Source organism: Actinomadura sp. NBRC 104412, assembly GCF_030269515.1.
Lineage (GTDB): Bacteria > Actinomycetota > Actinomycetes > Streptosporangiales > Streptosporangiaceae > Spirillospora.
Genome location: NZ_BSTM01000002.1, coordinates 395368 through 437732 on the forward strand (window position 1 = coordinate 395368; position 42365 = coordinate 437732).

The following is a 42365-nucleotide window of genomic DNA, read 5'->3' on the forward strand; positions in this document are numbered from 1 at the left end:
CGCGGAGGCCGACGCCGTCGCCTACATCCCCCAGATCGGCCGCGTCGGATCCCTCAACGTCGCCGTCGCCACCGCCATCGCCCTGGCCGAGGCCCGCCGCCGCGAATGGGCCACCTGACCACCGCGGCCCCGGTTACCGGTCCTCCGGTTCCCCGGGGCCGCGGCGCCGGTGCCCGTTCAGTGCCCTTCAGTTCCCGGCGGCCGCCATCAGCTCCGCGAACTCCTCCAGGGAGATCCGACCGTCCCGGTTGCGGTCGGCGTCCACCATCACCTCCACGGCCCGGGTCTCGGTGATCTCCCGCCCCAGCGCCCTCATCACGTTCTTCAGCTCGGCCGTGGAGATGTAGCCGTCGCCGTCAGCGTCCACCATCTCGAAGGTGGCGCGGTACTCCTCGGGATCGCTCATGGTCGCATCAGCCTTCACTCGTCTCCGTGGAAGAAGCGACCGTAACACCTTCCCCGCGCCTTGACGTTGTAAGGTCCGGACCGGTTCAGGCGGTTTCCGGCACGCCGAATCGCCCGACACACCGCCACCCGCCATAATCGGGTGAGTGCCCGGCACCTTCGAATTCCTGGACCATCCCGGCCCCATCCCGTTCGCGCACCGCGGCGGCGCCGGCGGCTCCGCCCCCGAGAACTCCATGGCCGCCTTCCAGCGCGCCATCGACCTGGGCTACCGCTACCTGGAGACCGACGCGCACGCCACCGCCGACGGCGTCGTGGTCGCCTTCCACGACCACACCCTCGACCGCGTCACCGACAGCACCGGCACGATCGCCAGGCTGCCCTACACGCAGGTCGCCCGGGCCCGCATCGGCGGCACCGAGCCGATCCCCCGCCTGGAGGACGTGCTCGGCTCCTTCCCGCAGGCCCGCGTCAACATCGACCTGAAGGACGCGCCCGTCATCGGCCCCCTCGCCCAGGTGCTGCACCGCACCAAGGCGTGGAACCGGGTGTGCATCACCTCGTTCTCCACGCGCCGCCTGGCGCAGATGCGGGCGCGCCTGCCGCTGTTCACCGATCAGGAGGTGTGCATGGCGCTGGGCCCCCGCGGCGTGATGGCCCTGCGCGCCAAGTCCTACGGCGGCCCCACCGCCAAGCTGGTGCGGCTGGCCTCCACCGGCGTCGCCTGCGCCCAGGTCCCCTACGGCCTAGGACGGCTGCCGTTCGTCACCGAATCGTTCATCGCCCAGGCGCACACACTGGGCCTGCAAGTGCACGCCTGGACCGTCAACCGGCGCGACGAGATGGAACGCCTGCTGGACCTGGGCATCGACGGCATCATGACCGACGACCTGATCACACTGAGGGACGTGTTCACCGCCCGCGGCCTGTGGCCGCGTCCCGGCCGGTCGGTCACCGTCAACGCCGACCGCTGACCCGCACCGCCCCGCGCGGGACAGGCCCTAGCGGCCGAACCCCGGCGGCCGCTGCGGGCCCGGCCCCGAACCCGGCGGCCGGTACTCGGCGGCGATGCGCAGCGGAGCCGGCTGCGCGGACGGGGCGGGCCGGGGCGCGGGCCGCTCGTCCACCTGCCCGCTCGCAGCGGGCTGGACGAGGCCGAGCCGCCCCGACCGCAGGCTCTCCAGCAGCTCCAGATCCTCCGCGGACACCAGCGCGGCCATGACCTTGCCGCGCCGGGTCAGCGCGACGCGCTCGCCGGTGTAGGCCACCCGGTTCACCAGGTCGGCGAACTCCTTGCGCGCCTCCGTCACCGCTTTCTCCACGCTGTTCATCTTACGGCGAACTCCCCTTGGCCCTTCCCGCCCGCGACAGTACAGTTCGTAACGTACAGAACGTACGAAACGTACAGATCATTTCTGTGGGCGGCCGACAGGCCATGGACGGAGGCACCATGCGGGAAGAACGCGAGCCCGGCGGGACGCAGCCCGGCGGGACGGGGACGGCGCGGCCCGAGACCTACATCGGGCGGACCCTGGCGTCGGTGGAGGCACCCGAGCATCCGGCGAGCGAGGCGCTGTTCCAGCGGCTGCTGGAACAGCGGATCATCTTCCTGGGGCAGGAGATCGACGACCGGCTCGCCAACCGGGTGTGCGCCCAGCTGCTCCTGCTGGCCGCGCAGGACGAACGGCGCGACATCACCCTGTACATCAACTCCCCCGGCGGTGTCGTGGACGCCGGGATGGCGATCTACGACATGATGCAGTTCGTCCCCAACGACGTCTCCACCGTCGCGATGGGCATGGCCGCGTCCATGGGGCAGACGCTGCTGTGCGCCGGCGCCCCCGGCAAGCGGTACGCCCTGCGGCACGCCCGGGTGATGATGCACCAGCCGCACGGCGGCATCGGCGGCACCGCCTCCGACATCAAGATCCAGGCCGAGCAGTCCCTCTACCTCAAGACGATCCTGGCCGAGCGGCACGCCTTCCACACCGGCCGCAGCCTCGCCGAGATCCAGGCCGACTCCGACCGGGACCGCTGGTTCACCGCCGAGGAGGCCAGGGACTACGGCCTGGTCGACCACGTCATCGACACCACCGACCGGGTGGGGTCGTGACGGCCGCGCCGCACGACGCCCGGGGCGGCGCCGCCGGGCCGGAGCCGCCCCGCGCCCGGTACGTGATGCCCTCGTTCGTGGAGCGCACCTCCTGGGGCACCAAGGAGATGACGCCCTACAACAAGCTGTTCGAGGACCGCATCGTCTTCCTCGGCACGCAGGTCGACGACACCGCCGCCAACGACGTCACCGCCCAGCTGCTGGCGCTGGAGGGCATGGACCCCGACCGTCCCGTCAGCCTCTACATCAACTCGCCCGGAGGGTCGCTGACGGCGATGCTGGCGATCCACGACACCACGCGGTACATCAAGCCGGAGATCGAGACCACCTGCATCGGGCAGGCCGCCTCCGCCGCGGCGATCCTGCTGGCCGGCGGGACCAGGGGACGGCGGGCGGCGCTCGTCCACTCCCGGATCCTGCTGCACGAGCCCGCCGTGGAGGGCGCGATCCGCGGGCAGTCCAGCGACATGGAGATCGCCGCGCGCGAGATCCTGCGGCTGCGCGAGCAGATGGCGCTGATCCTGGCCGAGGCCACCGGACGGGACCCCGCCGACATCCGCCGCGACCTGGACCGCGAACGCTACTTCACCGCCGAGGAGGCCAAAGAATACGGGCTGATCGACGAGGTCCTGACCAAGCGCGGCTGAAGGGGGAGACCGGCGGCCTGCATCTCGTCGGGCCTCCTGACGGTTGTCGCCGACCACGTCCGCAACGGTGATCCTGCCGGGCCTCGGGGGCGGCAGAAGGCGGAGACCATCGGGGTCCTCCGTTGATCTACCACCTGCGTGGCCGTGCGGTTGAACGCCGTACGTTCGGGGAATCTTGTGACGGTATCCAGCGTTGGGCAAGGCGAGAATGCAAGCCGTCTGGGAGGCACGTGACGATGGCCGAGCGCGCACTTCGCGGCACCCGTCTCGGAGCGACGAGCTACGAGAACGATCGCAACACCGATCTGGCCCCCCGCCAGGAGGTCGACTACACCTGCACCAAGGGCCACCGGTTCACCGTGACGCTCGCGGCCGAGGCCGAGGTGCCGATGACCTGGGAATGCCGTAACTGCGGCGCGACCGCCCTGCGGGTCGACGGTGAGCTGCCGCAGGCCAAGAAGGGCAAGCCGCCGCGTACCCACTGGGACATGCTGATGGAGCGCCGCACCCTGGAGGACCTGGAGGAGGTCCTGGCCGAGCGCCTGGAGATCCTGCGCGCCGGCCGCCGCAAGACCGCCTGACAGGCCCGGATCCGCCTCCCGGCGGGTTCGTGACGGCGCTTCGCGACGACGTTGAGCCCGTGCCGCCATCCCCCCGGCGGCACGGGCTCGACCATGTCCGGCACCGCCGCACGGCGCTACGGGCGCCGGCCACGGCGGTCGTCGTCCTTGACGATCCCGCCCTCGATCACGTCGCCCCCGATGACCTCGTCCTCGATGACCTCGCCCTGCACCACCCGGCCCTCGGGCCGCCCGGCCGTACCGTCCCCTCCGGCGCCGAACGGGCCGCCGTACCGGCCGAACGCCTGACCGCCCAGACCTCCCATCCCCGGCGGGAACACCGCGCCGCGCGCCTCGGCGGCCCGCAGCCGCCGCGCCCCGTAGGCGGTCAGCAGCCTGCGCATCACCGGGCGGGTGAACGGCAGCACCAGCAGCAGCCCGGCCACGTCGGTGAGGAACCCGGGCGCCACCAGCAGCAGCCCCCCGGCCAGCACCAGGGCCGTGCCCGACAGCTCCCGGTCGGGCGGCGTCCCGCGCCGCAGCGCCTCCTGCAGCACCCGCCAGGCCCGCCGCCCCTCGCGCCGCACGATCCAGCCGCCCAGCACGCTGGTGGCCACCAGCGCCGCCAGCGTCCACCAGCCGCCGATCAGCCCCGCCAGCTGGACGATCACCAGGATCTCCAGGACGGGGACCAGCAGCATCACCAGCAGCGTTACGAGTGCCGTCATGGCTCCAACTCGGGGTTCGCGGGGACGGATGGACGGGTCGGCGACACGGACGGCCCCGGCCCGGGCGCGGGGCCTCCGTCCTGGTCAACGCCGGGACGTACGCGAACGTTTCCGGCCGGGACCGGCCATCCGCGCCGCCCTTCCCGGGCCGTGCCGGTGCGGGTCAGCGGCGGCCGCGCAGGCGGCCCAGCCGGTTCTCCACGCCCCAGCGGGTCACCCGCCAGGCCGCCTCGGCGAACACGTCCCCGCTCATCTTGCTCGTCCCGTGCACCCGGTCCACGAAGGTGATCGGGACCTCCACCACCCGCAGGCCCTCGCGCAGCGCGCGCAGCGCCAGGTCGATCTGGAAGCAGTAGCCCCGCGAGTCCACGCCCTCCAGCCCGATCTTCTCCAGCGTGGCGGCGCGGAACGCGCGGAACCCGCCGGTGGCGTCGTGCAGAGGCATGCCCAGCAGCAGCCGGGCGTAGGTGTTGGCGCCGCGCGACAGCGCCTCCCGCGTCACCGGCCAGTTCTCCACCTTCCCTCCGGGGATCCAGCGGGCGCCGATCACCAGGTCGGCGTCGCGCAGCGCCGCCAGCAGCCGCGGCAGCTCCTCGGGCTGGTGCGAGCCGTCGGCGTCCATCTCCACCATGACGTCGTAGCCGTTCTCGGCCGCCCAGCGGAAACCGGCGACGTAGGCGGGGCCCAGCCCCTCCTTGCCCGTCCGGTGCAGCACCTTGACATGGTCGTCGGCGGCGGCCAGGCCGTCGGCCAGCTCCCCCGTCCCGTCCGGGCTGGCGTCATCGACGATCAGCACGTCCACCGGCGGCGCCGCCGCGCGCACCCGGCCGACGATGCCCTCGATGTTGTCCCGCTCGTTGTAGGTCGGGATGATCACGAGCACCCGGCCGAGATCGGCTGGGATCTCCATCGGCGTCAATTCCCCTCGTTCTTCCTGCCGGTGAACGCGTTACCGCCGGCGACCGCTCCGCGGCGGGTGAGCCACAGCGCCACGGCCGCCGCGCCCGCGCCGAGCGCGGCCAGCGCCCACTCCGGGACGGCGCCGGCCCGGCCGGCGATCGTCCGCGTGGTGCGCGCCGGGACGGAGGCCACCTGGATGTCGGGCACGAACTCCCCGGACTTGTCGATCATCCGCCCGTCCGGGGCCACGATGGCGCTGATGCCGCTGGTCGCGGCAACCAAGATCGTACGGCCATGCTCGACCGCGCGCAGCCGGGACATCGCGATCTGCTGCGGCGGAAGGCTGGTCCTGCCGTAGGTGGCGTTGTTGGTCTGCACCACCACCAGCTCCCCGTCGGCGGCGTCGCGGACCTCGGCGTCGTAGGCGACCTCGAAGCAGATCACATCGCCGATGGTGGCCGGGCCCAGCCGCATCACCGGGTCGCGGGTGCCGTGGGCGAAGTCGCGCGGGATCCGCTCGAACCGGGTGATCAGCTTGGTGAGGACGCCGCGGAACGGCAGGTACTCGCCGAACGGCACCGGGTGCCGCTTGACGTAGTAGTCGCCGGGGCCGCGGACCGGGTCCCACACGATCCCGCGGTTCTCCACCTGCGACCCGTCCGGGGTGTCGGTGAGCGCGCCGACCAGGACCGGGACGCCGATGGCGCGCACGGCCCCGTCGATGGCGGCGCGGGCGTCCGGCTCGGCATAGGGGTCCAGGTCGCTGGCGTTCTCGGGCCACACCACCAGCTCGGGACGCGCCACCTCGCCCGCCCGCACCCGCTCGGCCAGCTCGTAGGTGACCCGGACGTGGTTGTCGAGCACCGCCTTGCGCTGGGCGTTGAAGTCCATGCCCAGGCGCGGCACGTTGCCCTGGATCACCGCGACGGTGACCGGCCGTCCCGCCGACGGGGTCGGGATCGCCAGGCCGCCGCCGATCAGCGCGGCCGTCGCCGCCACCGCGACCGCGACGGGCCTGGCCGACGCGCGCAGCACCGCCGCCCAGGTCCGCGCCGCCGCGTCCTCCCGGTGCCGGGCGCGCAGGACGGCGACCGTCCCGTAGGCCAGCAGCGCGCCGGCCAGGGCGGTGACGAACGAGACCAGCGGCGCCCCGCCCAGCGACGCGTACGGCGTCAGCGGCGTGGCGGTCTGGCTGAAGGCCAGCCGCGCCCAGGGGAACCCGCCGAACGGCACCCGCCCGCGTACCAGTTCCTCGGCCACCCACAGCGCCGCCACCCACACCGGCCAGGCGGGCAGCCGGGTGACCAGTGCCACGCCCGCGCCCATGGGGACGAAGTAGAGGGCCTGGACGGCGGCCAGCAGCAGCCAGGCGTCCGTCCCGATCACCACCAGGCCCTCCAGGACGGGCACGAAGAACACCAGCCCGGCCACCAGGCCCAGCCACGCGCCGGTGCGGGCGGGCATGCCGTGCGTCGCCAAGGTCAACAGCGCCACGCCGGGGAACACCAGCGGGGTCAGGTCGGCGGGCGGGAAGGCCAGCCACAGCACCAGCCCGCCGACGACGGCCAGCAGCGTGCGCGGCCATCCGGCCCGTCCGCCCCGGCGCAGCCACCCTCGCGCCGGCCGTTCCGGCGCGGGCACCGGCGCCGCGGTGGCGGCGGCCGGAGCCGTGCCCGTGTCGGTGCCCGTGTCGGTGCCCGTGTTGGTGCCCGTGTTGGTGTCCGTGGCGGCGGCCTTGCCGGTGTCGGCCGCGCCGGTGTGGGGCTCGCCGGTGCCCGGCGGTCGTTCCGGCAGGATGTCCCGCACCAATTCCGCTCCTCGCTCGGCCCTTCCCGGCCCTTCCCCGGCCTCGTCGCGGGCCCTGGTCGTCCCATCCCCGCCGAACCGCTTGCGGGAACGCTACCGGCCCACGGCGCCCACGGCGACCCGCGACCTCAACGGGCCGTCACCCGCCCCACCGTCCGCTCGCGGGACCGTACGGCGCCGCTACGCAGGGTATGCGCACCGGCGGGGCGGATGGGGCACGGAAAGAGGCCGCGGGCGTGGAAAGAGGCCGCGGGCACGGTAGGTGTCTGCGGGTACTGAGAAGAGTCCGTTGGCATGGAAGGAGTCCGTGGGCGGAAAAGGGCCCGCGACATCCCTCGGGCCGGAGTCGTCCCACAGGCGGTGAGAGCGATGCTCCGTTTTCTACTGGATGTCCGGGCCCTTTCCGGGTCCAAGCCCCCGCCCGATCGGACGGCCCCGCCTGGCGCGGCCACCGGTCACCACCCCTGGTTCGGACGGGCCGGTAAGGGGCGGGCCGTGCTGAGCTCCCCCGTCGATCCCGTCGTGGCGCGGTCCAGCGGCGCCCCGAGAGGCCGATCGGTGAGTCCTGTGCTGGACTGGAGCCAAACTACCGGAGTACCGGGCCTTGTCAACCGCCGCATGTTCTGGAGAGATTCCACGTTTCCCCAGCTCAGAGCCATGATCCGCGCATGGGTGGTATTTACCGGGGGCAGACCGGGCGCCGACCGGCCGCCCGGGCCGATCAGGACGGGCCGGGCGGTTCGGGCACGACGACGGTGCCCACGGCGGTGGCCGCCACGATCGGCTCGGGGAGCACCTCGGCGGCCGACCCGCCCTTGTCGGGACGGCCCCGGCACACCACGCGCGCCTCGAACGCCAGCGCCCGGCTGCGCCGTCCCGCCCGCTGGAGCACCGCGCTGACCTCCAGCACGTCCCCGGCCCGCACGGGCGCGCGGAACTGCACGTCGGAGTAGGAGGCGAACAGCCCTTCGTCGCCGTCGGTGCGGATGCACATCTCGGTGGCCACGTCCCCGAACAGCGCCAGCAGGTACGCGCCGTCGACCAGGTTCCCGGCGTAGTGGGCGTGCGAGTAGGGGATGTAGCGCCGGTGGGTGACGGTGAGCCCCTCCCGCGGGCCGCCGCCGCCCGCTGCCCCGTTGCTCATGACGCGTCCCCTTCGGCGTGGGCCCTGCCGGGCAGCAGGGCGTGGACGAGGTAGCTGGCGACCTCGGCGGGCGTGGTGCCCTTGCCGAAGACGCGGTCGACGCCCAGTTCCTCGGCGGTGACGGTGTCGAAGCGGGGCCCGCCCACCACCAGCAGGGGCCGTCCCATGCCGGGGGCCACGGCGGTCGGGTACTCGGCGTGGAAGGCGGCGGCCATCTGCTTGGTGTTGTGCAGGTGGGCGTTGCGCTGGGTCACCACCTGCGACACCAGGACGGCGTCGGCGTCCTCGGCCTTGGCCCGCGCGACCAGCTCCTCCACGGTGACCTGGGCGCCCATGTTGACCACCTGGATCTCCCGGTAGTACTCCAGGCCCTTCTCCCCCGCGAAGCCCTTCACGTTGAGGATCGCGTCGATGCCCACGGTGTGGGCGTCGGTGCCGATGCAGGCGCCGACCACGACCAGGCGGCGGTTGAGGGCGCCGCGGATGGCCAGGTTGACCTCGCTGGAGGTCAGCAGCGGGTACTCGCGCTCGGGCGGGACGGGGATGCCCGCGTAGTCGATGAGGTGCCCGCACCTGCCGTACACGATGAAGAAGGTGTGGCCGGGGCCCATCGCCTTGGAGTGCACGACGCTGGCGGGGGCCAGGCCCATCTTCCCGGCCAGTTGCAGCGCCGCGGCGTCGGCGCGCTTGCCCGCCGGGACCGGCAGGGTGAACGACATCTGCACCATGCCGTCCCCGGTGGTGTCGCCGTAGGGGCGGATGACCTGCCGGGCGTCGGCGGGCCCGCCCTGCTCCTCCCCGGCCGGGCTCCCGGCACGGGGGCCTTCATCGGTGCGTGCCCGCTCGGTCATGCCGTCACCTCCTGGTCGGCCGCCTGCGCGGCGTGCGGGTCCTCGGTGTCCAGGATCTCGATGGCGGGGTTGAAGTACCCCTCGGCGCGGGGGACGACCCCGTCCAGTCCCTTGCCGCCGTCGGGCGGGCGCCGGGTCACGCCGAAGGTGCCGTCGGCGATGGCGGTGAGCAGGCCGTCGCGTTCGACGCGTTCCAGCAGCTCCACCGACTCGCCCAGCACCCGCCGGGCGCGTTCGGCGATCATGCCGCCGGGGCGGGGCGCGAAGTCCTCGGCCAGGCCCGCGCAGGCGTCCCGGACGTAGCGGACGTTCTCCAGCGCCAGGTCGCGGTCCGACAGCCACGGCGTGTGGATGCCCTCGGTCATCATCCCGATCAGGATGATGGACTGCCCGGTCATCACCCCGGCCAGGTTGAAGAAGGCGTCCAGCAGGTAGCCGGCGAAGATGTTGCCGGTCATGTGCTTGGTGGGCGGCATGTACTTCAGCGGCGCGCCGGGGAACAGCTCCCGCACCAGCTGGGCGTGCGCCAGCTCCAGCCGGAACGACCCGGGCACCGCCGGGTCGATCTCGAAGGCGTGGCCGAGCCCGAGCTGGGCGTCGGTGAGCCCGGCCTCGTGCCCGAACCGCTCGTTGAGCAGCTGGCTGACGATGACGGTGTGGGCGGCCTCGACGGCGTCGGCGGTGGTGAGGTAGTTGTCCTCGCCGGTGTTGACCACGATGCCGGCGCGGGCGTGGACCTGCCGGGAGAAGCGCTGGTCGATGAAGGTGCGGCGGGGGTTGATGTCGCGGAAGATGATCCCGTACATGCAGTCGTTGAGCATCATGTCCAGGCGTTCCAGCCCGGCCAGCGCCGCGATCTCCGGCATGCACAGCCCCGAGGCGTAGTTGGTGAGCCGCACGTACCGGCCCAGCTCGCGGGAGACGTCGTCGAGCGCGGCGCGCATCAGCCGGAAGTTCTCCTGGGTGGCGTAGGTCCCGGCGTAGCCCTCGCGGGTGGCGCCCTCGGGGACGAAGTCCAGCAGCGACTGCCCGGTGGAACGGATCACCGCGACCACGTCGGCGCCCTCCCGCGCGGCGGCCTGCGCCTGCGGGATGTCCTCGTGGATGTCGCCGGTGGCGACGATCAGGTAGATCCAGGGATGGGGCGGGTCGCCGATCGAGGCCAGCATCCGGTCGCGTTCGGCGCGGCGCCGGTCGATGCGGGCGATGCCGGCGCGGGCGGCGTCGCGGGCGGCCGCGCGGGCGTCGCGGGCGTCGGTCCCCTCGGGGAGGCGGAACCGCGCCCGGCCGCGGGCGGCGTCCCGCGCGAGCTCGGTGAGGTCCGGGTACGGGCCGCGCAGCAGCGCGTCCCACACCGGCAGCGCGATACCGTGCTCCAGCCCGGTCTGGGCGCGCACCGCGTCGGCGAGATGGTTGACCCACGGCCTGCCGTCGGCGTCGGCGCCGGACAGCCCGGCGATCCTCAGCAGGGCCCGTTCCACCGACACCGTGGTGTGCGTGCGGGCCATCTCGATGACCGGTTCGGCCGCCCGCGCCGCCAGCGCCCGGGCCCGGCGCACCAGCGCCGGATCCAGATCGAGTTTCCCCTGCGGCGCCATCGCCGCCTCCCCTCACCGTCCACGGCTCGTACGTGAAGATCTGCTCTCATCTACGTTCTACCATCGAGATCTTCCTGACAAATACCACCAAATCGCAAGACCCTCCGCGCTTTGCCGCTTTCTCGTGATCCAGATCCGCGCAAACGGACGAGCGTTCCGGCAAGCAGGGCGTCACCGCTCAAGCCATGCCCAATCGCAATTAGCGAGCGTAGAGTCACGGTGCGTCACTCATCTGGTCTCTGGTCCTGGAGGGGTGCATGGTGTTCTACATCCTCGCGGCGGCCTGCGCCATAGCCGTGGTGTTCGCCGCGGGCCGGCTGGTCCGCCGCGGCATCGACGACGGCGATCCCGGCGGCGCCACCGCCGCCCACACCGGAGCGATGCTGTCGGCGCTGTTCCTGCTGGCCTTCGCCGTCGCCATCGTCGTCCCCTGGGCCGCCACCGACTCCGCGCGGCTCAACACCTACGCCGAGGCGCAGGCGATCACCGAGGCGTACTGGTCGGCCGAGCGGCTGCCCGCGGGCCCGCGCGAGCACGCCCGCGCGGGCCTGGCCGACTACGCCCGCTTCGTCCGCGACCGGGAGTGGCGCGACATGGCCGAGGGCCGGCTCAACCCCGACGGCGGGGCACGGCTGGACGCGGTCCGCCGCCAGGTCATCGCGCTCCCCGCCGGCGACGACGCCCCCGACCAGGCGGCCGGCGACGCCCGCGCCGCGGTGCTGGAACAGATCGGCGCGATCTCCGCGGCACGCCACCAGCGCGCGATGGACGCCCGCGTCCGCCCGCCGACGGCGCTGCTGGTCATGACGGCGGTCACCGGCCTGCTGGTGGTGGCCTTCCCCTACCTGGCCGGGGCGCGGCCGCGCGGGATGACCGCGGTGCCGCTGGCGCTGCTGGCCGGGCTGCTGGCCATCGGCATCTACCTGGCCATCGACATCTCCCACACCTTCGCGGGCGGGCTGGCCGTGCGTCCCGACGCCTTCACCGGCGCCCTCACCGAGATCCAGCGCATCTCGGCGGGCCCGTGACCGCCCGCCGCACCGTGTCCCCCGCCGTGTCCCCCGCCGCACGCATCGCCGCCCCCCTCGCCCTTCTGTTCGCGGCGGGCCTGGCGGTGCTGCCCGCCTCCGAGGCGACCGCGTCCCCGCGCCGCCCGGTCCCCGTCTGCGTCGAGGTGTCGGCGTCGATGGACGGCCTCGCCGACGTGGGCGTCACGGTCGCCGTCCCCGGATCGGCCTGCCCCAGCCCGCCGCCGCCCCGCCCCGAACCTCCACCAGAACCTCCGCCCGCGCCCCCGCCCCCGGTACCGCCCGAACCGGCGGCACCGCACGAGCCGCCGCCCTCGTCCGCGCCGGTGGCCGCGAGCCCGCCCCGGCGCGGCGCGCCGGTAGAGCTCGACGCACCAGCGCAGCGCCCCGCCCCCGCGCCCGAGCCCGAGCCGCGGCGTCCCCAGCCACCCGAGCCCTCCGTCGCCGAACCCGAACGGGCACCGCCGCAGCCGCGAACGGCCAAGGCACCGCCACGGCGCCGCCATCCCCTGGCGAACCCGCTGGTCGTGGTGGTCCTGGCCACCGTGATCAGCTCCTCGGCGTCGCTGGCCTTCGCCCGCTGACCGCCCGCCGACCGCCCGCAGCCGTCCTGTGGCCGGTGCCGCCGGTGACCGCGGGCGGCGGGTGTGGTGAACGGCACCGCACCGCCGCCCGCGGACCGGCGCGCTACAGTCCCGGAATCTCGCCGTTGCGGAACGCGTCGACGAACAGCCGGTGGTCGTCGCGGACGATCGCGGCGTACTCGTGCGCGAAGGAGACCATCGCCTCCACGAACGGGCCCTCGTCCGGGCCGATCACCGAGTTGATGGCGTCCTCCACCTGGAAGCCCACCAGGGTGTGGTCGGAATCGCTGTCCGACACGCAGTGGATCTTGGCGGTGGCGCGGCCCAGGTCGTCCAGGACCGACATCATCTCCTCCGGCTCGGTCAGCCCCGACCAGTCCAGGTCCGCCTCGTAGGGCGACAGCTCCTGCACCACGTACCCGACACCGTCGATCTCGGTGTAGCCCAGCCACGGATCGGTGTTGGCCTGCAACGCGCGGCGCGACAACGCGGTGCGGTGACCGTGGTGCTTGAAGTAGTCGCGGATGCGCGGGTCGTGCACGACACGGCTGGGCGCGGCGACGTTCCCCTGCTTCATCGACAGGATCACATCGTTCTCCAGGGCCTGCGAGTGCCCCTCCACCAGGATGTTGTACGCCGACAGCCCCGCCGACCCGATACCGAACCCCGAGGCGCCCACGATGTCCTTGACCTGGTAGGTGAGGCTGCCGAACCTCTTCTCCCTCGGGATCGTCTCCAGGTAGGCGTGGTAGGCGCGCTCCACCTTGGCGCGCTCCGCCTCGTCCAGGCGGCGCACGCCCGAGCGGTTGCGGAACCGCCGCTCGTGCTGCTCGACCAGCGTCTTGTCCTCCAGCAACCCGATGCGCGTGGACGACAGCGCCGCGATCAGCACGTCCCGCACGTACCCGTCGGCGTTGTCGAGGGTCAGCGCGAACCCGTGGTCGCCGCCGCCGGCTGCGAACCGCCGCACCTGGTCGACGTACGCCCGCACATAGGTCTCCACCAGCCGCCGGATGTCGGAGTCGGAGATCGCCTTGCTCCAGGCCAGCAGCGCCACGCTCGCCACCAGCCGTTTGACGTCCCAGGTGAAATGGCCCACGTACGCCTCGTCGAAGTCGTTGACGTCGAAGACGAACACCCCGTCGTCGTTCATGTACGTGCCGAAGTTCTGCGCGTGCAGGTCGCCCTGGATCCAGACCCGGCCGGTGCGCTCGTCGGCCCACGGGTCTTCGTCATGGATCACGTCGGCGTAGAACAGGCAGGCGCTGCCCCGGTAGAAGGCGAACGGATCGGAGGCCATCTTGCGGAACCTGCGCCGGAACTCGGCCGGGCTGCGCTCCATCAGATGCGAGAAGGCGTCCACCAGGACGTCGACGATCTGGTTCCGGCGCTCCTTGGGGTCCTTGTCCCGCAGGGCCTGAGTGATGCTCGCCATCACCTGTCTCCTCGCTGCTCTAGGCGTACCGGGTCATTGTGCCGAATCGCGCTCGTCCCGCGCGGTGAACAGCGAGCGAATCCCCGGTTCGGTCCGCAGCAGGTCCAGCGCCAGCTCGGCGTGCCCGGGGACGTAGCCGTTGCCGACCAGCATCGTCACATCGGCGGCCAGGCCCTCGGCGCCCAGCGCCGCCGCGGGGAACGAGGTCGCCATCGAGAAGAACACCACGGTGCCGCCGGGCGCGGTGCCCAGGATCGCGCCGTGCTCGCAGCCGGGCACGTCCACGCACACCACCGTCACGTCGGCGGGCTCCCCCAGCGCCCGCGCCACCGCCACCGGGTCGCGCGCGTCCGCCCGCACCACCCTGTCGGCCAGGCCGGTGGCGGCCAGCCGCCGCTCCTCCTCCACCGTCGGCACCAGCCCCACCGTCGCGGCGGCACCGGCACGGCGGGCGGCGGCAAGCGACAGCGACCCGCTCTTGCCCGCCGCGCCCAGCACCGCCACCACCGGCCCCCGCCCCAGGCGGGACGCGGCCTGGCCGACGACGCGGCGGGTCAGGGCGGGCGCGCCGCACACGTCCATGACCGACAGCGCCAGCGGCACCGGAAGGTCGCCGGGCAGCACGGCGGCGATGGACCGGGCGAACAGGATCGCGTGACCCGAGGTGGGGACCTGCTCGGACCGCCCGTCCCAGCGTTCCAGGCCGTCGTCCACGGCCAGCGGGGTCAGGGTCAGCGACACCAGCGTCGCGACGCGGTCGCCCGCCCTCAGCCCCAGCGGCGACCGCGGCCCGGCCTCGTCCACGACGCCGACCAGCATGCCGCCCGACCCGGTGACCGGGTTGTGCATCTTGCCGCGTGAGGTGATGATCCCCAGCACCTCGCGGCGGATCGCGTCCGGGTCACCGCCGTGCGCGGTGCGCAACTGCCGGTAGGACGCGGCGTCCAGGTTGAGCCGCTCCACCCGCACCCGCACCTCGTCCGGGCGGATGCGGGGATCGGGGTCCAGCCGCAGCGCCGCCTGCGGCAGCACGCCCTCGGGCTCCAGCACGCGGTGCAGCCCCACCTCGGTCCCGATCACGCTCGCCTCGCGACTCGTCCGGCTGCTCATACGGCGGCTCCTCGCCGGTCTCCGGTCTTCCGCATCCGGCCACGCTCACGCGCAGGTCACGGAAGATGTACTTGGTCTTATTGGTTGGATCGAAAGTCTTCCCGTAAAGTCGGGCGTACACGAGATTTTTACGCGATCTGTCCGACGGGGTCCACCCGTCGCCGAGGAGGGGTCGACGATGACCACCGCCCTGCGTCCCGACCCGGACGCCCGCCCCGCCGCCCCGCAGCCCTACGCCTACCGCCGCAGGCCGCTGGTGGAACCCGACTGGACACGGCTGCCCGGCTGGCGCGAGGTGACCCGCGCCGAATGGGAGTCGGCGCAATGGCAGCGCGCGCACTGCGTCAAGAACATCCGCCAGCTGCGCCACGTCATGGGTGACCTGCTCGACGAGTCCTTCTACGCCGACCTCGAACGCGACCAGGCCGAACGCGCCACCATGTCCATGCTGGTCACCCCCCAGATGCTCAACACCATGGACACCTCCTCCACCGACGCCTTCTACGCCGACCCGGTGCGCCGCTACATGATCCCCGTGCACAGCGACCGCCGCACCGACTGGCCCTCCCACCCCTACGCCACCCGCGACTCCCTCCACGAGGCCGAGATGTGGGCCGTCGAAGGACTCACCCACCGCTACCCCACCAAGGTCCTGGCCGAACTCCTGCCCACCTGCCCCCAGTACTGCGGCCACTGCACCCGCATGGACCTGGTCGGCAACTCCACCCCCGCCGTCGACAAGCACAAGTTCACCATCAAGGCGCCCGACCGGCACGGCGCCATGCTGGACTACCTGCGCCGCACCCCCGGCGTCCGCGACGTCGTCGTCTCCGGCGGCGACGTGGCCAACCTGCCCTGGCCCCGCCTGGAATCGTTCGTCGACGCCCTGCTGGACATCGACACCATCCGCGACATCCGCCTGGCCACCAAGGCGCTCATGGGCCTCCCCCAGCACTGGCTCCAGGACGAGGTCCGCGCCGGCATGGAACGCCTGGCCGCCAAGGCCCGCGAACGCGGCGCGCAGATCGCCATCCACACCCACGTCAACACCGCCCGGTCCCTCACCCCGCTGGTCGCCAGGGCCGCCCGCGCCATGCTCGACACCGGCATCCGTGACGTCCGCAACCAGGGCGTGCTGCTGCGCGGCGTCAACGCCACCCCCGAGGCGCTGCTGGACCTGTCGTTCGCCCTGCTCGACGAGGCCGCGATCCTGCCCTACTACCTCTACCTGTGCGACATGATCCCCTCCAGCGAGCACTGGCGCCTCGCCGTCTGGGAGGCCCAGGAGCTCCAGCACGCGATCATGGGCTACCTGCCCGGGTTCGCCACCCCGCGGATCGTGTGCGACGTCCCCTACGTCGGCAAGCGCTGGGTGCACCAGCTCGCCGGCTACGACCGCGAGCGCGGCGTCTCCTACTGGACGAAGAACTACCGCACCGGCATCGAGACCTCCGACGACGGCGCGCTGGAGCGGCGGTACGAGTACTACGACCCGATCCACACGCTGCCGGAGGCGGGCCGCGCCTGGTGGCGGCGTCAGGCCGCCGCCGCCTGAGCGCCGGGTGCGCCGGCCCGGCACCTTTACATTGTAGATCAATAAATGGGATAGGCTTCCGGGGTGCCCTCCCGACCGTCCCCGCGGCCCGCGCCGCCCGCCCGGCGGTTCCCGTACGGGGCGGCGGTGACCGTCGCCGAGCTGGACCGCGACCCGCATCCCCTGCTGGCCCGGCTGCGCGCGCACGAGCCGGTCTCCTGGCTGCCCGCGCTGGAGTGCTGGCTGGTGACCTCCCACGACCTGGCGGTCCGGGTGATGCGGGACGCCGCGTCCTTCACCGTCGACGACCCGCGCTTCTCCACCGCTCGGCTGCTGGGCCCCAGCATGCTGTCGCTGGACGGCCGCGAGCACACCCGCCACCGGGACCCGTTCGCCCGCGCCTTCCGCCCCGCCATGACCCGCGAACGCTTCACCGCGTTCGTCGAGGCCGAGGCCGCCCGGCTGGTCACCGCGCTGGCACCGGCCGGCCGCGCGGAACTGCGCGGCGACCTGGCCGGCCCGCTCGCGGTCGCCGTGGTGGCCGAGGCGCTGGGCCTGGACGGCGTGGACGCCGCGACGGTCCGCTCCTGGTACGGGGAGTTCGTCGACGGCGTCTCCGCCATCACCGCGGGTCAGGAGCCGCCCCCCGGCGCCGCCGTGGCCTACGACCGGCTCCGCGCCGCCGTCCGGGAGGTCATCGGCGCCTCCCCCGCCGGCTCGCCCCTCGCCTCCGCCGCCCACCGGAACCCGGACCGGGGCGAGGGGACGGCGAAGGGCGGCGGGCTCACCGAGGCCGAGGTGGTCGCGAACGCCGCCGTCCTGATGTTCGGCGGCATCGACACCACCGAAGGCATGATCACCAACGCGGTGCTGCACCTGCTGGAGGACCCCGGCCGGCTCGCGCTCGTCCAGGCCGACCCCGGGGGCCTGCTGGCCGGGGCGATCGAGGAGTCGCTGCGGCTGGAGCCGTCCGCCTCGGTCGTCGACCGCTACGCCACCCGCGACCTCGACCTGGGCGGGGCGCCCGTGCGCAAGGGCGACCTGGTCCGGGTGTCGATCGCGGGCGCCAACCGCGACCCCGCGGTCTTCGCCGACCCCGACCGCTTCGACCCGCGGCGCGAGAACGTCTCCGAGCACCTGGCGTTCGCCCACGGACCGCATTTCTGCTTCGGCGCTCCGCTGGCGCGCCTCGAGGCGCACGCCGTCCTGACGGCACTGCTGACCCGCCTGCCGGGGCTGCGGCTCGACCCGTCCCGCCAGGCCCCGGTGCGGGGCCTGGTCTTCCGCAAGCCCCCGCACCTGCACGTCCTGTGGGGCACGCCCCCCGGCACCTCCGATATGTGAAACCATTTCCCGCATGATCGTGGAACGCCGGGTCGAGCTCCGTTTCTCGCGGGAGAGCCGCGAGGCGGAGACCCACACCAACCTGTCCGCCGTGCGCCAGGACGGCCGGTGCCTGTGGGTGGCCGGCGACGAGACCGCGACCATCGAGCGGCTGACCGCGGCCACCGACGGCGCGGGACGCGTCACCGGCTACGACGGGCAGCGCACCGTGCGGCTGGCCGACCTGGTCGACCTGCCCGCCGGGCCCGACGAGGAGGCCGACCTGGAGGGCCTGGCCCGCGCCAACGGCTGGCTGTGGGCGATCGGCTCGCACAGCCTCAAACGCAAGAAGATCAAGCCGGGCCGGCCGGACGCCAAGTCCCGCAAGCGGCTGGCCAGCGTGGTGCGCGAGGACAACCGGTTCGTCCTCGCCCGGCTCCCCCTGGTCACCGGCGACGACGGGCTCCCCCGCGTGGTAGCCGACGACGGCGGGCGCCGCGCCGCGCTGCTGGGCGGCCACAAGGACTCGATCACCGACCTGCTGGAGGACGACCCGCACCTGGCGCCGTTCCTGGCCATACCCAGCAAGGACAACGGGATCGACATCGAGGGCGTCGCCGCCCACGGCGACCGCCTCTACATCGGGTTCCGCGGGCCGGTGCTGCGCGGCTGGGCCGTGCTGCTGGAGATCCGCCCCGAGACCCATCCCCAGGACCCGTCCCGGCTGCGGCTGCGCCCGCTCGGCGACGGCGACGGCGACGGCGACGGCGACGACCTGTACCGGACGCACTTCCTCGACCTGGGCGGCCTCGGCATCCGCGACCTGTGCCCGCACGGCGACGACCTGCTGATCCTCACCGGGCCGAGCATGGACCTGGACGGCCCCGTGCGCGTGGTGGCCTGGCCGGGCGCGGCCACGGTGGCCGCGCCCGGCATCGTGCCCGCCACCGACCTGCGGGTCCTGGGCGAGCTCCCGTACGGGGAGGGCGACGACCACGCGGAGGGCATCGCGCTCCTGGACGAGACCGGCGAGGACGGGCGCCCCAAGCTGCTGGTGGTCTACGACAGCCCGTCCGAGGACCGGCTGACCCCCGAGGGCGGCGTGCTGGCCGACGTGGTGTCCTTCGAGCACCCCGAGTAGGCCCGTCACGGCGAGCGATCCGGCAATCCTGGCGACCGGACGATCTCCCGAAATTGCCGTGGATTCCCCTCGAACATCGGCCGTACTGGAGGCATCCAACAGGGCAGGGCGGGCGGGTTCGGCCCCCCTGCCCTGTGCGTGCGGGCTTTTCTGGACAGGCGACGACGGGATCTGGATACTCACTGCTATGGACGGTCAGCCCTCATATCCGGTGCGAGCGTCCGATATGGAACGCGACCGGGTACTGCAGGTGCTCAGCGAACGGGTGGCCGAAGGCCGGATTTCGCATGAGACGTTCGAGCGCCGCGTCGACCAGGCGTTGCGCGCCCAAAGCCAGGCGGAGCTGGCCGACCTGGTGCACGACCTGCCCCCCACCAACCGCGTGGTCGGGCGCCTGACCGGGCTGATCTCCTCGGTGTCGCAGATGACGGCGCGGTTCGAGGCGGCCTGGCGGGCGCCGCGGCTGCCCCGCTTCACCCTGCCCCCGGCGGGGCTGACCCGCATCGTGGTGGGACGCGCCCCCGGCTGCCAGTTCATCCTCACCGACCTGACGGTGTCGCGGTTCCACGCCGAGATCTACCGCCACGAGGACGGCTGGATGATCTCGGACCTGGGGTCGATGAACGGCACCCGGCTCAACGGCTGGCGGCTCACCGGCCCGTCCAGAGTCCGCCCCGGCGACGAGGTCGGGTTCGGCAACTCCAGCTTCATCGTCGCCTCGTCCTGACGGCCGCCGGTCCGCGGGCACCGCGCGAGGACGATCGCCCCGGCGGATAGGGTCGGCCGGGACGGCATGCCGGCACGAGCGAGCCGGGACGGGCAGGGAGAGGCAGGGAGGGACATCGTGCTCATCGGGTTCGCCGTGCCGGTGTCGGGCGGCTGGGCGACCCCCGCCCGGCAGGCGCGGATCGCCCAGGAGGCCGAACGGCTCGGCTACCACTCGGTCTGGACGCTGCAGCGCCTGCTCAACCCGGCCGGCTCGCAGGATCGGACGTACCGGGCCGTCCCCGACCCGCTGGTGACGCTGGCGTACCTGGCGGGGCTGACCGAGCGGGTGCGGCTGGGCGTGGCGATCGTCAACCTGCCGTTCTACTCGCCCGCCCTGCTGGCCAAGCAGGCCGCCACGCTCGACCACGTCAGCGGCGGGCGGCTGGACCTGGGCATCGGCCTGGGCTGGATGCCCGAGGAGTTCGCGGCGGCGGGCGTCCCGATGGAGCGGCGCGGCGCCCGTGGCGAGGAGTTCCTGGCCGCGATGCGGTCGCTGTGGGCGAGCGGCTCCGGCGGCGGCCCCAGCGAGTTCCACGGGACGTTCTACGACCATCCGCCGGTGGTGATGGAGCCGGGTCCGGCGCAGTCGCCCGAGCCGCCGATCCTGCTGGGCGGCGCGGCCGAGCCCGCGCTGCGCCGCGCGGGCCGGCTGGCCGCGGGCTGGGTGAGCGCCAGCCGCGCCGACCCCCGCACGCTGGGACGGTCCATCCGGATCGTCAAGGAGGCGGCGGAGAAGGCCGGGCGGGACCCGTCCACGCTGCGGTTCGTGTGCCGCGCGGCGGTGCGCGTCAGGGCCGCGGGACGCGCGGACCGGCGCCCGCTGCACGGGTCGTTCGAGGAGGTGCGCGCGGACTTCGCCGACATCGCCGCGCAGGGCATGACCGAGCTGTTCGTCGACCTCAACTTCGATCCCGAGATCACCGGGCCGGAGGCCGATCCGCGGGAGTCGATGCTGCGGGCCGAGGAGGCGCTGCGGGCCTTCGCCCCGGGGGGCTGACCCGCGGCTCCCCCTCGGCCGTTACGGACGGGTGACAGGGTTGGTGTTACAAGGGTTGTGTTTTACAGGGATTGCGTTACGGGGTTGTGTTACGGGGGTTGGTGTCACAAGGGCGGCCTGCGTCCTTCCCACGGGGTACTGAGCACCACCGTGGTGCGGGTCGCGACGTTGGCCTTGGCGCGGATCTGCTGCAGCAGCTCCTCCAGTTCGTTGGGTGAACCCACCCGCACCTTCAGGATGTAGCTCTCCTCGCCCGCGACCGAATGGCACGCCTCGATCGCGGCCAGGTCGGCCAGCCGGTCGGGGGCGTCGTCCGGCGCGGCCGGGTCGATCGGCTTGATCGACACGAACGCGGTGAGCGGCAGCCCGATCCGCTCGTTGTCCAGCTGTGCGGTGAACCCCTTGATGACGCCGCGCTTCTGCAGCCGCCGCACCCGCTGGTGCACGGCCGACACCGACAGGCCGGTCTCCTTGGCCAGATCGGTGTAGCTCATCCGGCCGTCGTCGGCCAGCAGCGCCATGATCTGACGATCGATCTCCTCCACCCCGGAAATCTAGCGTGTGCCGGTCATGGCGTGGGCCGGATTTCCGGCCCGCTCCGGCGGGGCGCGGCGCCGCGCGGCGGCGGCCCGCAGCTACCTCTGATCACCAGTTCGGACGGCAGCAGGACGGGCCCGCCGCCGCCCCTTCGCGGACGTTCGCGCACGGCCCGTTCCGCGGGCGCGCGGCCCGCCTGCGCCGGCCGCCGGGACGCCCGGTCCCGCGCCAGCAGCTCGCAGGCGCGATAGCCGATGTCGTGGCCGGGACGGGCGAGCGCGGTGAGCGGCGGGTCGCACAGCTCGGCCCAGGGAACGTCGTCGACCATGGCGATGGACACGTCGGCGGGCACGCGAAGGTCGAGCTCGCGGGCCACCAGCACGGCGGCCTCGCCGAGCAGGTGCCCGGCCGCCAGCACCGCGGTGACGCCGCCCGCCGGGTCGCGCCGCTGCAGCAGCCCGGCCGCGGCGGCATAGGCGGCGTCGCGCTCATGCCGGGCCGCGACCATCAGGTCCTCATCCACCGCGACGCCCAGGGCGCGCAGCGTGTCCCGGAACGCGCGCTCGCGCACCTCGACCGGGCCGCCGGGCGGCGCGCCGGGCAGCGCGGCGCCGAGGAAGGCGATGCGCCGGTGCCCGAGCCCGACCAGGTACTCGGTGAGGGTCCGCACCCCGGCGCGGTCGTCGGCCAGGACCGCCGGGACGCCGGGCAGGCCGGGCAGCACCCGGTCGGCGAACACCACCCCGGCGCCGACGCGGGCGGCCGAGTGCCAGGCCGCCGTGTCCCCGGCGGGAACGGCGATGATCCCGTCCACCCGCTGCTCGGCGAGGCGGTCCACGATCTCGGCCTCGCGGGAGGGGTCGCCGTGCGCGGCGTCCACGATCACGTGCTCGCCCAGGCTGCGCGCGCACGACAGCACCCCGGCGACCAGCTCGGCGTAGAAGGGGTCGGTGACGTCGGGGACGACCACGCCGATGCCGCCGCCGCGCCGCAGTTTCAGCCCGCGGCCCAGGGCGCTGGGCCGGTAATCCAGCTCGCGCGCCGCGGCCAGGACGCGTTCGCGGGTCTCGGCGCCGACCGACCCCGTCCCGGAGAACACCCGGGACACGGTGGCGATGCCCACCCCGGCCGCCGCCGCCACGTCCTTGATCGTCGCCGCCCGTTCCGTCACCGCGCCATCTTCCCACGACCGGCGTTTTCTGGAAACGTTTCCATGGTGTTGACTCCCCCCATAAGCGATGTGCCCTTGTGGGCATGAGGCGATGGAAACGTTTCCAAGCGAAGGGGATCCTGGCATGGCGGGGATCGTGCTGGACAAGGTCAGCAAGGTGTACGGGGGCGGCGTCCGCGCCGTGGACGGGCTGGAACTGGACATCAAGGACGGCGAGTTCATGGTGCTGGTCGGCCCGTCGGGCTGCGGCAAGTCCACCGCGCTGCGGATGATCGCCGGCCTGGAGGAGATCACGGACGGCACGATCACCATCGGTGACCGGGTGGTCAACGACCTGGCGCCCAAGGACCGCGACATCGCGATGGTCTTCCAGAACTACGCGCTCTACCCGCACATGACGGTCGAGCAGAACCTGGCGTTCGGGCTGAAGCTGCGCGGGGTGTCCAAGGAGGAGCGCGCCAAGAAGGTGCAGGAGGCCGCCAAGATGCTCGGCCTCGAGCAGTTCCTGTCGCGCAAGCCGGCGGCGCTGTCGGGCGGCCAGCGGCAGCGGGTCGCGATGGGCCGCGCGATCGTCCGCGAGCCGCAGGCGTTCCTGATGGACGAGCCGCTGTCCAACCTGGACGCCAAGCTGCGCGTGTCGATGCGCGCCTCGCTGAGCCAGCTGCACGAGCGGCTGAAGGTCACCACCGTCTACGTCACCCACGACCAGGTCGAGGCGATGACCCTGGGCGACCGGGTGTGCGTGCTGCGCGAGGGCCGCCTCCAGCAGGTCGACACCCCGCAGCGGCTGTTCGACAACCCGGTCAACCTGTTCGTGGCCGGGTTCATCGGTTCGCCCGCGATGAACTTCGTCTCCGCCGACCTGGTGCGCGGCGACCAGGGCGTGCACGTCGCCTTCGCCGGGCTGACGCTGCCCGTCCCCGATGACCTGCTGGAGGACAAGCCCGGCCTGGACGCCTACTTCGGCCGCAAGGTCATCCTGGGCATCCGCCCGTCCGACTTCGAGGACGCCGCGCACGCCAAGCCGGACTGGGCGCCGCTGCACGCCACCAGCAGCGTCACCGAGGAGCTCGGCAGCGAGATCAACGTGATCTTCACCATCGACGCGCCGCCGGTCGAGCACAAGGACACCGCCGACCTGGCCGAGGACGCCGCCGAGGGCGAGGCCGACATGGCGATCCCGCTGGTGGAGAACAAGGCGCTGTGGACCGCCCGCGTCAACTCGCGCTCGCAGGTGCGCCCCGGCCAGCCGATCGAACTGGCCGTCGACACCCGCAGGCTCCACTTCTTCGACCCCGCCAGCGGCCTGGCCATCGGCCACCCGGCGGCGGCCTCCGCGGGCGTCCCCCTCGGCAAGTCCTCCTGACCGAGGCCCCGTCCACGACCGGCCACGACCGGCCACGACCCGGCCATGACCCGGGCGGCGCCCCGGATGCGGCGACTCCTCCACGGTCGCGTCACGAGGCGCCGCCCGTCCCCCTGCCCGGGTCAGCCGACGATGACGACGCCGCGCTCGGTGGCGTTCATGCGCTCGAAGCCGTTATCGGTGCACACGACGATGTCCTCGATGCGGGCGCCGTGCGGGCCCGCGTAGATGCCCGGTTCGACGGAGAAGGCCATGCCGGGCTCCAGCGGCTCGGTGTTGCCCGCGACGATGTAGGGGTCCTCGTGGGTCTCCAGGCCGATGCCGTGCCCGGTGCGGTGGAAGAAGTGCTCCCCGTGCCCGGCGGCCGCGATGAGGTCCCGGGCGGCGGCGTCCACCGCCTCGGGCGTGACACCGGGCCGCACCGCCTGGCAGGACGCCTCCTGCGCCTCGCGCAGCACCTCGTAGTACGCGGTGTAGTCGGCCGGCGGGGTGCCCACGCAGTAGTTGCGGGTGGAGTCGGAGCAGTAGCCGCTGGGCATCGTCCCGCCGATGTCCACCACGACCGGCTCGCCGGGACGGATCGTCCGGTCGGTGGGCTCGGCGTGCGGGTTGGCGCCGTTGGGTCCCGACCCGACGATGACGAAGTCGACGCTCACATGGCCCTCGTCCAGGATGGCGTCGGCGATGTCGCGCGCCACCTCCTTCTCCGTGCGGCCGGGCTTGAGGAACCCGGGGACGCGCCTGTGCACCCGGTCGATGGCCGCGCCCGCCTCGCGCAGGGCCGCGACCTCGGCGGGGCTCTTGCGGATCCGCAGCTCCCGCATCACAGCCCCGGCCGCGACCTGCTCGGCGCCGGGCAGCGCCGCGCGGAACCGCAGCGCCATCGCCGCCCACATCCGGTCGGCGACCGCCACCCTGGCCCGCTCCCCCCTGGCCTTGGCCTGGGTGAGCCGTGCGGCCACCAGCGCGTAGGGGTCGTCGGTCTCGTCCCAGGGCACCAGTTCCACGCCGAGCGCGCCCGCCGGGGACTCCTGCGCGGCGGGCAGCTCCAGGCGCGGCACCACCAGGAACGGCTCGCCGCCCGCCGGGACCGCCAGGCAGGTCAGCCGCTCCAGCGCCCGCGCGTCGTAGCCGGTCACGTACCGCAGGTCGGGGCCCGGCGTCAGCAGCAGGGCGTCCAGGCCCGCCTTCTCGGCCGCCTCCCGCACGCGCGCGACCCGCTCACGCGGATACAACTCCGTCGTCACACCCGTCTCCTGTCCTCTGCACCTGTCGTATCTGTTCGTGTCCGGCCATCGTCTGCACTCTTTCTCGCGTGCATCTGTCGTACCGGTGTCCGCACACCGCATCCTCGTGCATGCCGCGGCGGGCGCGAAATGACGGGGTGGCGTGGGACGATGTGCGGCATGAGCGGGCTGATGCTGCTGGACACGCCGTCGCTGTACTTCCGCGCCTTCTTCGGCGTGCCCGAATCGGTCACCGCGCCCGACGGGACGCCGGTGAACGCGGTGCGCGGCCTGGTCGACATGATCGCGCGGCTGGTCCAGGACCGCCGGCCCGAGCGGCTGGTGTGCTGCATGGACGCCGACTGGCGCCCGGCGTTCCGGGTCGCGGCGCTGCCGTCCTACAAGGCGCACCGGGTCGCGCCCGACGGCGGCGACCAGACCCCGGACGCGCTGGAGGCGCAGCTCCCGCTCATCGACGCGGTGCTGAAGGCGTTCGGACTGGCCATCGCCGGCGTGGCCGGGTACGAGGCCGACGACGTGATCGGCACGCTGGCGGTGCGGGGCGCGCGGCACGGCCCGGTCGACGTGGTCACCGGCGACCGCGACCTGTTCCAGCTCGTGGACGAGCGCGGCCCCGTCCAGGTCCTGTACACCGCGCGGGGCATCCGCAACCTGCAAGTGATGGGCGAGAAGGAGGTCGCGGACAAGTACGGCATCCCCGGCCGCGGCTACGCCGACTACGCGACGCTGCGCGGTGATCCCAGCGACGGGCTGCCGGGCGTGCCGGGCATCGGCGACAAGACCGCCGCGGCGCTGGTGACCAGGTTCGGGTCGCTGGAGGGGATCCTGGAGGCGCTGGAGGCGGGCACGCAGGAGGGCTTCCCGCCGGGCGCGCGCCGCCGGATGGAGGCGGCGCACGAGTATCTGGCGGCGGCGCGGACGGTGGTGCGGGTGGTGACCGACATCGACGACCCGGCGTTGCGGGAGCTGGACGACCGGCTGCCCTCCACGCCGCGCGACCCGGAGGCGCTGGTGGCGCTGGCCGACGAGTGGGCGCTGTCGGGCCCGGTCAACCGGCTGCTCAACGCACTGGCCGCGCCCTGAGCCGCCGCCGTGCGCACGCGCCCGGCACACGTCACGGTGCTGTCACCGGTGCGGTCACCGGGCCGGTCACGGGGTGGCACCGGGCGATCGCGGGGCGGCACTGACCGGCCCTCGGGCGCCGAGAATTCCGGGCGGAGGGGGACGGAGAGGTCGTGAATGTGTCAGATGACGCAGACAGGCCGCTCGTGGAGGCGCACGATCCTGATCAATATCGGGTTTCCTGGGAGATGTGGATCACACGAACGCGCGGCGACCGGAACGCCCCGCGCCTCGCCCCCGGCCGGCGCGGCGGCGCCTTCCGGGGCCTGCGCATGAGCGGGCCGGTGCCCGCGGCACTGGGCCTCACCGCCCCACTCCCCCCAAATGCCGCGGGCACCGGCTCAGATCGCAGCCCCAACGACCGACCTGCCCGGCATAGGCGGCATTCCCCGGGCGACGCGCGCCGGCCGACCGGGGGCCGTGCCGCCAGGCCACCGGAGTCAGTTTCGCCCCGACCCGCGAGCCCTCCACCGAGGGCCCAGGAAACGGACCACCCGTGACGGAAAGGAACGCACCGCCGTACAACAGCGGCCCCAACGGACACGGCCCCAACGGCCGGCAGGGATTCTGGTACGCCCTGGACGACGCGCAGCGCGCCGCGCTGCGCGAGGTGTCGCGCCCGCGCCTGTACGCGGCCAAGCGCCCGCTGTGCTACCAGGGCGAGCAGTCCGACCACATCGTCATCATCGAGAGCGGCTGGGCCAAGGTGACCTCCTCCACCGAGGACGGCCACGACGTGGTGCTCGCCGTGCGCGGGCCCGGCGACCTGGTCTGCGAGAGCGCGGTGCTGGGCGGCCGGCACCGTTCGGCGACGGTCACGGCGCTGAGCCCGGTACGCGGCCTGGTGGTGCCGGCCGCGCGCTTCACCGGGTTCCTGGACGCCAACGCCGCGGTGTGGAGGCTGGTCAGCAACACCTTCGTGGACCGTCTCGACGCCGCCGACCGGCGCCTTCAGGCGCATGTGGCGGCCAAAGGCGCGCAGCGGCTGGCGCTGCTGCTGTCCAACCTGGCCGAGCTGTCGGCCCGGCACGTGCCGCCCTCCGCGGACGGCAGCATCGAGATCGCGCCGCCGCTGTCGCAGGAGGAGCTGGGAAGCTGGATGGACGCCTCCCGTGAGACGGTCGCCCGCGCGCTGAACACGCTGCGCCGGAGCGGCCTGGTGCGCACCGGATGGCGTCGCGTCACCGTGGTCGACCTGCCCCGGCTGCGCGCCTACGCCGACGACCCCTCGTCGTCCTGAGCGCCGCCCGGCGGCCGGCCCCGGAACGAGGCCGGCCGCCGGGCCGCGGGTCAGCGGCGGGTGGCGCGGCGGCGGTTCCACGCGCGCCCGCGCCAGTCGGCGCTGCCGCCGACCCCGGCCAGGTGCAGCGCGATGAGCAGAAGCCCCACCGTGACCAGGGTCTGGTAGTCGAACGGGTCGGTGGCGACGTCGGCCAGGTCGAACAGCAGTGCCAGGCCGAAGACGATCGCCGCGAGGATCGCGAGCATCGGGGGGACCTCCCTTGCGCGAGGTGGTGCGCGGTTGCCCCTGCCCGATGTCCCCGGAGCGGCGTTTCAAACCACGCCTTCTTTTCCGGACGCGCGGCAATTACCGTCGCCACGGCGGGCGGCAGCGGAGCGGCTCAGGCGGCCGGGTCGATCCTCAGGTCGCGGCCGAGGTCGGCGGTGACGGCGGCGTTGAGGCGGTAGGCGCGCTTGACCTCGGCGATGATCCGGGCGCGTTCGGCCCGGTCCCAGGGGGCGTCGTCCAGGAGGGCGCGGTAGCGGTCCTTGTAGGTCTTCGGTTTGCCGGGGAAGCGGTAGAAGCGGACGCCGTCGTCCCCGGCGGCCAGCCCGAAATTCTTGCGGACCTGCACGCCGATGTACTGCCCGCCGGACAGGTCGCCCAGGTAACGGGTGTAGTGGTGGGCGACGAAGCCGCCGGGCCAGCCGAAGCAGACCTCGCGCAGCCGTGCGCAGTAGCGGCGCGTGGCCTCCACGGTGGTGAGCCGGTCGCGCCAGGCGGGCCCGTACAGGTAGGCCAGGTCGGCTTCGAGGGCCTCGCGCCTGCGCAGCCCGTCCATGATGAACGGCCCGGCGACCGGGTCGGCGGCCATCGCGTCGGCGGCCCGTTCCAGCAGGTCGTAGACGGGGTGGAGCTGGGCGACCAGCGCGGCGTACTCCTCGCGGCCCAGCCGGCCGTCGAACAGCGCGGTCATGTACGGGGAGCCCTCGTTGTCGCCGTGGTCGCTCCAGGTGGCCTCGCGCAGTTCCGCGGCGAATCCCCGGCCGGGGCGGCTCATCGCGGCTCCCTCCTGTCGGTCCGGCTTTTCCGACGCACCGTCGGCTACTTTACCGACAGAGCGTCGGAAACAACACGGTGATCTCAGTGACCCTCGGGCGCGGCGATGCCCAGCGACTCCCGCGCCTCGGTGGCCATGCGGACGACCTCGTGCCGCACCTGGGCGCGCTCGGTGAGCCGCCGGCTCCAGGGGATCCGGACGGGGACGTCGTGGCCGTCGACGGTGGCCACGAAGTCGATGCCGTCGGCGTCCAGGCCGCTCATCCGCGCCCTGCCCGCGTCCGGGCGCCCGCCGAGGGCCCGGCAGATGAGGAGGCAGTCCTGCGCGTGGTCCTCGTTCATGTGCCGCGCTATCTGACGCACCACCTCCTCGCCGAAGGGGTCGCCCGCGGAGTCTCCCTCGCCCATACTTGTCCTCATCTCTCACCCGTGCCCCTCCCTTTACGGTAGGGGCGCATCCACGATTGAACCTTGCCCGGATCGCGGCCCGTACAACGGGGCAGGCCCGCGACTCTCGGCTGGCGATGGGGGGCTTGATTTGGGTTCGGGTCTTCGATGACCGGGCCGGACGGGACCGGGGACGCCGCAGGCGACCTGTGGGTCCGGCTTCTGGGCGCGCTGGAACGCCCCTGCCCCGTGTGCGGGGGCGCCGGTCGCATGCGCAGCCGCGAATGGCGCGCGTGGCGTGCCCGGACCGACGAGCTGGTACGGGTGGTGGAGGCGGCCCGCCGCGCCGCGACCATGCCCGCCGGGGACGGTGCCCCTCTAGCCCCTTCCGCCCCTTCCGCGCCGCCCGAGATCGGCGCGGTGAATCGGGGCAACGGCGGCCCGTCCCAGCGTGACCCCTACGACACCGACCCCTACCGGACGGCGCCCTACGCCCCCGGCCCGTCACAGACCGACCCCTACCCCGGCGACTCCTCCAAGGACGACTGGTACGCCGACGACCGGTATCCCGACGACCGTTACCCCGACGACCGGTACGAGCCCGACCCGTACCCCATCGACGGCGACGACTTCTACGACGGGGAGATCGACCCGGGCGAGGGCATGTTGCGCGCGCTCGTGGCGCGGGCGGGCAGGCAACCGGTGCCTCGGCTACCGGACGAGGAGGAGAGCCCCCCTCCCCCGAAGCCGGTGCCCGACAACCGCCCGGCCCGTCCCGCGACGGGCCCGCAGCCCACGGTGCCGATCACGGCCAGCAACCCGCCGCAGCCCCAGGGGCCGCCCGCCGCGATCGTGTCGGCGTTGGACCGCGCCATCAACGAGCACATCAGGGCGCGCCCGACGGGCCCCGAGGTGGTGCCGTGCGAGGAGTGCCGGGGCACCGGGCGGACGCTCTCCGAGGCGGGCGTGGGACTGACGCGGTTCCTGAAGCGGTACGGCCTGGTGTGGGCCGACCCCGGCATGAACGGGCAGGGTTCCAACGGGCAGCCCATGAATGGGCAGGGTGTCAACGGCCGTGGCTTGAACGGTCAGGGCGTGCCGCCCGTACAGCGCAGGGACGGCCCCTTTCCCCCATCCGCGTGAGGGCAGACGTGACCGACACCACCCGGGGCACCGGACGTGGCCCGTCCTTGGCCGCACCCGGCGGTGCGGCACGCCCGGCGGCTCCGTGGGCGGGGGCGGTGGTGGCCTCGCTGGTGGTGCTGGCGCTGGTGGTGCGGTTCGGCGGGGCGTTCAGCGCGGAGGCGGTGCCGGGGCTGACGCGATCGGGGGCGCTGACCAAGGGCGGCTTGGCCATCGCGGAATTGGCGGCGCATCTGTGCTCGGCGGTGGCGGCGGGCCGGCTGCTCCTGGCGGCGGTCTTCCTGCCGGGGGACGCCCCGGCCGCCCTGGTGCGCCGCCATCTGCGGGCGGCGGCGCTGTGGGCGGCGGCGTGGGCGGTGGCGGCGCTGGCCGTGGTGATGTTCTCGGCGGCGGACCTGTTCGGCGTGCCGGTCACCACGGGCGTGACGGGCAACATGCTGCGCACGTTCCTGCTGGAGCTGCCGCAGGGCCGGGCGCTGATGCTCGTGGCGCTGGCGGCCGTGGCGGTGGCCGTGCTGGCGCAGACGACCTCCACGCCGTCGGGAGCGGCCGGGCTGCTGCTGGTGGCGCTGGCGGGTGTGCTGCCTCCGGTGTTCACCGGTCACGCGACGGCGATGGCGTATCACGCGTGGGCCGTCTACAGCCTGGTGGCGCATGTGCTGGCCGCGGCCCTGTGGGTGGGCGGCCTGGTGGTGCTGGTCGCGGTGGGCCGCGACCCTGATCGAACCGGTGCCGGGTCGTTCCCGGCGGTGGTGGCCCGCTACAGCGCCCTGGCGGGGGCCTGCTTCGCCGTGGTGGCGGTGAGCGGCCTGGTGAACGCGTGGGTGCGGCTGGGCGGGTTCGACGTGGGGTCCCGGTACGGGGCGCTGGTGGTGGCCAAGGCGGCGGCCCTGGTGGCGCTGGGCGGGTTCGGGTGGTGGCACCGGCGGGTGAGCGTCCCCGGCCTGCGTCCGGTGCCGGGGCCGGGGGCCTCGCCGTCGGATCGGCGCGGCCGTGAGGTGTTCGTGCGGATCGCCGCCGTCGAGGTGGTGGTGATGGCGGCGACGATGGCGCTGGCCACGGGCCTGTCGCGGACGCCTCCGCCCGAGGTGCCGCAGGGCACCCTGGACCTGGTGGCGCTGAAGCTGGGGTTCCCGCTGCCGGGCCCGGCGTCCTGGGAGGCGTTCCTGCTGAACTGGCGCCCGGATCCGCTGCTGCTGCCGCTGGTGCTGCTCGGCGCCGTCCTGTACGGGGCCTGGGTGCGGCGGTTGCGCCGTGCCGGGTGGTCCTGGCCCGTGCCGCGCGTCGTGGCGTGGTACGGGGGGCTTGCGGTGATGCTGGTGGCCACGTCCGGGGGGCTGGCCCGTTACAGCATGGTGCTGTTCAGCGCGCACGTCGTGCAGCATCTGCTGCTGAGCGTGCTGGTGCCGGTGCTGCTGCTGGCGGGCGCTCCGGTGACGCTCGTCCTGCGCGCCCTGCCGCGCCGGCCGGACGAGGGCGGGCGGGCGGCGCGTGAGCTTGTGGTGGCGGCGCTGCGCAGCCGGGCGGTGGCGGCGGCGTGCCATCCGGTGGTGGCTCCGCTGGTGTTCGTGGTGTCGCTGCACGGGTTCTACTTCTCCCCGCTGCTGGAGACGTCGTTGCGCGACCACGCGGTGCATTCGGCGGCGATGGCGGTGTTCGTGGTGGCGGGCCTGGCGTACCTGTGGCCGCTGGTGGGGGTGGATCCGCTGCCGCGGCGCCCGCCGCCGTGGGCGCGGTTCCTGCTGGCGGCGGCGGTGGTGGTGCCGTTCCACACGGTGTTCGGCGTGATGGTCTTGGGTTCGGGCGAGGTGCTGGCTTCCGGGTGGTTCACGCGCCTGGGCCGTACATGGGGGTCGTCGCCGCTGGCCGACCAGCGGCTGGGCGGCGGGCTGCTGTGGGCGCTCGGCGTGATCGCCGCGCTGACCGTGATCGCCGCGCTGGCCAACCGGTGGCTGCGGGACGGCCCGCCCGTCCACCGGGCCGTCCCGCTGGCCGTGGAGGCTCAGCTCACCGAGGAGTAGGCGACGACGCCGCGCCGCATCGCGTCCATGGCCTTGCGGGCGGTCCTGCGGACGTGGGAGTCGGGTGGTGAGGCGTCGGCGACCTGCCCGAGCAGGTCCACGAGCTGCTTGACGGCCCGGACGAAGTCACCGGCGGTCATGTCGGTCTCCAGCAGCACCTCGTCCAGGTCCTGGCCCTTGGCCCACCGGTAGGCGGTCCAGGCGAACCCCAGGTCGGGTTCGCGCAGGAAGGAGACGCGGTTGTCCTTCTCCACGCCGTCCAGCTCCCCCCACAGCCGCACCATGGCGGCCAGGGCGTCGCGGGTGGGCCCGGTGGGGGTCTTGGGCGGGGCCGCGTCGTCGGGCTGCCGCGACTCGTACACCAGCGCGGACACGCACGCGGCCAGCTCGGCGGGATCGAGGGTGTCCCACAGGCCGGCGCGCAGGCTCTCGGCGGTGAGCAGGTCCAGCTCGTTGTAGATGCGGCCCAGGCGGCGTCCCTCGTCGGTGACGGCGCCGTCCCGCAGGTAACCGAGCTGTTCCAGGACGGCGCACACGCGGTCGAACGTGCGGGCGATGACCTGGGACCGTCCCTCGACGCGGCGGCGCAACTGCTCGGTCTCGCGTTCCAGGCGGAAGTAGCGTTCGGCCCAGCGGGCGTGGTTCTCGCGGTCGGCGCAGCCGTGCACGGGGTGGGCGCGCAGCTCGGCCCGCAGCCGCGTGATCTCCTCGTCCTCGGTGGCGGGGGTGTCGCGGTGGCGGCGCCGTTCCCGCACCCGTTCCTGCACGTCCTCGGGCAGCTTGTTGCGCAGCGTGGACGCCAGGTCGCGGCGGGCCTGCGGGTTGCGCGGGCTGAAGGACTTGGGGATGCGGATGCGCTCGACGGGGTCCACGGGACGGGGGAAGTCCTGCACCGACAGGCGCTGCACGGACCGGTTCACGGTCAGCACCAGCGGGGCGGGCCCGTCGGAGCGGCGGCCCAGGCCCGGGTCCAGGACGACGGCGGCGCCGGAGCGGCGCCCGGCCGGCACCAGGATGACGTCGCCGGGCCGCAGGTGCTCCAGGGACCGGGCGGCCTCCGCGCGGCGGGAGGAGGACCGCTCGCGCGACACCTCGGCCTCGCGGTCGGACAGGCGGCGGCGCAGCGCGGCGTACTCCATGAAGTCGCCCCGGTCGCATTCGGCGGCCTTGGCGTAGCCCTCCAAAGCCTCCTCGTTCTTGCGGACCTGCCGGGCCAGCCCGACGACGGCACGGTCGGCCTGGAACTGGGCGAAGGACTCCTCCAGCAGGTTGCGGGCGCGCTCGACGCCGACGGCGCCGACGAGGTTGACGGCCATGTTGTACGACGGCCGGAAGCTGGAGTTCAGCGGGTAGGTGCGGGCGCCGGCCAGCCCGGCGACCGAGCCCGGGTCGACGCTGGGCGTCCACAGCACCACCGCGTGCCCCTCCACGTCGATGCCGCGGCGCCCGGCGCGCCCCGTGAGCTGGGTGTACTCGCCGGGGGTGAGGTCGACGTGGGCCTCGCCGTTCCACTTGTCCAGCTTCTCGATCACGACGGTGCGGGCCGGCATGTTGATGCCCAGCGCCAGCGTCTCGGTGGCGAACACCACCTTGATCAGCCCGCGGGTGAACAGCTCCTCGACGATCTCCTTGAAGGTGGGCAGCATCCCGGCGTGGTGGGCGGCGATGCCGCGCTCCAGCCCGGCCAGGAAGTCGTCGTAGCCCAGCACGCGCAGGTCGTCGGGGGAGATGTCGGCGGTGCGCAGCTCGGCGTGCGCGCGGATCTCCTCGGACTCCTCCTTGGAGGTGAGCCGCAGGTTGGCGTTGAGGCACTGCAGGACGGCGGTGTCGCAGCCGGCGCGGGAGAACACGAAGGTGATGGCGGGCAGCAGCCCGGCCCGGTCCAGCCGTTCCACCACGTCGGGACGCGAGGGAGGCCGGAACCGCGTGGGGCGGGGCGCGCGGCGCCGTCCCGTCCGCCGCCCCTGGTTGATCTTGGCGCGGCGGACCTCCTCCACGGCCATCCGCTGAAGCTGCGGGTTGATCCGCGCGGGCCGGTCGGCGCCCTTCCCGCCGCGGCCCTTCCCGGGACCGGTGTCGACGAACAGGTCGTACAGGCGCGTGCCCACCATCATGTGCTGGAACAGGGGGACGGGCCGGTGCTCGTCGACGATCACGGCGGTGTCGCCGCGGACGGCCTGCAGCCACTCGCCGAACTCCTCGGCGTTGCTGACGGTCGCCGACAGCGCCACGATCCGCACCGAGTCGGGAACGTGGATGATCACTTCTTCCCAGACGGCGCCGCGGAACCGGTCGGCCAGGTAGTGCACCTCGTCCATGACCACGTACGCCAGCCCGGACAGGGTGGGCGAGGAGGCGTAGAGCATGTTGCGCAGCACCTCGGTCGTCATCACGACGATCGGGGCCTCCCCGTTGACGCTGTTGTCGCCGGTGAGCAGCCCCACCTTCGCCGCCCCGTACCGGGCGACCAGGTCGGCGTACTTCTGGTTGGACAGCGCCTTGATGGGGGTGGTGTAGAAGCATTTGCCGCCGCCGGTGAGGGCCAGGTGGACGGCGAACTCCCCCACCACGGTCTTGCCGGAGCCGGTGGGCGCGGCGACCAGCACGCCGCTGCCGCCCTCCAGCGCCCGGCACGCCTCGAGCTGGAACGGGTCGAGCTCGAAGTCGTACAGGGTGCGGAAGTCCAGGAGGGCGGGGCCGTTCCCGGCGGTGCGGGCGCGGTAGGCGGAGTACCGCTGCGCCGGGGACCCGGCTGCCGACTGCGTGTCGGGCGTGGTCATGGTTCGAGCCTACGTTCAGTCACGGCCCGATACCCAATTCGGGGCTCGCCCACCTGGACCAGCACGGGGTCCATGGGGGCGGGAGGGCCTGGGGACGGGCGGGTTCGGGCGGTCAGCGTGAGGTCTCGCCCTTTTCCAGCTCGGCGTCGATGGCGTCCAGGTCCAGTGGGGACGCCTCGTCGTCGGACAGGCCCTCGTAGGGGTCGGGGCGGCGGGCCCGGCGGCGGTCGTTGAGGAAGGCCAGCAGCGCCGACACCTCGAACAGCAGGACGGTGGGCATGGCCAGGGCCAGCATGGTGAACGGGTCGGCGCTGGGGGTGGCGACGGCCGCGAACACGAAGATCCCGAACACGATCATGCGCTGGGAGCGGCGGATCCGCGCGGAGCTGAGCACTCCGGCCAGGTTGAGGATCACCACGAAGAGGGGCAGCTCGAAGGTCAGGCCGAACACCAGCAGCATGGCCAGCACGTAGCCGAGGTAGTGGTCCACGGTGATCAGCGCGGCCACGTCCTCGGGCACGAACCCCAGGAAGATCGACAGGCCCTTGTCGACGGTGATGTAGGCCAGCGCGGTGCCGACGAGGAACAGCGGGATGGCCGCGCCCATGAACACGTACGTCCAGCGGCGCTCTTTGCGGTACAGGCCGGGCGCGACGAACGCCCACAGCTGGAACAGCCACACCGGCGAGGAGATCACCAGCCCGAGGATGAAGGCGATCTTCAGCCGGAGGAAGAAGGAGGAGAAGATCCCGTTGACCACCAGGGAGCAGTGGCCGTTGAGGTCCTTGGAGGCGTCCAGGGCGCAGTAGGGCTCCTTGAGGAAGTCCCAGACGGGGCCGAAGAGGATCCATCCGATGACGGTGCCGACCAGGATGGCCAGCATCGCCTTCAGGAGGCGGTTGCGCAGCTCCCGCAGGTGGTCCATCAGGGGCATGCGCCCCTCGGGGTCGGCGGCCCGCGGTGTGGTCAGCTTCATCGTGGCAGCTCTTGGATCCGGTCGGTCTCGTCGCAGGGGGTCGCGTTCGCAGGCGGGGGGTCGGACCGAAGGCCGGCAGCGCCCCGATCAGGGGACGCCGGCCCGGCCGGACCCGATCAGGAGCTCTTGCGGGCCTTGTAGTCCGACACCGGGACGCCCTCGATCGGCTCGCCGGAGGGCAGCTCGCCCTGGCGGCGGACCCGGGCGGCCTGGTCGACGCCGGCCTCGCGCTCCAGCCTGGCGGCCTCCTCGCGCAGCCGGGCGGCGCGTTCACGGGCGTCGGCGGCCGGAACGTCCTGCACGGCGGGCGCCGGCGCGGCCTCGGCCTTGCCGTCGTCCTTGTCGTCGTCCTCGCGCAGGCCCTTGGTCTCGGCCTTGAGGATGCGGGCGGACTTGCCCAGGGAGCGCGCCAGCTGCGGCAGCTTGGCCGACCCGAAGATCAGCACGACGACCAGCAGGATGATCAGCAGTTCGGGGGTCCCGATGTTCGGCATGTGAGTCCTCTTCAGCAGCGTGGTGCGTGGTGGTGCGTTACGACGATCGTACGCCGTCATCGGTCGGTTGTGCCTCACGGGATTCCCGCAGCGTGTGCAGTTCATCGCGCAGCTCGCGATGTTGGGGCCGCAGTCGCCTCCGGGCCCGCTCCAGTTCACGCGCGAGCCGCCGCACCCCCAGGTACACCCTGAACGAGCACACGCCCAGGACGGCCAGGCCCGCGAAGCCCAGCACGACCGACACCCCGCCCCATGTCACCCGAGCCACGGTATCCGAAAACACCGAACCCCGCGCCCCCACGACCAGCCACTCACCCCATCCCAGCCGTCACCCCGGCCCCGAACGGCACCCAGGCGTCGCGGCCCGCGCCCCGAAGCCTAGAAATACAGCTTCAGGGCGCGGGCCGCGTCGGCGCGGATGTCTTCGGCGAGGTCGGCGGGGGCGATGACGCGGCCCTGGTCGCCGAGGCGCAGCGCGAGGCCGCGGATCCAGCGGGTGTCGGGGGTGCGCAGTGTGATCCGCAGGCGCCCTTCTCCCAGTTCGGTGACCTCGTCGCAGGGGTAGTAGTCGGCGACCCAGCGGCCTTGCGGGGTGAGTTCGAGGGTGACGGGAGTGTCGCCGGGTGAGGGCCGGAAGAGCCCGGCGTCGACGTCGCGGGGCTCGGCGTCGGCGGGGACCTGGGCGGGGACGTCCAGGCGGCGCAGCGCGGTGATGCGGTCGAGGCGGAAGAGGCGGACGGCCTCGGCGCGGCGGCACCAGCCTTCCAGGTAGGTGTTGCCTTCCACGACCAGCAGCCGCATGGGGTCCACGTCGCGTTCGGTGTTCTCGTCGCGGGCGGGCACGTAATAGGACAGGTGGACGCGGCGGCCGTCGCCGATGGCCTCACGCAGCCGCCGCAGCGTGTCGCCGCGGGCGTCGACCTCCACCGCGACCTTGCCCGCGGCCTGGGCGGCGGCCCCGGCGGCGCTCTCCAGCTTGGCGATGACGCGGCTGAGCGCGTCACGGTCCTGCAGGTCGGGGATGCCGGCGAGCATGCGCAGCGCCACCAGCAGGGCGCTGGCCTCGTCCACCTTCAGCCGGAGGGGCCGGGCGATCGACTCGGCCTCGGTCACGGTGATCTCCCCGCCCTCGTAGGACAGGTCGATCGGGCAGTAGGGGTCGGGGGCGCGCAGTTCCACGCACCACAGCAGGTTGAGGTCGTCGATCAGCTGCTTCTGGGTGATCCCGAACGCCTCGGCGGCCTCCTCCAGCGCGACCGAGTCGCGGTTCACCACGTACGGCACCAGCGCCAGCAGCCGGGCGAGGCGGCCGGTGGAGGTGGTGGCGGCGGTCTTGGCGGTCATGTGGGGCTCATCTCGGGCTCGTCGTCGCGGCCGTCCTCGCCCGGCCCGCTGCCGGCGGCGAGGGCTGCCTTGAGGTGCTGGATGACGGCGTCGCGCAGGTCGGGCGGGTCCAGGACGACCACGTCGTCGGCGAACCTGGCCAGGTAGGGCGCGAAGCGGTCGGTGTCGCGGAAGGTGAGGGTGGCCTCGTCCCAGGTCCCGTCGCCGACGGGACGCACGTCCTTGGCCCAGCGGCGGGGGCCCTGGGCGGCGCCGGCCCGCAGCCGCACCGTCGCGGGGCGCGGCTCGCTGACCGGGTCCTCCCAGTCGAAGGCGATGCGGCGCACGTCCACGCCCTCGGGGACGGTGACGGATCCGGCCGGCCCGTCGGGCACCACCTCGCCGGTGATGCGGCTGAGCCGGAACACCCGGGTCTGCCCGCGGTCGCGGTCGTGCCCGACCACGTACCAGCGGCCGCGGCGGCTCACCACGCCCCACGGCTCCAGGTGCCGGCGGGCGGAGGCGGTGCGGCCCACGCCCTGGTAGTCGAAGGCGACGGGGCGGCCGTCGCGGACCGCCTCCCACAGCGCGGGGAACGCGGGCTCGCCGGTGTCCAGGCGCGGCTCGATCGCCATGGCGGACCCGGCGCCCACCGGGTCGGTCTCGACCCCGGCGGCGCGCAGCTTCAGCAGGGCGCCGGAGGCGGCGTCGGCCATGCTGGCGCGCTGCCACACCCGCGCGGCCAGGCCGAGCACCGCGGCCTCGTCGGGGGTCAGGTGGATGTCGGGCAGCTCGTATGCCTGCGGCGGGATCCGGTACCCGATCTCCTCGCCGGTGCCGCCCGGCTGGTCGCTGCCCACCTCCAGGGGGACGCCCAGCTCCCGCAGCTCCTCCTTGTCGCGCTCGAACATCCGCTTGAACGCCTCGTCGGAGTCGGGGTAGCCGGGGACGGCCCGCCGGATCTGCTCGGCGGTCAGGTAGCGCCGTGTGGCCAGCAGGCACACCACCAGGTTGAGCAGCCGCTCGGTCTTGCGCCGCGACACGTGCCACCTCCCGCCTTCACGCCGCCCGCGGGCCCCGGGCGGGGCCCTCAGCCGATTGTCCCGTTTCCCGGGGTCCTCCCGGTCCTTTTCCACGATCTTTGGTGCCGCGCGGCCGCCGTACCGCCCGCCCGGGACCGTCCCAGGACGCTACCGTTTCCCTGTGATCCGATGGCGCGAGGGCACGGTCGAGGGTATCCGCCGGGAATGGCCGGGGGCGGTCGAGCTGGACGTCACGATCGGGGACGACGGGACGCACCGCGCTCTGGCCTACCCGGCGCTGGTGGGCCGTCCCGAACCCGGCGACACCGTCCTGCTCAACACTACGGCCTTGGCGCTGGGGCTGGGCACCGGCGGGTACGCGATCGTCGTGGCCGTGCCCGACCGGCTCCCGCCCGATCCCGCGGGCCCGGGGCACATGGTGAAGGCCCGCTACACGCCGTTGCAGGCCACGGTGCTGGGCGCCGACGAGCAGGACTCCCCGCACCACGCGCTGCTGCGCGACGCCGACTCCCTGGACGGGACGCCGGTGATCGTGGCGGATCTGCACTCGGCGCTGCCGCCGATCCTGGCGGGGCTGCTGGCGGCCCGTCCGGGCACCCGCGTGGTGTACGTGATGACCGACGGCGGCGCGCTGCCCGCCTGGTTCTCGATGTCGGTCGCGCGGCTGCGCGAGGCGGGCGTGCTGGCCGGGGCCGTCACCGCCGGGCAGGCGTTCGGCGGCGACCTGGAGGCGGTGACCGTCCACAGCGGGCTGCTGGCGGCCCGGCTGGTGCTGGACGCCGAGGTGATCGTGGTCGCGCAGGGCCCCGGCAACCTCGGGACGGGCACGACTTGGGGGTTCTCGGGGGTGTCGGCCGGGGAGGCGGTGAACGCGGCGGCCGTGCTGTCGGGACGGCCGGTGGGGTCCCTGCGGGTCAGCGAGGCGGACGCCCGGGAACGGCACCAGGGGGTGTCCCACCACAGCCTCACCGCCTACGGCCGGGTGGCGCTCGCCCGCGCGCAGATCGTGGTGCCGGAGCTGGGCGGCGCGTTCGGCGCGCGGGTCGCCGGGGAGGCGGCCACGCTCGGCGAACGCCACGACCTGGTCCCGGTCACCGTGGAGGGCCTGCACCAGGAGCTGCGCGAGGCGGAGGAGGAGTGGGGCGTGCGGATGTCCACCATGGGACGCCGCCTGGACGCCGACCTCTGCTACTTCCTCACCGCGGCCGCCGCCGGGCGCCACACCGCGACCCTCCTGTGACGCGGGTTCCCGAGCATCCTCAGATCATGACGTGGTGAGGACGCCGCCGCGGCCGGCGTCCCGTGGCGGGTGGAAGTCGCGGAAGGTGAACGCGCGCGGCGAGGGCCCCTCGGCGCGCAGCAGTTCCAGGCGCTCGACGCCCTCGTCCAGTGAGGGGATGTGCCCGGCGGGGATCCACCACAGCACCAGGTGCGGCTCCACGTGCCGCTCGAACCATTCGCGGCGGCGGCGCAGCGCCTCCAGGTGCGCGCTGCGGTACACGTAGTTCCACAGCGCCTCGCGTCCCTCCCACACCGAGAAGTTGACGATCACGTCGGCGCCGACGGGACGCAGCGCGGTGGCGTCGGGCGCGCCCTCCTCCACCAGCCGCCAGACGAACCCGGGCGTGCCGTCGGCGAGCGCGTTCAGGGGACCCAGGAGCTCCACGAAGCCCGCCATCTCGGGATGGTCGAGCGGGAGCCGGAGGGTCGCGACGTTGAACTGGGCGAGATGGAAGAGGTGACCGGGCATGCGCCCAGCCCACCACGCCCTTCCCTCTATGTCAATCCCTGTTGTTTTTAGAAGCCTCGGCCACGACGCAGCACCAGCCCGGCCGCGCGTCGATCCGCACCCGCACCGCCTCCGAGCCCCCCAGCAGCCCCTCCAGCAACGCCAGGTTCATCCCGCACACCAGCGGCGGGAACCGCTCCGACAGCGCGTGGAAGGGGCAGTTGCGCATGCGCAGCACCCCGCCGTCCATCCGCGGCTCGTAACCGCGCCGCTCCAGCAGCGCCGCAGCCTCCTCCAGGCCGCCGCAGGGACCCCCGGCCTGCTCGCGCAGCTCCGCGCCGTGCCGCCGCGCAGCGTCCGCCAGCGCGGCGTCCAGCCCCGCGGCCTCGGCCGCCTCCGCCAGCAGCCCCGCCGCCGTCCGGTAGTCGCGCGGCGGCACCGACACCCCGCGCTCCTCCCCCGACCGCCGGTACAGCTTGGCCGGGCGGCCCGCGCCCGGCCCCGACCGGCCCGTCAGGCGGCGGCTCACCGTCTCCAGCAGCCCCGCCTCGACCAGCCTGTCCAGGTGGAACGCCGCCAGGGTGCGCTGGACACCGGCGGCCTCGGCCGCCTCGTTCCGGCTGACCTCGTGGTCCTGCGCCCCCACGTACTCGTACAGCCGCCGCCGCACCGGATCCCGCAGCACGGCGATCGCCTCGATGTCCTCCACCCGGCCATACTAAGAACAACCGGCATGCGCTTTAGAAGGCCGCGAGGACGGCGGGCCGTTGTGCGGGGACCCGAACAGGCGCCTCAATGGGCGCCGAGGATGTCGACGACGAAGACCAGGGTGTCGTCGCCCTTGATGCCCGCCTGCGGCAGGCCCTGCTTCCCGTACCCGAGCGACGGCGGCACCACCAGCAGCAGCCGGCTGCCCACCCGCTGCCCCACCAGCGCCTGGTCCCAGCCCTTCATCACCTGGCCGGTCCCGATCGTCGCCGCGTAGGGCCGCCCCGCCTTCCACGACGACTCGAACGCCTTCCCGTCCCGCCAGAACACACCCACGTACTGGAGCGCCAGCAGCCGTCCCTTGGCGACCGGCGCGCCCTGCCCCTCGATGAGCGTGCGCACCTGCAACGACCTGGGAGGCGCCGTCTTCGGGACGGTCACCGACGGGCCCTGGCCGGGCCGCGCGTCCCCGACCTTCGGCAACCGCGGATCGTCCAGCGGCTGCGCCCGGCCCCGCGCCGCGGCCGACCCGGTGTAGATCGCGCGCACGTCCAGGACGTACAGCAGCGTGTCACCGGCGCCGACCTGGTGCTGCATGGCGCCCCTGTCGCCGTACCCGTCCTTCGGGGGGATCTTGGCGACGACCCTGCTGCCGACCTTCGCGCCCGCCAGCGCCCGCTCCAGCCCCGGCACCAGCCGTCCGGTCGGGAACGCCCCCGGACGCCCGGTGATGTAGCTGTTGGCGAGCAGCCTGCTGCCGTCCTTGTTCCACCGGTACCCCACGTAGTCGGCCACGACCAGGTCGCCCTTGCGCGCCTCGGCGCCCCGGCCGCCGGCCACCGTCTTGACCGCCAGCTCGGCGCCGGGCGCCTCCTCGGGGAAGCTCACCTCCGGCCGGGAGCCGAACGCCCCCTTGACCGAGACCTCCACATCCTCGTCCGACCCCGAGCAGCCCCCGGCGAGCAGCAGCGGGACGGCGAGCACGGCGGACACGGCGGCGAGGGCGGGCACCAGGGTCGCGCGCGAAAAGGAGAGTCGACGGCGCATGCGGGTCCTTCGGGTCCTTCAGGGTCTGCACGGTTCTGCGTGGGTCCTGCGTGAACACGGCACGGGTCGCCGCGGGACGGTCACGGGGACGCCGTGAGACTCACGAGCGTAACCGCGCGCTCACCCTACTCCCCTGTGACCCGCCGGTAGCCTCACTCCGCCGTCCCGGCCACCGGCCGGCCTCACATCCCGGCGATGAGCTTGTCGACGCGTTCGTCCACCGAACGGAACGGGTCCTTGCACAACACCGTCCGCTGCGCCTGATCGTTCAACTTCAGATGCACCCAATCCACCGTGAAATCACGACGCTTCTCCTGC

At 73.5% G+C, this 42365-nt stretch carries 43 protein-coding genes (1 of these 43 running past the window's edge); 18 read left to right on the top strand and 25 right to left on the bottom strand.

What is annotated here, in order from left to right; genetic code table 11:
• Positions 1–118 carry the end of a TrmH family RNA methyltransferase gene (locus QSK21_RS04235; RefSeq protein ID WP_285693842.1) on the top strand. Its footprint begins 437 nt before the window's first position, so 118 of the gene's 555 nt are visible here — the last part of the coding sequence; its start codon lies beyond the left edge, outside the window; its stop codon occupies positions 116–118.
• A gap of 69 nt (positions 119–187) precedes the next feature.
• Here QSK21_RS04235 and QSK21_RS04240 read toward each other — a convergent pair whose 3' ends face one another.
• Positions 188–406 carry an EF-hand domain-containing protein gene (locus QSK21_RS04240; RefSeq protein ID WP_285693843.1) on the bottom strand — a complete coding sequence of 73 codons (219 nt, stop codon included), beginning with the start codon at positions 404–406 and terminating at the stop codon, positions 188–190.
• A 145-nt stretch (positions 407–551) separates the two neighbouring features.
• On the opposite strand from QSK21_RS04240, the gene QSK21_RS04245 reads away from it, so the two are divergent.
• The gene (locus QSK21_RS04245) at positions 552–1379 is read left to right on the top strand and encodes a glycerophosphodiester phosphodiesterase family protein (protein ID WP_285693844.1); all 828 of its coding nucleotides are present in this window, start codon (positions 552–554) and stop codon (positions 1377–1379) included.
• A gap of 27 nt (positions 1380–1406) precedes the next feature.
• On the opposite strand, the gene QSK21_RS04250 is transcribed toward QSK21_RS04245, so the two are convergent.
• Positions 1407–1727, bottom strand: a complete 321-nt coding sequence (locus tag QSK21_RS04250) for a type II toxin-antitoxin system Phd/YefM family antitoxin (protein ID WP_285693845.1) — start codon at positions 1725–1727, stop codon at positions 1407–1409.
• A 128-nt stretch (positions 1728–1855) separates the two neighbouring features.
• On the opposite strand from QSK21_RS04250, the gene QSK21_RS04255 reads away from it, so the two are divergent.
• The 3 genes from QSK21_RS04255 (at position 1856) to QSK21_RS04265 (ending at position 3746) form a co-directional block, all read left to right on the top strand.
• A complete protein-coding gene (locus QSK21_RS04255) occupies positions 1856–2518 on the top strand; it encodes a ClpP family protease (RefSeq protein WP_285693846.1) in 663 nt (220 codons plus the stop codon).
• Complete coding sequence (locus QSK21_RS04260) at positions 2515–3165, top strand: ATP-dependent Clp protease proteolytic subunit (RefSeq protein ID WP_285693848.1); 651 nt, start codon at positions 2515–2517, stop codon at positions 3163–3165. Before QSK21_RS04255 ends, QSK21_RS04260 begins: the two co-directional genes overlap by 4 nt.
• A 236-nt stretch (positions 3166–3401) precedes the next feature.
• Complete coding sequence (locus tag QSK21_RS04265) at positions 3402–3746, top strand: RNA polymerase-binding protein RbpA (RefSeq protein ID WP_285693849.1); 345 nt, start codon at positions 3402–3404, stop codon at positions 3744–3746.
• A gap of 116 nt (positions 3747–3862) precedes the next feature.
• On the opposite strand, the gene QSK21_RS04270 is transcribed toward QSK21_RS04265, so the two are convergent.
• The 6 genes from QSK21_RS04270 to kamD all read right to left on the bottom strand — a co-directional run bounded on the left by QSK21_RS04270 (position 3863) and on the right by kamD (position 10752).
• The gene (locus QSK21_RS04270) at positions 3863–4453 is read right to left on the bottom strand and encodes an FxsA family protein (protein WP_285693850.1); all 591 of its coding nucleotides are present in this window, start codon (positions 4451–4453) and stop codon (positions 3863–3865) included.
• 163 nt (positions 4454–4616) lie between these two features.
• Positions 4617–5363: a polyprenol monophosphomannose synthase gene (locus QSK21_RS04275; RefSeq protein WP_285693851.1), complete on the bottom strand. Its 747-nt coding sequence runs from the start codon at positions 5361–5363 to the stop codon at positions 4617–4619.
• 5 nt (positions 5364–5368) lie between these two features.
• The gene (gene lnt / locus QSK21_RS04280; protein ID WP_285693853.1) at positions 5369–7159 is read right to left on the bottom strand and encodes an apolipoprotein N-acyltransferase; all 1791 of its coding nucleotides are present in this window, start codon (positions 7157–7159) and stop codon (positions 5369–5371) included.
• Between the two features lie 721 nt (positions 7160–7880).
• Entirely contained in the window at positions 7881–8303 is a 423-nt protein-coding gene (gene kal, locus QSK21_RS04285; protein ID WP_285693854.1) for a 3-aminobutyryl-CoA ammonia lyase, read from the bottom strand.
• Positions 8300–9154, bottom strand: coding sequence for a lysine 5,6-aminomutase subunit beta (gene kamE, locus QSK21_RS04290; RefSeq protein ID WP_285693855.1), 855 nt, complete (start codon positions 9152–9154; stop codon positions 8300–8302). The genes kal and kamE overlap by 4 nt, the downstream gene beginning before the upstream one ends.
• Positions 9151–10752, bottom strand: a complete 1602-nt coding sequence (gene kamD, locus QSK21_RS04295) for a lysine 5,6-aminomutase subunit alpha (protein ID WP_285693856.1) — start codon at positions 10750–10752, stop codon at positions 9151–9153. The genes kamE and kamD overlap by 4 nt, the downstream gene beginning before the upstream one ends.
• Before the next feature lie 257 nt (positions 10753–11009).
• On the opposite strand from kamD, the gene QSK21_RS04300 reads away from it, so the two are divergent.
• Both QSK21_RS04300 and QSK21_RS04305 read left to right on the top strand, forming a co-directional pair.
• Complete coding sequence (locus tag QSK21_RS04300) at positions 11010–11780, top strand: bestrophin-like domain (protein WP_285693857.1); 771 nt, start codon at positions 11010–11012, stop codon at positions 11778–11780.
• A complete protein-coding gene (locus QSK21_RS04305; RefSeq protein ID WP_285693858.1) occupies positions 11777–12364 on the top strand; it encodes a hypothetical protein in 588 nt (195 codons plus the stop codon). The genes QSK21_RS04300 and QSK21_RS04305 overlap by 4 nt, the downstream gene beginning before the upstream one ends.
• A 103-nt stretch (positions 12365–12467) precedes the next feature.
• Here QSK21_RS04305 and QSK21_RS04310 read toward each other — a convergent pair whose 3' ends face one another.
• Both QSK21_RS04310 and kdd read right to left on the bottom strand, forming a co-directional pair.
• Positions 12468–13799: a DUF2252 domain-containing protein gene (locus tag QSK21_RS04310; RefSeq protein WP_285693859.1), complete on the bottom strand. Its 1332-nt coding sequence runs from the start codon at positions 13797–13799 to the stop codon at positions 12468–12470.
• A gap of 33 nt (positions 13800–13832) precedes the next feature.
• Positions 13833–14909 (bottom strand): L-erythro-3,5-diaminohexanoate dehydrogenase, encoded by a 1077-nt coding sequence (gene kdd / locus QSK21_RS04315; protein ID WP_285693860.1) that lies wholly within the window; start codon positions 14907–14909, stop codon positions 13833–13835.
• A gap of 178 nt (positions 14910–15087) precedes the next feature.
• Between kdd and QSK21_RS04320 the strand changes: the two genes are divergently transcribed.
• The 5 genes from QSK21_RS04320 (at position 15088) to QSK21_RS04340 (ending at position 20672) form a co-directional block, all read left to right on the top strand.
• Complete coding sequence (locus QSK21_RS04320; RefSeq protein ID WP_285693861.1) at positions 15088–16464, top strand: KamA family radical SAM protein; 1377 nt, start codon at positions 15088–15090, stop codon at positions 16462–16464.
• 63 nt (positions 16465–16527) lie between these two features.
• The gene (locus tag QSK21_RS04325) at positions 16528–17787 is read left to right on the top strand and encodes a cytochrome P450 (RefSeq protein WP_285693862.1); all 1260 of its coding nucleotides are present in this window, start codon (positions 16528–16530) and stop codon (positions 17785–17787) included.
• 13 nt (positions 17788–17800) lie between these two features.
• Positions 17801–18907, top strand: a complete 1107-nt coding sequence (locus QSK21_RS04330) for a DUF3616 domain-containing protein (RefSeq protein ID WP_285693863.1) — start codon at positions 17801–17803, stop codon at positions 18905–18907.
• A gap of 211 nt (positions 18908–19118) precedes the next feature.
• Positions 19119–19634 (top strand): FHA domain-containing protein, encoded by a 516-nt coding sequence (locus QSK21_RS04335; protein WP_352231248.1) that lies wholly within the window; start codon positions 19119–19121, stop codon positions 19632–19634.
• 117 nt (positions 19635–19751) lie between these two features.
• On the top strand, positions 19752–20672 hold the full coding sequence (locus QSK21_RS04340; protein ID WP_285693865.1) for an LLM class flavin-dependent oxidoreductase: 921 nt from the start codon (positions 19752–19754) through the stop codon (positions 20670–20672).
• A 104-nt stretch (positions 20673–20776) separates the two neighbouring features.
• Here QSK21_RS04340 and QSK21_RS04345 read toward each other — a convergent pair whose 3' ends face one another.
• Positions 20777–21217 carry an Lrp/AsnC family transcriptional regulator gene (locus QSK21_RS04345; protein ID WP_285693866.1) on the bottom strand — a complete coding sequence of 147 codons (441 nt, stop codon included), beginning with the start codon at positions 21215–21217 and terminating at the stop codon, positions 20777–20779.
• Between the two features lie 23 nt (positions 21218–21240).
• Complete coding sequence (locus QSK21_RS04350; RefSeq protein ID WP_285693867.1) at positions 21241–22380, bottom strand: LacI family DNA-binding transcriptional regulator; 1140 nt, start codon at positions 22378–22380, stop codon at positions 21241–21243.
• A 124-nt stretch (positions 22381–22504) separates the two neighbouring features.
• On the opposite strand from QSK21_RS04350, the gene QSK21_RS04355 reads away from it, so the two are divergent.
• On the top strand, positions 22505–23746 hold the full coding sequence (locus QSK21_RS04355) for an ABC transporter ATP-binding protein (protein ID WP_285693868.1): 1242 nt from the start codon (positions 22505–22507) through the stop codon (positions 23744–23746).
• A gap of 122 nt (positions 23747–23868) precedes the next feature.
• On the opposite strand, the gene QSK21_RS04360 is transcribed toward QSK21_RS04355, so the two are convergent.
• On the bottom strand, positions 23869–24993 hold the full coding sequence (locus QSK21_RS04360) for a M24 family metallopeptidase (protein WP_285693869.1): 1125 nt from the start codon (positions 24991–24993) through the stop codon (positions 23869–23871).
• Between the two features lie 159 nt (positions 24994–25152).
• Between QSK21_RS04360 and QSK21_RS04365 the strand changes: the two genes are divergently transcribed.
• Together QSK21_RS04365 and QSK21_RS04370 are read left to right on the top strand one after the other, a co-directional pair.
• A complete protein-coding gene (locus QSK21_RS04365; protein WP_285693870.1) occupies positions 25153–26076 on the top strand; it encodes a 5'-3' exonuclease in 924 nt (307 codons plus the stop codon).
• 535 nt (positions 26077–26611) lie between these two features.
• Complete coding sequence (locus QSK21_RS04370; RefSeq protein WP_285693871.1) at positions 26612–27355, top strand: Crp/Fnr family transcriptional regulator; 744 nt, start codon at positions 26612–26614, stop codon at positions 27353–27355.
• 50 nt (positions 27356–27405) lie between these two features.
• Here QSK21_RS04370 and QSK21_RS04375 read toward each other — a convergent pair whose 3' ends face one another.
• The 3 genes from QSK21_RS04375 to QSK21_RS04385 form a co-directional block, all read right to left on the bottom strand.
• Complete coding sequence (locus QSK21_RS04375; protein ID WP_285693872.1) at positions 27406–27603, bottom strand: hypothetical protein; 198 nt, start codon at positions 27601–27603, stop codon at positions 27406–27408.
• Between the two features lie 134 nt (positions 27604–27737).
• The gene (locus tag QSK21_RS04380) at positions 27738–28397 is read right to left on the bottom strand and encodes a biliverdin-producing heme oxygenase (RefSeq protein WP_285693873.1); all 660 of its coding nucleotides are present in this window, start codon (positions 28395–28397) and stop codon (positions 27738–27740) included.
• An 83-nt stretch (positions 28398–28480) separates the two neighbouring features.
• Positions 28481–28804 (bottom strand): DUF2470 domain-containing protein, encoded by a 324-nt coding sequence (locus tag QSK21_RS04385; RefSeq protein ID WP_285693874.1) that lies wholly within the window; start codon positions 28802–28804, stop codon positions 28481–28483.
• 147 nt (positions 28805–28951) lie between these two features.
• Here QSK21_RS04385 and QSK21_RS04390 point away from each other — a divergent pair, with 147 nt between their 5' ends.
• Positions 28952–29926 (top strand): hypothetical protein, encoded by a 975-nt coding sequence (locus QSK21_RS04390; RefSeq protein ID WP_285693875.1) that lies wholly within the window; start codon positions 28952–28954, stop codon positions 29924–29926.
• A gap of 8 nt (positions 29927–29934) precedes the next feature.
• On the top strand, positions 29935–31947 hold the full coding sequence (locus QSK21_RS04395) for a bifunctional copper resistance protein CopD/cytochrome c oxidase assembly protein (RefSeq protein WP_285693876.1): 2013 nt from the start codon (positions 29935–29937) through the stop codon (positions 31945–31947).
• Here the strand turns inward: QSK21_RS04395 and QSK21_RS04400 are convergent.
• The 6 genes from QSK21_RS04400 to QSK21_RS04425 all read right to left on the bottom strand — a co-directional run bounded on the left by QSK21_RS04400 (position 31929) and on the right by QSK21_RS04425 (position 38563).
• Positions 31929–34727 carry a DEAD/DEAH box helicase gene (locus QSK21_RS04400; protein WP_285693877.1) on the bottom strand — a complete coding sequence of 933 codons (2799 nt, stop codon included), beginning with the start codon at positions 34725–34727 and terminating at the stop codon, positions 31929–31931. The genes QSK21_RS04395 and QSK21_RS04400 overlap by 19 nt on opposite strands.
• Positions 34728–34839: 112 nt before the next feature.
• Positions 34840–35703, bottom strand: coding sequence for a twin-arginine translocase subunit TatC (gene tatC / locus QSK21_RS04405; protein ID WP_285693878.1), 864 nt, complete (start codon positions 35701–35703; stop codon positions 34840–34842).
• A 116-nt stretch (positions 35704–35819) separates the two neighbouring features.
• Positions 35820–36197: a Sec-independent protein translocase subunit TatA gene (gene tatA, locus QSK21_RS04410; protein ID WP_285693879.1), complete on the bottom strand. Its 378-nt coding sequence runs from the start codon at positions 36195–36197 to the stop codon at positions 35820–35822.
• Positions 36198–36234: 37 nt separating this feature from the next.
• A complete protein-coding gene (locus QSK21_RS04415; RefSeq protein ID WP_285693880.1) occupies positions 36235–36456 on the bottom strand; it encodes a hypothetical protein in 222 nt (73 codons plus the stop codon).
• Between the two features lie 119 nt (positions 36457–36575).
• Complete coding sequence (locus QSK21_RS04420; protein WP_285693881.1) at positions 36576–37541, bottom strand: helix-turn-helix transcriptional regulator; 966 nt, start codon at positions 37539–37541, stop codon at positions 36576–36578.
• Positions 37538–38563 carry a helix-turn-helix transcriptional regulator gene (locus tag QSK21_RS04425; protein WP_285693882.1) on the bottom strand — a complete coding sequence of 342 codons (1026 nt, stop codon included), beginning with the start codon at positions 38561–38563 and terminating at the stop codon, positions 37538–37540. The genes QSK21_RS04420 and QSK21_RS04425 overlap by 4 nt, the downstream gene beginning before the upstream one ends.
• Before the next feature lie 160 nt (positions 38564–38723).
• Here QSK21_RS04425 and QSK21_RS04430 point away from each other — a divergent pair, with 160 nt between their 5' ends.
• Positions 38724–39803: a DUF3866 family protein gene (locus QSK21_RS04430; protein ID WP_285693883.1), complete on the top strand. Its 1080-nt coding sequence runs from the start codon at positions 38724–38726 to the stop codon at positions 39801–39803.
• A gap of 24 nt (positions 39804–39827) precedes the next feature.
• On the opposite strand, the gene QSK21_RS04435 is transcribed toward QSK21_RS04430, so the two are convergent.
• The 3 genes from QSK21_RS04435 to QSK21_RS04445 all read right to left on the bottom strand — a co-directional run bounded on the left by QSK21_RS04435 (position 39828) and on the right by QSK21_RS04445 (position 42047).
• The gene (locus QSK21_RS04435) at positions 39828–40313 is read right to left on the bottom strand and encodes a DUF3291 domain-containing protein (protein WP_285693884.1); all 486 of its coding nucleotides are present in this window, start codon (positions 40311–40313) and stop codon (positions 39828–39830) included.
• A 31-nt stretch (positions 40314–40344) separates the two neighbouring features.
• Positions 40345–41001, bottom strand: coding sequence for a helix-turn-helix transcriptional regulator (locus tag QSK21_RS04440; protein ID WP_285693885.1), 657 nt, complete (start codon positions 40999–41001; stop codon positions 40345–40347).
• Positions 41002–41084: 83 nt separating this feature from the next.
• Complete coding sequence (locus QSK21_RS04445) at positions 41085–42047, bottom strand: FKBP-type peptidyl-prolyl cis-trans isomerase (protein ID WP_285693886.1); 963 nt, start codon at positions 42045–42047, stop codon at positions 41085–41087.
• Positions 42048–42365 lie beyond the last annotated feature (318 nt).

Coding starts and splice junctions, on each gene's coding strand:
- QSK21_RS04240 (WP_285693843.1), bottom strand. CDS start 406: ATGAGCGATCCCGAGGAGTACCGCGCCACCTTCGAGATGGTGGACGCT.
- QSK21_RS04255 (WP_285693846.1), top strand. CDS start 1,856: ATGCGGGAAGAACGCGAGCCCGGCGGGACGCAGCCCGGCGGGACGGGG.
- QSK21_RS04265 (WP_285693849.1), top strand. CDS start 3,402: ATGGCCGAGCGCGCACTTCGCGGCACCCGTCTCGGAGCGACGAGCTAC.
- QSK21_RS04270 (WP_285693850.1), bottom strand. CDS start 4,453: ATGACGGCACTCGTAACGCTGCTGGTGATGCTGCTGGTCCCCGTCCTG.
- QSK21_RS04275 (WP_285693851.1), bottom strand. CDS start 5,363: ATGGAGATCCCAGCCGATCTCGGCCGGGTGCTCGTGATCATCCCGACC.
- kal (WP_285693854.1), bottom strand. CDS start 8,303: ATGAGCAACGGGGCAGCGGGCGGCGGCGGCCCGCGGGAGGGGCTCACC.
- kamE (WP_285693855.1), bottom strand. CDS start 9,154: ATGACCGAGCGGGCACGCACCGATGAAGGCCCCCGTGCCGGGAGCCCG.
- kamD (WP_285693856.1), bottom strand. CDS start 10,752: ATGGCGCCGCAGGGGAAACTCGATCTGGATCCGGCGCTGGTGCGCCGG.
- QSK21_RS04300 (WP_285693857.1), top strand. CDS start 11,010: ATGGTGTTCTACATCCTCGCGGCGGCCTGCGCCATAGCCGTGGTGTTC.
- QSK21_RS04310 (WP_285693859.1), bottom strand. CDS start 13,799: ATGGCGAGCATCACTCAGGCCCTGCGGGACAAGGACCCCAAGGAGCGC.
- kdd (WP_285693860.1), bottom strand. CDS start 14,909: ATGAGCAGCCGGACGAGTCGCGAGGCGAGCGTGATCGGGACCGAGGTG.
- QSK21_RS04320 (WP_285693861.1), top strand. CDS start 15,088: ATGACCACCGCCCTGCGTCCCGACCCGGACGCCCGCCCCGCCGCCCCG.
- QSK21_RS04330 (WP_285693863.1), top strand. CDS start 17,801: ATGATCGTGGAACGCCGGGTCGAGCTCCGTTTCTCGCGGGAGAGCCGC.
- QSK21_RS04355 (WP_285693868.1), top strand. CDS start 22,505: ATGGCGGGGATCGTGCTGGACAAGGTCAGCAAGGTGTACGGGGGCGGC.
- QSK21_RS04365 (WP_285693870.1), top strand. CDS start 25,153: ATGAGCGGGCTGATGCTGCTGGACACGCCGTCGCTGTACTTCCGCGCC.
- QSK21_RS04375 (WP_285693872.1), bottom strand. CDS start 27,603: ATGCTCGCGATCCTCGCGGCGATCGTCTTCGGCCTGGCACTGCTGTTC.
- QSK21_RS04380 (WP_285693873.1), bottom strand. CDS start 28,397: ATGAGCCGCCCCGGCCGGGGATTCGCCGCGGAACTGCGCGAGGCCACC.
- QSK21_RS04385 (WP_285693874.1), bottom strand. CDS start 28,804: ATGGGCGAGGGAGACTCCGCGGGCGACCCCTTCGGCGAGGAGGTGGTG.
- QSK21_RS04390 (WP_285693875.1), top strand. CDS start 28,952: ATGACCGGGCCGGACGGGACCGGGGACGCCGCAGGCGACCTGTGGGTC.
- QSK21_RS04400 (WP_285693877.1), bottom strand. CDS start 34,727: ATGACCACGCCCGACACGCAGTCGGCAGCCGGGTCCCCGGCGCAGCGG.
- tatC (WP_285693878.1), bottom strand. CDS start 35,703: ATGAAGCTGACCACACCGCGGGCCGCCGACCCCGAGGGGCGCATGCCC.
- tatA (WP_285693879.1), bottom strand. CDS start 36,197: ATGCCGAACATCGGGACCCCCGAACTGCTGATCATCCTGCTGGTCGTC.
- QSK21_RS04420 (WP_285693881.1), bottom strand. CDS start 37,541: ATGACCGCCAAGACCGCCGCCACCACCTCCACCGGCCGCCTCGCCCGG.
- QSK21_RS04435 (WP_285693884.1), bottom strand. CDS start 40,313: ATGCCCGGTCACCTCTTCCATCTCGCCCAGTTCAACGTCGCGACCCTC.
- QSK21_RS04445 (WP_285693886.1), bottom strand. CDS start 42,047: ATGCGCCGTCGACTCTCCTTTTCGCGCGCGACCCTGGTGCCCGCCCTC.